The sequence below is a fragment of the Bradyrhizobium sp. 21 genome (genome assembly GCF_023073335.1).
In the GTDB taxonomy this organism is placed as follows: Bacteria; Pseudomonadota; Alphaproteobacteria; order Rhizobiales; family Xanthobacteraceae; genus Bradyrhizobium.
Genome location: NZ_JADPJG010000026.1, coordinates 1 through 54,011 on the forward strand (window position 1 = coordinate 1; position 54,011 = coordinate 54,011).

60 protein-coding genes (1 of these 60 running past the window's edge) are annotated in these 54,011 nt (G+C 64.8%); 36 read left to right on the forward strand and 24 right to left on the reverse strand.

The features are described 5' to 3' along the window. The first annotated feature begins 567 nt into the window (after positions 1-567). Complete coding sequence (locus IVB31_RS21165) at positions 568-1,209, forward strand: glutathione S-transferase (RefSeq protein WP_247326592.1); 642 nt, start codon at positions 568-570, stop codon at positions 1,207-1,209. Positions 1,210-1,220: 11 nt separating this feature from the next. On the opposite strand, the gene IVB31_RS21170 is transcribed toward IVB31_RS21165, so the two are convergent. Further along, positions 1,221-1,622: a LysR substrate-binding domain-containing protein gene (locus IVB31_RS21170; protein ID WP_247326594.1), complete on the reverse strand. Its 402-nt coding sequence runs from the start codon at positions 1,620-1,622 to the stop codon at positions 1,221-1,223. Between IVB31_RS21170 and IVB31_RS21175 the strand changes: the two genes are divergently transcribed. Both IVB31_RS21175 and IVB31_RS21180 read left to right on the forward strand, forming a co-directional pair. Beyond that, a complete protein-coding gene (locus IVB31_RS21175; protein WP_346730885.1) occupies positions 1,605-1,922 on the forward strand; it encodes an SDR family oxidoreductase in 318 nt (105 codons plus the stop codon). The two genes, IVB31_RS21170 and IVB31_RS21175, sit on opposite strands and share 18 nt — an antisense overlap. 43 nt (positions 1,923-1,965) lie before the next feature. Then, positions 1,966-2,709 carry a 3-oxoacyl-ACP reductase family protein gene (locus IVB31_RS21180; RefSeq protein WP_247326598.1) on the forward strand — a complete coding sequence of 248 codons (744 nt, stop codon included), beginning with the start codon at positions 1,966-1,968 and terminating at the stop codon, positions 2,707-2,709. Between the two features lie 48 nt (positions 2,710-2,757). Here the strand turns inward: IVB31_RS21180 and IVB31_RS21185 are convergent, their stop codons facing one another. Beyond that, positions 2,758-3,564, reverse strand: coding sequence for a cyclic nucleotide-binding domain-containing protein (locus IVB31_RS21185; RefSeq protein ID WP_247326601.1), 807 nt, complete (start codon positions 3,562-3,564; stop codon positions 2,758-2,760). 256 nt (positions 3,565-3,820) lie between these two features. After that, on the reverse strand, positions 3,821-4,903 hold the full coding sequence (locus IVB31_RS21190) for a preprotein translocase subunit SecD (RefSeq protein ID WP_247326604.1): 1,083 nt from the start codon (positions 4,901-4,903) through the stop codon (positions 3,821-3,823). Between the two features lie 206 nt (positions 4,904-5,109). Here IVB31_RS21190 and IVB31_RS21195 point away from each other — a divergent pair, with 206 nt between their 5' ends. The 4 genes from IVB31_RS21195 to IVB31_RS21210 all read left to right on the forward strand — a co-directional run bounded on the left by IVB31_RS21195 (position 5,110) and on the right by IVB31_RS21210 (position 9,765). Next, positions 5,110-5,454 (forward strand): hypothetical protein, encoded by a 345-nt coding sequence (locus tag IVB31_RS21195; RefSeq protein ID WP_247326607.1) that lies wholly within the window; start codon positions 5,110-5,112, stop codon positions 5,452-5,454. A 3-nt stretch (positions 5,455-5,457) separates the two neighbouring features. Further along, positions 5,458-6,279, forward strand: coding sequence for a hypothetical protein (locus IVB31_RS21200; RefSeq protein ID WP_247326608.1), 822 nt, complete (start codon positions 5,458-5,460; stop codon positions 6,277-6,279). Positions 6,280-6,455: 176 nt separating this feature from the next. Then, positions 6,456-8,363 carry an acyl-CoA synthetase gene (locus IVB31_RS21205; RefSeq protein ID WP_247326610.1) on the forward strand — a complete coding sequence of 636 codons (1,908 nt, stop codon included), beginning with the start codon at positions 6,456-6,458 and terminating at the stop codon, positions 8,361-8,363. A 76-nt stretch (positions 8,364-8,439) separates the two neighbouring features. Continuing rightward, positions 8,440-9,765: a hypothetical protein gene (locus IVB31_RS21210; protein ID WP_247326621.1), complete on the forward strand. Its 1,326-nt coding sequence runs from the start codon at positions 8,440-8,442 to the stop codon at positions 9,763-9,765. Positions 9,766-9,820: 55 nt separating this feature from the next. Here the strand turns inward: IVB31_RS21210 and IVB31_RS21215 are convergent, their stop codons facing one another. Beyond that, positions 9,821-10,993 (reverse strand): M20 aminoacylase family protein, encoded by a 1,173-nt coding sequence (locus IVB31_RS21215; RefSeq protein ID WP_247326623.1) that lies wholly within the window; start codon positions 10,991-10,993, stop codon positions 9,821-9,823. A 543-nt stretch (positions 10,994-11,536) separates the two neighbouring features. On the opposite strand from IVB31_RS21215, the gene IVB31_RS21220 reads away from it, so the two are divergent. Further along, a complete protein-coding gene (locus IVB31_RS21220; protein WP_247326625.1) occupies positions 11,537-12,121 on the forward strand; it encodes a TetR family transcriptional regulator in 585 nt (194 codons plus the stop codon). Positions 12,122-12,227: 106 nt separating this feature from the next. Here the strand turns inward: IVB31_RS21220 and IVB31_RS21225 are convergent, their stop codons facing one another. Both IVB31_RS21225 and IVB31_RS21230 read right to left on the reverse strand, forming a co-directional pair. Beyond that, complete coding sequence (locus tag IVB31_RS21225) at positions 12,228-12,878, reverse strand: response regulator transcription factor (RefSeq protein WP_247326627.1); 651 nt, start codon at positions 12,876-12,878, stop codon at positions 12,228-12,230. A gap of 7 nt (positions 12,879-12,885) precedes the next feature. After that, a complete protein-coding gene (locus tag IVB31_RS21230) occupies positions 12,886-14,256 on the reverse strand; it encodes a histidine kinase (RefSeq protein ID WP_247326629.1) in 1,371 nt (456 codons plus the stop codon). A 213-nt stretch (positions 14,257-14,469) separates the two neighbouring features. Between IVB31_RS21230 and IVB31_RS21235 the strand changes: the two genes are divergently transcribed. The 5 genes from IVB31_RS21235 (at position 14,470) to IVB31_RS21255 (ending at position 18,817) form a co-directional block, all read left to right on the forward strand. Next, the gene (locus tag IVB31_RS21235; RefSeq protein ID WP_247326633.1) at positions 14,470-15,240 is read left to right on the forward strand and encodes a MotA/TolQ/ExbB proton channel family protein; all 771 of its coding nucleotides are present in this window, start codon (positions 14,470-14,472) and stop codon (positions 15,238-15,240) included. Continuing rightward, a complete protein-coding gene (locus IVB31_RS21240; protein ID WP_247326636.1) occupies positions 15,237-15,923 on the forward strand; it encodes a hypothetical protein in 687 nt (228 codons plus the stop codon). Before IVB31_RS21235 ends, IVB31_RS21240 begins: the two co-directional genes overlap by 4 nt. Beyond that, a complete protein-coding gene (locus tag IVB31_RS21245; protein WP_247326638.1) occupies positions 15,916-16,521 on the forward strand; it encodes a hypothetical protein in 606 nt (201 codons plus the stop codon). Before IVB31_RS21240 ends, IVB31_RS21245 begins: the two co-directional genes overlap by 8 nt. A 115-nt stretch (positions 16,522-16,636) precedes the next feature. Further along, positions 16,637-17,377 carry a metallophosphoesterase family protein gene (locus IVB31_RS21250; protein ID WP_247326641.1) on the forward strand — a complete coding sequence of 247 codons (741 nt, stop codon included), beginning with the start codon at positions 16,637-16,639 and terminating at the stop codon, positions 17,375-17,377. Between the two features lie 6 nt (positions 17,378-17,383). After that, a complete protein-coding gene (locus IVB31_RS21255; protein ID WP_247326643.1) occupies positions 17,384-18,817 on the forward strand; it encodes a bifunctional serine/threonine-protein kinase/universal stress protein in 1,434 nt (477 codons plus the stop codon). Between the two features lie 107 nt (positions 18,818-18,924). Here the strand turns inward: IVB31_RS21255 and IVB31_RS21260 are convergent, their stop codons facing one another. The 3 genes from IVB31_RS21260 to rpe form a co-directional block, all read right to left on the reverse strand. Beyond that, the gene (locus tag IVB31_RS21260) at positions 18,925-19,116 is read right to left on the reverse strand and encodes a hypothetical protein (protein WP_220012870.1); all 192 of its coding nucleotides are present in this window, start codon (positions 19,114-19,116) and stop codon (positions 18,925-18,927) included. A gap of 208 nt (positions 19,117-19,324) precedes the next feature. Further along, positions 19,325-19,459, reverse strand: coding sequence for a hypothetical protein (locus IVB31_RS33560; RefSeq protein WP_256464339.1), 135 nt, complete (start codon positions 19,457-19,459; stop codon positions 19,325-19,327). Between the two features lie 150 nt (positions 19,460-19,609). Continuing rightward, positions 19,610-20,311 (reverse strand): ribulose-phosphate 3-epimerase, encoded by a 702-nt coding sequence (gene rpe / locus IVB31_RS21265; protein ID WP_247326658.1) that lies wholly within the window; start codon positions 20,309-20,311, stop codon positions 19,610-19,612. A 252-nt stretch (positions 20,312-20,563) separates the two neighbouring features. On the opposite strand from rpe, the gene IVB31_RS21270 reads away from it, so the two are divergent. Next, positions 20,564-21,361: an EF-hand domain-containing protein gene (locus tag IVB31_RS21270; RefSeq protein ID WP_247326661.1), complete on the forward strand. Its 798-nt coding sequence runs from the start codon at positions 20,564-20,566 to the stop codon at positions 21,359-21,361. A 12-nt stretch (positions 21,362-21,373) separates the two neighbouring features. Here the strand turns inward: IVB31_RS21270 and IVB31_RS21275 are convergent, their stop codons facing one another. The 3 genes from IVB31_RS21275 to IVB31_RS21285 are packed head-to-tail and all read right to left on the reverse strand — an operon-like array spanning position 21,374 to position 25,515. Next, positions 21,374-21,586: a KTSC domain-containing protein gene (locus tag IVB31_RS21275; protein ID WP_247326663.1), complete on the reverse strand. Its 213-nt coding sequence runs from the start codon at positions 21,584-21,586 to the stop codon at positions 21,374-21,376. A 10-nt stretch (positions 21,587-21,596) separates the two neighbouring features. Beyond that, a complete protein-coding gene (locus IVB31_RS21280) occupies positions 21,597-22,631 on the reverse strand; it encodes a P1 family peptidase (RefSeq protein WP_247326666.1) in 1,035 nt (344 codons plus the stop codon). 58 nt (positions 22,632-22,689) lie between these two features. Beyond that, positions 22,690-25,515: a PAS domain S-box protein gene (locus tag IVB31_RS21285; RefSeq protein WP_247326669.1), complete on the reverse strand. Its 2,826-nt coding sequence runs from the start codon at positions 25,513-25,515 to the stop codon at positions 22,690-22,692. A 211-nt stretch (positions 25,516-25,726) separates the two neighbouring features. On the opposite strand from IVB31_RS21285, the gene IVB31_RS21290 reads away from it, so the two are divergent. Next, positions 25,727-26,113: a response regulator gene (locus tag IVB31_RS21290; protein WP_247326672.1), complete on the forward strand. Its 387-nt coding sequence runs from the start codon at positions 25,727-25,729 to the stop codon at positions 26,111-26,113. A gap of 98 nt (positions 26,114-26,211) precedes the next feature. Here IVB31_RS21290 and IVB31_RS21295 read toward each other — a convergent pair whose 3' ends face one another. The 5 genes from IVB31_RS21295 to IVB31_RS21315 form a co-directional block, all read right to left on the reverse strand. Continuing rightward, the gene (locus tag IVB31_RS21295; protein ID WP_247326686.1) at positions 26,212-27,330 is read right to left on the reverse strand and encodes a branched-chain amino acid ABC transporter substrate-binding protein; all 1,119 of its coding nucleotides are present in this window, start codon (positions 27,328-27,330) and stop codon (positions 26,212-26,214) included. Positions 27,331-27,489: 159 nt separating this feature from the next. Further along, complete coding sequence (locus IVB31_RS21300) at positions 27,490-28,233, reverse strand: ABC transporter ATP-binding protein (protein WP_247326689.1); 744 nt, start codon at positions 28,231-28,233, stop codon at positions 27,490-27,492. Beyond that, positions 28,230-29,063 carry an ATP-binding cassette domain-containing protein gene (locus tag IVB31_RS21305; RefSeq protein WP_247326692.1) on the reverse strand — a complete coding sequence of 278 codons (834 nt, stop codon included), beginning with the start codon at positions 29,061-29,063 and terminating at the stop codon, positions 28,230-28,232. The genes IVB31_RS21300 and IVB31_RS21305 overlap by 4 nt, the downstream gene beginning before the upstream one ends. Then, complete coding sequence (gene livM, locus IVB31_RS21310) at positions 29,060-30,361, reverse strand: high-affinity branched-chain amino acid ABC transporter permease LivM (protein ID WP_247327665.1); 1,302 nt, start codon at positions 30,359-30,361, stop codon at positions 29,060-29,062. Before livM ends, IVB31_RS21305 begins: the two co-directional genes overlap by 4 nt. Positions 30,362-30,391: 30 nt before the next feature. Beyond that, complete coding sequence (locus tag IVB31_RS21315) at positions 30,392-31,309, reverse strand: branched-chain amino acid ABC transporter permease LivH (protein WP_247326698.1); 918 nt, start codon at positions 31,307-31,309, stop codon at positions 30,392-30,394. A 262-nt stretch (positions 31,310-31,571) separates the two neighbouring features. Between IVB31_RS21315 and IVB31_RS21320 the strand changes: the two genes are divergently transcribed. After that, positions 31,572-31,733, forward strand: a complete 162-nt coding sequence (locus IVB31_RS21320; RefSeq protein ID WP_247326700.1) for a hypothetical protein — start codon at positions 31,572-31,574, stop codon at positions 31,731-31,733. A gap of 189 nt (positions 31,734-31,922) precedes the next feature. After that, complete coding sequence (locus IVB31_RS21325) at positions 31,923-32,447, forward strand: hypothetical protein (protein ID WP_247326702.1); 525 nt, start codon at positions 31,923-31,925, stop codon at positions 32,445-32,447. On the opposite strand, the gene IVB31_RS21330 is transcribed toward IVB31_RS21325, so the two are convergent. From IVB31_RS21330 to IVB31_RS21340, 3 genes are all read right to left on the reverse strand, one after another. Then, positions 32,409-32,801, reverse strand: coding sequence for a carboxymuconolactone decarboxylase family protein (locus IVB31_RS21330; RefSeq protein WP_039152041.1), 393 nt, complete (start codon positions 32,799-32,801; stop codon positions 32,409-32,411). The genes IVB31_RS21325 and IVB31_RS21330 overlap by 39 nt on opposite strands. Before the next feature lie 105 nt (positions 32,802-32,906). Then, positions 32,907-33,689, reverse strand: coding sequence for a 3-oxoadipate enol-lactonase (pcaD, locus tag IVB31_RS21335; RefSeq protein ID WP_247326714.1), 783 nt, complete (start codon positions 33,687-33,689; stop codon positions 32,907-32,909). A 27-nt stretch (positions 33,690-33,716) separates the two neighbouring features. Next, a complete protein-coding gene (locus IVB31_RS21340) occupies positions 33,717-35,072 on the reverse strand; it encodes a 3-carboxy-cis,cis-muconate cycloisomerase (protein WP_247326729.1) in 1,356 nt (451 codons plus the stop codon). 170 nt (positions 35,073-35,242) lie between these two features. Here IVB31_RS21340 and IVB31_RS21345 point away from each other — a divergent pair, with 170 nt between their 5' ends. The 8 genes from IVB31_RS21345 (at position 35,243) to IVB31_RS21380 (ending at position 42,076) form a co-directional block, all read left to right on the forward strand. Continuing rightward, the gene (locus tag IVB31_RS21345) at positions 35,243-35,689 is read left to right on the forward strand and encodes a carbon monoxide dehydrogenase subunit G (RefSeq protein ID WP_247326732.1); all 447 of its coding nucleotides are present in this window, start codon (positions 35,243-35,245) and stop codon (positions 35,687-35,689) included. Between the two features lie 149 nt (positions 35,690-35,838). Further along, complete coding sequence (locus tag IVB31_RS21350) at positions 35,839-36,324, forward strand: (2Fe-2S)-binding protein (RefSeq protein ID WP_247326734.1); 486 nt, start codon at positions 35,839-35,841, stop codon at positions 36,322-36,324. 33 nt (positions 36,325-36,357) lie between these two features. Then, positions 36,358-37,164, forward strand: a complete 807-nt coding sequence (locus IVB31_RS21355) for a xanthine dehydrogenase family protein subunit M (protein WP_247326737.1) — start codon at positions 36,358-36,360, stop codon at positions 37,162-37,164. A gap of 61 nt (positions 37,165-37,225) precedes the next feature. Next, complete coding sequence (locus IVB31_RS21360) at positions 37,226-38,164, forward strand: MoxR family ATPase (protein ID WP_247326740.1); 939 nt, start codon at positions 37,226-37,228, stop codon at positions 38,162-38,164. A 70-nt stretch (positions 38,165-38,234) separates the two neighbouring features. Continuing rightward, on the forward strand, positions 38,235-39,437 hold the full coding sequence (locus tag IVB31_RS21365; RefSeq protein ID WP_247326741.1) for a VWA domain-containing protein: 1,203 nt from the start codon (positions 38,235-38,237) through the stop codon (positions 39,435-39,437). Between the two features lie 10 nt (positions 39,438-39,447). Then, complete coding sequence (locus IVB31_RS21370; RefSeq protein WP_007602422.1) at positions 39,448-39,771, forward strand: XdhC family protein; 324 nt, start codon at positions 39,448-39,450, stop codon at positions 39,769-39,771. Positions 39,772-39,773: 2 nt separating this feature from the next. After that, positions 39,774-40,475 carry an XdhC family protein gene (locus IVB31_RS21375; RefSeq protein WP_247326743.1) on the forward strand — a complete coding sequence of 234 codons (702 nt, stop codon included), beginning with the start codon at positions 39,774-39,776 and terminating at the stop codon, positions 40,473-40,475. Then, positions 40,472-42,076 (forward strand): molybdopterin-binding/glycosyltransferase family 2 protein, encoded by a 1,605-nt coding sequence (locus IVB31_RS21380; RefSeq protein WP_247326745.1) that lies wholly within the window; start codon positions 40,472-40,474, stop codon positions 42,074-42,076. The genes IVB31_RS21375 and IVB31_RS21380 overlap by 4 nt, the downstream gene beginning before the upstream one ends. Positions 42,077-42,124: 48 nt before the next feature. Here the strand turns inward: IVB31_RS21380 and IVB31_RS21385 are convergent, their stop codons facing one another. Further along, on the reverse strand, positions 42,125-42,616 hold the full coding sequence (locus IVB31_RS21385) for an avidin/streptavidin family protein (protein WP_247326755.1): 492 nt from the start codon (positions 42,614-42,616) through the stop codon (positions 42,125-42,127). Positions 42,617-42,798: 182 nt separating this feature from the next. Between IVB31_RS21385 and IVB31_RS21390 the strand changes: the two genes are divergently transcribed. Both IVB31_RS21390 and IVB31_RS21395 read left to right on the forward strand, forming a co-directional pair. Further along, positions 42,799-43,188: a DUF4189 domain-containing protein gene (locus tag IVB31_RS21390; protein WP_247327667.1), complete on the forward strand. Its 390-nt coding sequence runs from the start codon at positions 42,799-42,801 to the stop codon at positions 43,186-43,188. A gap of 64 nt (positions 43,189-43,252) precedes the next feature. Next, on the forward strand, positions 43,253-43,663 hold the full coding sequence (locus IVB31_RS21395) for a DUF2000 family protein (protein WP_247326766.1): 411 nt from the start codon (positions 43,253-43,255) through the stop codon (positions 43,661-43,663). 161 nt (positions 43,664-43,824) lie between these two features. Here IVB31_RS21395 and IVB31_RS21400 read toward each other — a convergent pair whose 3' ends face one another. Genes IVB31_RS21400 through IVB31_RS21410 form a run of 3 tightly spaced genes read right to left on the reverse strand, consistent with a single transcriptional unit; the run spans position 43,825 to position 45,059 of the window. Beyond that, on the reverse strand, positions 43,825-44,238 hold the full coding sequence (locus tag IVB31_RS21400; protein WP_247326768.1) for a GFA family protein: 414 nt from the start codon (positions 44,236-44,238) through the stop codon (positions 43,825-43,827). Between the two features lie 24 nt (positions 44,239-44,262). Beyond that, positions 44,263-44,727, reverse strand: coding sequence for an SRPBCC domain-containing protein (locus IVB31_RS21405; RefSeq protein ID WP_247326770.1), 465 nt, complete (start codon positions 44,725-44,727; stop codon positions 44,263-44,265). After that, the gene (locus tag IVB31_RS21410) at positions 44,724-45,059 is read right to left on the reverse strand and encodes a metalloregulator ArsR/SmtB family transcription factor (protein WP_247326772.1); all 336 of its coding nucleotides are present in this window, start codon (positions 45,057-45,059) and stop codon (positions 44,724-44,726) included. The genes IVB31_RS21405 and IVB31_RS21410 overlap by 4 nt, the downstream gene beginning before the upstream one ends. 109 nt (positions 45,060-45,168) lie before the next feature. Here IVB31_RS21410 and IVB31_RS21415 point away from each other — a divergent pair, with 109 nt between their 5' ends. The 9 genes from IVB31_RS21415 to IVB31_RS21455 all read left to right on the forward strand — a co-directional run. Continuing rightward, positions 45,169-45,864 (forward strand): TetR/AcrR family transcriptional regulator, encoded by a 696-nt coding sequence (locus IVB31_RS21415; RefSeq protein ID WP_247326777.1) that lies wholly within the window; start codon positions 45,169-45,171, stop codon positions 45,862-45,864. Beyond that, positions 45,861-46,808 (forward strand): efflux RND transporter periplasmic adaptor subunit, encoded by a 948-nt coding sequence (locus IVB31_RS21420; RefSeq protein ID WP_247326792.1) that lies wholly within the window; start codon positions 45,861-45,863, stop codon positions 46,806-46,808. The genes IVB31_RS21415 and IVB31_RS21420 overlap by 4 nt, the downstream gene beginning before the upstream one ends. Next, positions 46,805-47,737 (forward strand): ABC transporter ATP-binding protein, encoded by a 933-nt coding sequence (locus IVB31_RS21425; RefSeq protein ID WP_247326794.1) that lies wholly within the window; start codon positions 46,805-46,807, stop codon positions 47,735-47,737. Before IVB31_RS21420 ends, IVB31_RS21425 begins: the two co-directional genes overlap by 4 nt. Next, positions 47,734-48,897: an ABC transporter permease gene (locus IVB31_RS21430; protein ID WP_247326796.1), complete on the forward strand. Its 1,164-nt coding sequence runs from the start codon at positions 47,734-47,736 to the stop codon at positions 48,895-48,897. The genes IVB31_RS21425 and IVB31_RS21430 overlap by 4 nt, the downstream gene beginning before the upstream one ends. 29 nt (positions 48,898-48,926) lie before the next feature. After that, positions 48,927-50,234, forward strand: coding sequence for an adenylate/guanylate cyclase domain-containing protein (locus IVB31_RS21435; protein ID WP_247326798.1), 1,308 nt, complete (start codon positions 48,927-48,929; stop codon positions 50,232-50,234). A gap of 79 nt (positions 50,235-50,313) precedes the next feature. Then, on the forward strand, positions 50,314-51,045 hold the full coding sequence (locus IVB31_RS21440) for a GntR family transcriptional regulator (protein ID WP_247326799.1): 732 nt from the start codon (positions 50,314-50,316) through the stop codon (positions 51,043-51,045). Between the two features lie 47 nt (positions 51,046-51,092). Beyond that, entirely contained in the window at positions 51,093-52,334 is a 1,242-nt protein-coding gene (locus IVB31_RS21445) for an MFS transporter (protein ID WP_247326802.1), read from the forward strand. Next, positions 52,327-53,142 carry an amidohydrolase family protein gene (locus tag IVB31_RS21450; protein WP_247326805.1) on the forward strand — a complete coding sequence of 272 codons (816 nt, stop codon included), beginning with the start codon at positions 52,327-52,329 and terminating at the stop codon, positions 53,140-53,142. The genes IVB31_RS21445 and IVB31_RS21450 overlap by 8 nt, the downstream gene beginning before the upstream one ends. A 120-nt stretch (positions 53,143-53,262) precedes the next feature. Further along, positions 53,263-54,011 carry the 5' portion of a PhzF family phenazine biosynthesis protein gene (locus tag IVB31_RS21455; protein ID WP_247326808.1) on the forward strand. It continues 166 nt past the right edge of the window, so 749 of the gene's 915 nt are visible here — the first part of the coding sequence; its start codon is at positions 53,263-53,265; its stop codon lies beyond the right edge, outside the window.

Here is a 54,011-nt window from a genome sequence, read left to right on the forward strand (position 1 = left end):
GGACCACACGGTTTTGCCGTACGCACGGCCCGCCATTTCGCCACAGGGTCCGACGGCGTTGTGCACGTTGCCATCGACCCCAAGGCGAGACGAAGCCTAGCAGCGCCGCTCGTCGACACGAAGCCTTAGGGCTCACGGAGAGCAATCCGCCCTGCCCTTAGCCTCTCGCGCCCGAACGCTGCCGCGTCCACCGCAAGCCCGGCTCACGAAAATGACGACTCAAGATCGCCCCTCTTGGTCGAGCCGGGATGGGCGACACATACGACAAATCCGAATTTCTATAAAGCAGAATATTTTTGCGCATGCGGCTTGACAGCGGCGCGTCGCCATACGACCGGGGGTGTTTTGCCCGACAGGTCCCGACAAAGCGCTGCGAATTCGGCAAGACTCGACGTGGTCTCATTCGTCCTCGATCAGTCAATGGCGCCTTCCTGGCGTCAGTGTTTTTAGGAACAACTGCAAGCGCAAGTCCCGCCCGCGATCACTCCCAGGCAGTCGTCGCCGGCCCTTCATGCGAGCGGTCGGGTGCGCTAGGCTGATGCCTGAACTCGGATCGCAGGAGGCCTCATGCTCACCGTCCATCATCTCGGCAAATCACAATCCGAGCGCATCGTCTGGCTTTGCGAGGAGCTCGAAATTCCCTACGAGCTGAAGCGCTACACGCGCGATCCCGTCACCATGCTGGCGCCGGCCGAGTACAAGGCGCTGCATCCGATCGGGGCCGCGCCCGTGATCACCGACGAGAACCTCGTGCTCGCAGAGTCCGGCGCCATCGTCGATTACATCATGGCGAAGTACGGTCATGGACGCCTCATGCTCCGCCCTGATGACCCTGATTTCGCGCAATTCCTGTACTGGTTTCACTTCGCCAACGGCACGCTGCAGGCCGGTATGGGCCGGCTGATGATCCTGAACCGGCTCAAGCTCGCCGAGGACAATCCGATGCTGGTCGCAACCAGGGGGCGCGTCGACCGCGCCTTCGATCTGGTCGATGCGCGGCTTCGCGACGCCGAGTATCTGGCAGGCAAGGCCTTCACCACCGCTGACATCATGATGGGCTTCTCGCTCACCACGATGCGCTATTTCCAGCCCTATGATCTCCAGCGCTGTCCGAACGTGGTCAAATATCTCGGTCGTATCGGGGCGCGCGCGGCCTACCGGCGTGCGATGGAGAAGGGCGACCCGGGGATGGCGCTGCTGCTGAGCTGAGCGGGCGGCGATCAGCGCGGCATGTGTTTGGTCGCGCGCTCGATCAGGTCGTCCAGCCGTGAGATGAACTTTGCAAGGATCGGCGACGCGTTCGCTTTGTGATAGCCGATCACGAGATCGATCGTCGGCGGCTTGCCCCTGAGCGGGCGGCTGACGACCGACCACGGCAGGAAGTTCTTGATGTAGCCCGGTATCAGGGCGAAGCCGCGGGTGGAGGCAACCATCGACACCGCCATGGCGAGGTTGTCGGCCTCGTGGGCCGTCGCGATCGATCGGCCGCTGGTGCCGAGGTAGCGGTCAATGACCTTGCGAAGCGCAGGCGCGGTATCCGACACGTTGATGAAGGGCGTCCCCTCCAGCTTGGCCAGGTCGATGCTGTCGAGCTTGGCCAGGCGGTGGTCGCTCGGCAGCACGGACGAGCGCTTCTTCGACCACGGTCCAAGGGCGCGATCGACACGCTGGTGAAACACTTTGCGGCGGCGCTCGGCGCGCGCGGGGTGCGCGTCAACGCGGTGGCGCCGGGTGTGGTGGCGACCGAGATGTCGTCTTTCGCCAAGACCGATGCGGGCCGCGACTACACGCTCGGCATGCAGACGCTGAAGCGGATCGCCGAGCCCGACGACATCGCGGATGCGATCGCTTTCCTCGCCTCGCCCGAGGCGCGCTGGATCACCGGTGACACCATCCACGTCGACGGCGGCTCGAAGCTCTGAGCAGGCCGCAATTTTCTCTTAACTCCAAAACTGGAACGTCACCATGTCAAAGAAACTCGAAGGCAAAACTGCACTCGTCACCGGCGGCTCACGCGGCATCGGCGCCGCCATCGCCAGGCGACTGGCCGCCGACGGCGCGCAAGTAGCCATCACCTACAGCCGAGGCGCGGACGCCGCAGCCTCCGTCGTCAAGGGGATCGAAGGCGCCGGCGGCAAGGCGATCGCGATCCAGGCCGACGCCACCGATCGCAAGGCTGTCCAGGCGGCGGTCGAAAAGACCGTCAACACGTTCGGTAAGCTCGACGTGCTCGTGAACAATGCCGGCACGGCAATCCCCAAGAAATTCGAAGAGACCACGCTGGAGGAACTGGACCAGGTGATCAATCTGAACATCCGCGGTGTCTTCATCGCCACGCAGGCCGCGCTGAAGCAGATGAACGACGGCGGCCGCATCATCTCGATCGGCTCCAGCGTCGGCGAGCGCATGATGACGCCGGGACTGGTGCCGTACTCGGCAACGAAGGCTGCGATCCGGATGTTCACGCAAGGTCTGTCGCGCGAGGTCGGTGACCGCGGCATCACCGTCAACAACGTCCAGCCGGGACCTATCGACACGGATCTCAATCCGGCATCCGGCGACTGGGCGACCCCGCAAAAGGCAGCCACCGCGCTTAACCGCTACGGCAAGGCGGAGGAGGTAGCGGCGCTGGTCGCGTTCGTTGCCAGCCGCGAGGCGTCCTACATCACCGGTGCGAACCTCACGGTCGACGGCGGCACCAACGCCTGATCCTGGGAACGATGGGAGTGGGGGCCGAAGCGTATTCGGCCGCCCGGTTCACGCGATTCTGTTCGTGGTGGCCGTCCGCGCCGCGTTCAGCTGCGTCTGCAGGCGGTCGATGTTTTGCAGCAGGCGCTGGCTGGTGAGCACCAGGAAGTAGTAGCCGAATTGCGGGTCCTGGAAGTAAATCTCGAGCAGCCGGTCATAGGTGATCGTCAGCACCTGTCCGTCTTCGATGCATTCGATGGTTCCGGTGCGCCGGTTGCCCGGTGTGAGGAAGCCGAGTTCTCCCATCAGTGCGCCGGGCCCGATCTCGACGCTGATCTCCTTGACCAGGAATTTGCCGGTGACCGTGAGGAGCATCTCCTTGGCCGGATCGCCCAGCTTGAAGAGCGTGTCGCCACGGCGATATTTGCGCTCGGTCATGAACGGCTTGAGCCATTCGATCGACATGTCGCCTTCGGCCGCATGGCGCGCCTTCTTGACGAGCTTGAGCATCTGCCGCAGGCGCAAGGCGTTGATCGGCAGCAGCAGGAGATAGAGCAGGAACGTCGAGACGTTGGCGGAGAGCGCGCCGAAGACGGCAAAGAACGCGCAGCCGATCATGTTGGCGACGCGCAGCGGCACCATCGTCCGCATCAGGAGGGTGGCGACGAAGAAGCCGGCACCGACCGCGGCGAACATATTGGCCAGCGTGATGTTGTGGACGAAGATCTCCAGCATCCGGTTGAAGATCGCGTCGTAGGTGACGTTGTTGGGGTCGAGGCCCATCTGGACCAGGATCTTGGCGATCCTGAGATTATCCGTCGCCGCATCGAGAATGCGATCGAGGATCGACGAAATGTCTGCGCTGCCGGACGGCATGGTACTAACCCCGCGTAAGGCCTTCAGTCCTGGTCGGTCTTCGTATAGCCGAAATCGAATGACGACTGCTTGAATGGAGCCTTCGGCCGTCATGCCGCAAGAGGCAAATTTTAGCCTGATCGGGCGTTTCGGCAATTACCTGTTTGGGTCGTGCGTATGGCCGTAGCGCGGTCCGTGATTCGGGGCTTCCGGGGCCGAGCTTCGGCGTCGTCGATGGACCTCAGCGCCCCCACGGGGGCGTGGGGCGGTCTCCACCTTAGGGCTTGGCGGCGGGCTGCACGACCTGCTGCACGACCAGGCCGAGGTGCCCAGGCAGCGAACCGGCGCGTAGCAGCATGGCGACGCTGTTGGCTTCCTCCAGGGTGAAATTCCCCGAGATCTGGCCCGAGCCGCCGGTGATGGGCTCGCGGATCACGGGGGCGGAGATCACCTTGTCGTCGAGCACGATGGCGAAGGGCTTTCCAATGTTCTCTTCGGTGATGTGGGCAAAGCGTCGGGTGCCGCGGCCGTTGAAGCGGAACGAGGCGATCGGGTCCTTCGTGCCGCTGGCAAATCCCGGGCCGGCATAGCTGATGTCGTCGCCGTCGAGCGCGCTGTCCTTGGCGACCAGATAAGCGCTCTTGTCCTTGAAGCCGAGCAGGACTTCCGTGCCTGCCGGCGGCGTGCCGGATTGCGCCTGCTCGGGCGGCATCGAGAGGTCGATCAGGCGGAAGCCGACCTTGACCCTTCGGGCGAACACCGCGGTGACGCGCTCTGGCTCCATCACACCAGGCAGGAAGATGCGGATGCGGTCCGTCCCTTCAGGCTGGACGCTGGCGAGCTTGACGTCGGCCTCCTTGAGGCGCTGCTCGACCATGGCGATGGCTTCTTCGACGAGCTCGTGCAGCCGCGCGGCGGATGCGGCATCGGTTGGCGCGAGCCTGACCATTCCGTCGCCGCCGTCGGTCACGGTGAGCGCATGCGACGGCAAGCCTTCCGCGGCTGACGCGAGCTTGCGCGCGAGCTGCTCGCGGCCCTTGGCGTCGGCGATCTTCAACTCGACGGCGCCGTCGTGGACCGCAAGACCGGAGAAGGCGATCTTGCCCTCGCGCACGGTCTTGTAGACGTCGTCGCGCAAATCCGTGACGACGCTCTCGCGCAGGCCGTCGGTGTCCACCTTGTAGACGATGCGCGACCCGCCGAGCTTCTCCATCTTGTCGGCGACGAAGGCCGCGATCTTGGCGCGCATCTTGTCGAACTGGCTGTCCTCGGCGAGGGCTGCGCGGGGCAGGGCGATCGCAATGGCGATCGAAAGTGCGACCGCGCGCCGTCTGGTTCGATCCCCAAGGGCCTTGGTCATGGTGTCCTCGCGTGTCGTGGCGCAGCGTCGTTCGGCGAAGTCGCTGCCAAGTCCTTGGTCCGCCTATCCTGCCGTGAGGTTCATTGCGTGGGAGGAATTCGTATAAACTAAAAGCAATATCAATGTGATATCTTTGTAACCGGGATACGTATTTGCGTAACCGGGATACACATGATAGCTTGATGGTTCGCTGAGCGAGGCAACCTATGGTCCCTGCGAACAAACGCGTCAGGAAATATCGCAGCCAAGGTGGTGCGGCCGACCTCGTGCGCGTCGAAGTCCTGATTCCGCCGGCTGCACGCGATGAGGTCTTGGCACTTGCCTCGCGCGTGCGCGCGGAGCACCGCCTGACCAAAGAATTGCAATCGCTGCTCGACGGTGCGCTCCGTCTCTATGGATCCCGCATTCTCGACAATGTCGATCTCGATAGGCTTCCCGATCTGCGGTCCCGCGCCGCCGTCGCCGCGCGCGCCATGATCGAGCGGGGCGATGCGAGAGCCTTTGCCATGGGCAGGAAGATGCTCGACCGCGTCAATGCTTCGGAGAACTAAAAGATGGCTCTCAGCAAATTGCAGAGCGACATTCTGAAACTGCTCGCCAGAAATCGCTCGGACAGCAGCTACCTTGCCGGCGGCCTGATGCTCAACAAGGACTGGGAGCGGCGATCCGACGACATCGACATCTTCCATGACACCGACGAAGAGGTGACCGAGAGCGCAAAGGCCGATCTCGCCGTCCTCGATGCTGCCGGCTTCAAGACGCATCGCGACTACATCATCTATGGCTGTGTGGATGCGACCATTTCGCGAGATTCCGAAACGACGATCATCCAGTGGTTCGCAGAGACGCGGCTTCGGTTCTTTCCACTCGTAAAGGACGAGCAATGGGGGGCACGGCTCCATCAGGCTGACCTCGCCATCAACAAGGTGTTGGCTGGCGCCGGCCGCTCGAAGGCGCGCGATATCGCCGATCTCGTCGCAATCGGCCGTGATTATTGTCCGCTCGGACCCCTCGTGCTCGCAGCGGCCGGCAAACCGCCCAATTTTTCTCCGCGCCGAACCATCGACGAGATTCGCCGCCATGCCTTGTCGATCCCGGCCGAGGAGTTCGTCGCCGTGAGGGGGCTGCCGTCCGAATGGTCAGCGGCCTTCATTCGCGAGGAGCTGCTCCGCCTGATCGAGGCGGCGGACCGGTACGTGATGTCCGCACCGCCGGCGCTGACCGGCATACTTGCCCATAGCAAGGCGGGCGTCCCCATTGAGCTGGCTGATTCAAACCGTGCGGATGCAATCTTGCGAAAGCCGACGGCGGAGCCGGAAGTGATGCCTGCGCCGGCCGATTTCAACGCGATGGGCTGGACGCCCGATCGCTCGTAACTTCTCAGGGGGCGACGACGGATTGTAGCGTGTGGCCGATTGCATCGGGCCATGGACGAACGCCAAATCATCCATCATTCTGTCCGCCCTCGGCCGGCCGGTCGGTCGGGGCCCCGCCAGTCCAAAAAGTCAAAAGACAGGGCGCGGGGAAATACATCTGAGGGAGGACGGAATTCATGGCGGGCATCCACGCGCTCGATCTGCTCATCGGCAACGACTATCCGGATCTGGCAACGGACGTAGAGGTTCGAGCCTTCGAGCAGGTCCCTTACGCCGATCGCGTCGCGGCCGAGAGCACCTATGACGCCATCAGGCTGGGCGCGGCGCGCAACCCCGACGGGGCGGCGATTCAGTTCCTGCAAAATGCCGATCCTGCCGATGCGCCGGTCGTGGTCACATACCACGATTTCATCGCGCGCGTGACGCAGGCCGCCAACATGTTTCACGCGCTCGGTGTCGAGAAAGGCGACGTCGTCAGCTTCATGTTGCCGCTGGTGCCTGATGCCTTCGTGACACTGTTCGGCGCGGAGGCCGCCGGCATCGCCAATCCCGTCAATCCACTGCTGGAGCCGCACCAGATCGCGGAGATTTTGGAGGCGGCGAACACAAAAATCCTGGTGGCGCTCGGACCGATGCCCGGCACCGACATCTGGCAGAAGGTCGAGCAGATCCGCCCGCAACTCAAGAACCTCAAGGCCATCGTGCAGGTATTCGGCGGCGACGATCCCGAGAAGGGCATCTTTGCCTTCAACGACCTGATCAAGCAGCAGCCTTCCGACCGGCTTGTCAGCGGGCGCAAGATTCTAGGGCGCGACATCGCCGCCTATTTCCACACCGGCGGCACCACCGGCACGCCAAAGCTGGTGCGGCACACGCATGCCAACCAAGTCTATCAGGCCTGGGCGCTCAATCTGCTGCTGAAGTCGAAGCCCGGTGCCAACATGTTGTTCGGCATGCCGCTGTTTCACGTCGGGGGCTCGCTGACGCAGGTGCTGCTGACGCTGTCGGCCGGCGGTTCGCTGGTCGTGCTGTCGCCAAGCGGCTGGCGCAATCCGAATGCGGTGAAGAACATCTGGGGGCTGGTCGAGCGCTTCAAGCCGGAGGCGCTGTCGAGCGTGCCGACGGTGCTGGCGGCCACCCTCGCGGTGCCGCGGGGCAACGCCGACATTTCCAGCCTGAAATATGCCGCTGGCGGCGGCTCGGCCATTCCGGTCGCTGTCGGCTCGGCGATCCAGGACAAGCTCAACCTGCCGGTGGTCGAGGTCTACGGCATGACCGAAACCTCGAGCGTGCACACGCTCGCCTATCCGTCACGACCGATCCGGCTCGGCTCGGTCGGCCTTCCCATGCCTTACTCGCGCGTGCGCATTGTCCAACTCGATGCGGACGGCCGCCTGATCCGCGATTGCAAGCCTGACGAGATCGGCGTTGTCATCATGGCCGGGCCCGGCGTGTTCGGCGGCTATCTCAACGACGAGCACAACAAGGGCGCCTTCGTCGACGAGGTCTGGGTCAATTCCGGCGATCTCGGCCGGCTCGATGCCGACGGCTATCTCTGGATCACCGGCCGCGCCAAGGATCTCGTGATCCGCGGCGGCCACAATATCGACCCGGCGCCGATCGAGGAGATCATATTCCGCCATCCCGCCGTCGGATTCGCCGCGGTGGTCGGCCAGCCCGACGCCTATGCCGGCGAACTGCCCGTGGGTTACGTGCAGCTGAAGCCGGGCGCGACTGTCGAACCGGGTGAACTGGAGACATGGGTGCGGGAGCGTACGCCGGAGCGCGCCGCTGTCCCGGTACAGGTCATTCCGATCGATCCGATGCCGGTGACCGGCGTCGGCAAGGTGTTCAAGCCGCAGCTGCGCTGGGACGCCGCGCAACGCGTGTTCACGAAGGTGCTGACGCCGCTCATCGAGCGCGGCATCGACTGCAAGGTGAAGGTCGGCGCCCACGGCAGCCACGGCTCGATCGCCACCGTGACGCTCGCGGGCCTGCCGGCAGACCAGCGCGAGGTCGTCGCCGGCGACGTGCACACGCTGCTGGCGCCGTTCGTGATGCGGCACGAGGTGGTGCAGGTGTAGGCGAGGGGACGGACACCAGGCTTGCACGCCTCGCCGCAAGCGACCATCATCTCCAAAAAAAAATGGGGGGAAATCGATGCTCCAAGTCTCTCGCCGCCGTCACCTTCAGCAATTGTCGGGCGCGCTGGGCGCCGCCGCGTTGGCCGTCGGGACGAGGCCGGCATCGGCTTCAGAGGCCGACATTCCGCCGGAGGGCATCGGCAAGGGCATCCAGCACATCTCCTACAGCGATATCGGCGGCCGGCCCGACAGCGTGCAGGTGATGTTCAACCGGCAGCACGTCTATGTCGGGCACATGTTCAGTGATGGCGTGACGATCCTGGATGCATCCGATCCGCGTGCGCTGAAGCCGGTCAATTTCTTCACCGCGGGGCAATACACCCGCACCCACCATTTGCAGGTGGCGGAAGACCTGCTGCTGCTCGCGAACGGCGCCAACATCGTCGCGATGCAGTCCTACGACAATATGCGCGGCTATTTCGAGAACACGCTGGTCGACAGCATCACCAAGGCCAAGAAATTCCGCTCCGGCCTCTCGATCCACGACATCTCGAAACCGAACGAGATGCGCGAGATCGCGTTCCTCGAAATGCCCGGCTTCGGCATCAACCGTCTCTGGTGGCCAGGCGGCCGTTACGCCTATGTGTCGGCGCATCTCGACGGCTTCACCGACCACATCCTTTGCGTGGTCGATCTCAAAACCATCACGAAGCCGGAGATCGTCGCAAAATGGTGGCTGCCGGGCATGAACCGCGCGGCCGGCGAGCCGGCAACCCCGAAGGGCAAGCGCTTCGCACTCCATCACATGATCACGGCGGGCGATCGTGGCTATGCTGCCTGGCGCGATGGCGGCTTCACCATCCATGACATCAGCGATCCCACCAATCCAAAGCTGCTGTCCCACATCAACTGGTCGCCGCCCTTCGCGGGCGGCACGCACACTCCATTGCCGCTGCCGAAGCGTCAGCTTGCGATCGTCGCTGATGAAGCCAATGCGGACCAATGCGCCAAGGGTCTGTTCCATACCTTCGTGCTCGACGTGCGCGCGCCGGATAACCCGGTGCCGATCGCAACCCTGCCGACGCCGCGCGATCGTGACTTCTGCACCAACGGCACTTTCGGTCCGCACAATCTGCACGAGAACCGCCCGGGCGCGTTCCAGAGCGAGGAAACGATCTTCGCGACCTACAATAATGCCGGCGTCAGGGTGTTCGACATCAAGGACGCCTTTGCGCCAAGGGAGATCGCGTACTGGGTGCCGCCGACGCCGAAGAAGCTCGTTGATCCCCGCCCGAACGTCGCGCTCGCGGCCAAGACCTGTGACGCCTATGTCCGGCCTGACGGGCTGATGTTCGTCTCCGACTGGAACGCAGGCATGCACGTGCTGCAATATCAGGGATGAGCGGTGTACGGTCGTGGGATGGGTTACGCTTACGCAAACCCACCCCGCAGGCCTGCTAGCCCGCCGGCATCCGTGTCTCGACCAGCCGCGCCCAGAACGAGGCGCCGTGGCCCAGAATGTTGTCGTTGAAGATATAGGCCGGGTGGTGGCACTCGTTGCCGTCGCCCATGCCGACCAGGATCATCGCGCCCGGGCGGGCTTCCAGCATGAAGGAGAAGTCCTCGGCGCCCATCATCGGAATGAACTTGTCGTTGACGCGCTCGCTGCCGACGATGTCGCGGGCGATGTCGGCGGCAAGGCCGGCCTCGCGTGGATGGTTCATCGTCACCGGATACATCCGCGTGTACTTCGTCTCCGCCGAGCCGCCATAGGCGCGCGCGACGTTGTCGGCGACCTCGCCGATGCGGCGCTCCACGAGATCGCGCACGTCAGGATCGAGCGTGCGCACGGTGCCGCCGAGCTCGGCGATCTCCGGGATGATGTTGAAGGCCGTGCCGGAATGAAACTGCGTGATCGAGATGACCGCCGATTTGAGCGGATCGACGTTGCGCGCGACGATCGATTGCAGCGCATTGACGATCTGCGAGCCGATCAGCACGCTGTCGACGGATTTGTGCGGACCCGCGCCGGCGTGGCCGCCCTTGCCGTGAACGGTGATCTGGATGTTGTCGGAGGAGGCGAGCATCGCGCCGGGGGTCGTGGCGAAATGGCCTTCGGGCAGGCCCGGCATGTTGTGCATGCCGTAGACCTCCTGGATGTTCCAGCGCGTCATCAGGCCGTCCTCGACCATGGCCTTGCCGCCGCCGCCGCCTTCCTCGGCGGGCTGGAAAATCACGATCGCGTTGCCGTCGAAGTTGCGGGTCTCGGCGAGATATTTTGCGGCCCCCAGCAGCATGGCGGTGTGGCCGTCATGGCCGCAGGCGTGCATCTTGCCGGGGACTTTTGAGGCGTAGGCGACGCCCGACGTCTCCATGATCGGCAGCGCGTCCATGTCGGCGCGGAGCCCAATGGTCTTGCCGGAGGCCGATTTGCGGCCGCGGATCACGCCGACCACGCCGGTGCGGCCGATGCCCGTCACCACCTCGTCGCAGCCGAATTCGCGCAGTCTGTCAGCGACGATGCCGGCGGTGCGGTGGACTTCGTATTGCAGCTCCGGGTTCTCGTGGAAGTCATGGCGCCAGGCGGCCATTTCGTCGGAGAGGGCGGCAATACGGTTGACGATGGGCATGGGGAGGGGTCCGTTTCTTATGATGAATTCGGTGGGTGGGTCAGCGTAGCGTAAGCCACCGCCGTGTCACAGGAGCATGTCGATCAGGCCGGCGCGCGAGGTCGAGGGGTGACCGGGGGGCGGGCCGGCCCGCCGGGCGGGACTTGCAGCTCCTGGGTGGCAAAAATTAACTGTCAATCACGGAGCATTGACTGACAGATATTGAAATCTGTCAGCGAGACATGTATATCCGTGCTCGGACGCTCCGATTGGGCGTCCCGCGGCTACCCCCGGAAGTCCCGACATCCGAAACAAATGCGGATCGCAGGGCGAAATCGAAGAGAGGGGACCGCGGACGAATGGAGACTTAAGGCAATGACGACCGAAATCATCAATCTGACCGGCACAATTGGGCACTGGCTCAATTTACTGGTCGCGCGCCAGATCGCGGCGCAGGCTGCAAAACTGCCTCATTGAGGCGAGAGCTTTCCGAAACGACCGGTTGGGGCGCTTCGGAAGCAGCTCCATCGCCGGGTCAACCCTGAACGGGAACAAGGTGCTGGCATGAATGAAGCCGTTATCCTGACGCCGGAGCGGATCCTCGAAGTCACCGAGGACGTATTGCGGCGCTACGGACTTGCCAAGGCCACCGTGGTCGACGTTGCCCGTGCGCTCGATGTGAGCCACGGCAGCGTCTATCGCCATTTCCCGAGCAAGGCCTCGCTGCGCGAGGCCGTCGCCAAACGCTGGCTGGACCGCATCGACGCGCCGTTGCTGGCGATCGCCAAGGAGCAAGGCCCGGCGCCTGACAGGCTCGACCGTTGGCTGCGCACGCTGTTCGCGGCCAAGCGTTCGCGCGTGCTCGACGATCCCGAGATGTTCGACACCTATCTGACGCTGGCCCGCGAGGCCTGCGCAGCCGTCAAATGTCACAAGGACACCATGATCGACCAGATCGCGGCGATTCTGACCGACGGCGTGAAGCAGGGCGTATTTGCTGTCGACGACGTCAAGACCACCGCGCGCGCGCTCTTCGATGCGACCGTGCGCTTCCACCATCCGGCCCATGCCGACGAGTGGAAGGACGCCGACCTGCCCGCGCGCGTCGACGCAACGCTGGCGCTGGTGCTGCGCGGACTGAAGGCTTAGAGCTTCGCTCTCGAGCAAATTTAGTCGCGGAAGCGACCCCTCATCCGGCGCTTCGCGCCACCTTCTCCCACGAGGGGAGAAGGAAGAAAGCGCGCAACATCCCACTCTAAATCCGCGTCAGCCCGCAACTCGCCGCCAAGCGTACGAGCTGCGCGTCGGTGCGCGCGCCGGTCTTGGTCTTGATCAGATAGTGATAGTTCTGCACCGTCTTCACACTGAGATTGAGATGCGTCGCGATCTGTTCGGTGGTGGCGCCGCCGGCGAACTGGCGCAGGATCTCAATCTCGCGCTCACCCAGTTGATCCAGCGCAGAGCCCGCCGACAGGCTGTCCTCGGCGAGAATATGCGCGACGTCGTCGCTCATGGCGCGTTCGCCGCGCGCAACGCTGCGGATCGCGGACACGACCGACGACGGCTCGCTGCTCTTGGTGACGAAGCCGCTGGCGCCGGCGCCGAAGGCGGCCTTCACCAGCACGGCCTCGTTGTGCATGGTGAAAACGAGGATCCGCGCCCGCGGGCTGCGCGCGCGGATGTTGCGGATCGCCTCCAGCCCGCTCGCGCCGGGCATCGAGATATCAAGCACGACGACATCAGGATCGTGCGCCTTGAAGGCGCTGTAGGCGTCCGCGGCGCTGTCGGCTTCCGCCACGACATGGAGATCGCCCTGGCTCTCCAGCACACGCCGGTAGCCCTGGCGGACGATCGGATGATCGTCGACCAGCAGCACGGAGATTCCTGTTGCCGCAATCTCGTTCATCCCGGCCTCACGCGGCCAGCGGGATCGTGGCGGCGACGCTGAGTCCGCCATGGGCGGGCAGGATCGACAATGATCCGCCGGCCGCCGCGACGCGCTCGCGGATGCCGGTGAGGCCAAAGCCGGCCGACCGCGCCACGCGTGCCGCATCGCCGCCGCCATCGTCCTCGACACGGATCAGCAACGAATCGTCGTCGCCCGTGCGCCGCTCGACGCGCAGGGAAATCTCGCGTGCCGCGCCGTGGCGCAACGCGTTGGTCAGGCACTCCTGCGCGACGCGATAGGCGGTGGTGGCGGCCGGGCCGCTGATGTCGGTGAGATCGCCCTTGAGATCGAGCTGGATCGTCGGCCGCGCCGCGCTCTCCGAACGCCAGCTATCCACCAAATTCACGAGGCTCGCCTCCAGTCCAAGCTCCGCAGGCAGGGGATTGCGCAGCCGCTTCAGCGCATCGCGCAGCGAGGCCATCAGATGATGCGTGGCCTGCGAGATCATCCGCGCGTCCTGCGCGATGGCGTTGTCCTTGTCTGTCTTCGTGCTCGCCGTCTCGATGGTGTTGGCGAAGGCGAGGATGGCGGAAAGATTTTGCCCGAACTCGTCGTGCAACTCGCGGGCGAGCGCACGGCGCTCGTCGTCGCGGATCTCGATCAGCCGCCGCGTCAGCGCCGCGCGCTGTTCGGTCGCTTCCTCCAGCCGGCCGCCGAGCTCGCCGACGGCGCTGCCGATCATCGCAAGCTCCATCGAGCGGAAGCGCGGCAGTTTCGTGCGATACTGGCCGCGCGCCATGCGCTGCAAGGCGGTCACGATCGTGCGCGCCGGCGCCAGCGCATGCGCGATCGCGAGTGAAGCCAGCAGCGCAATCGCCGCCGCCATCAGCAGCGCGACGTCGATCACGTTGAGGATGTACTCCCAGGCGAGCGAGATGGCGGCCGCCGCATCCGGCGTCGCGACCACCGTTCCGGCGGTCGCCGCGCGGGGACTGACGGGCCGTATCACTTCGGCGTGGCTGCCGAGGAAGGTCGGCACAATCGATGCGAACCAGCGCGGCGGCGTCTTGCCTAGCCCCTCGCTCTGGCCGCAGAGCGGCTTTTCGAACGCGATCGCCGGCTGGAATTCGACGCAGACGCCGGGCGAGATCAGCTTCATCGTCTCCAGCGTGCGCCACTCCGGAACCGGCAGCAGCTGCTCGCGCGTTCTGCTGCTGCGCAACAAGAACTCGTGCCAGTACAACGCCTGAAGCGCCTGCGCGACCCGTTGCGCCGAGGCCGCCGTGGCCCGGTCGACGCTGCGATAGGCGTCGAACGTGGCCCATACGGTCGCCGCGCCGAGGCACACCACTACGATAAGCAGCAAACGGGCGACAAGCTGAAGCACGAGGCGCATGCGATCACCCTCAACCTTTGATAAGCTCAGCCTAACAACGCCGCCGCGCCTTGCCAATTGCGAGGCAGGGCCGGATGACAGCTCGGGCAAATTTCCCAAGCCGGATTGGGCATGGGTCTTTGGACCGGGGGCGGCGGCTTTGATCTAATCGGGCGGGAATCGTTGCCGGCCAATCTTTGCGGGCAGATCTTTGCGGGCCAGGAGCAGTGCAGCATGAGTTCGATGACGATTGGACCGATCGCGGGGAGCGCGACCGACCCATCCGAGCGCAGCGCGCTGCTGTTCTGGATGATCTTCACCGGGCTTTCGATCTTCGCCGTCGTGCTGCTGTGGCGCTTCGGCCTGATCCGCCTGATGCTGACCTCGGACCGCACCTACATTTCCAGCGTGATCGCGCTGCTCTATGTCGTCACCTGCGGTCATTGCTTCCTGCGCACGCGGGCCATTGCCCGTGAGGGCGCGGCGGCAAGGCGCTGCCGCGCGGTGCTTGCGGCGCCCGAGGGCGGCCAGGCGCTCGACGCCGGCGCAGCCGCGCTGCCACGCGGGCTGGTGCGGGACCACATCGAGAGCCTGGTGACCAAGGCCGCCGCGCAGGATTATCGGCCGGTCGACCAGACGCTGCTGCTGCGGACGCTGGCCGACCGCCTGCGCGGCTCCAACGGGTTCGGTGCCTTCGTCTCCGACACGCTGATGAAGCTCGGCCTGCTCGGCACCATCGTCGGCTTCATCATCATGTTGGCGCCGATCGCGGGGCTGGACGCCGCCGACAAGGTCGCGATGCGCTCCTCGATGGGACTGATGAGCGACGGCATGGCAGTCGCGATGTACACGACGCTGGCGGGCCTGGTCGGCTCGATCCTGGTCCGGATCCAGTACTACATGCTGGACGCTGCGACCCAGCGGGTGTTCTCCGATGCGGTGGTGTTGACCGAGACTTATGTGACGCCGGTGCTGGAGCGCAAAGGCGCTGGAACCCCGTCATGATGGACGACTTTGGCCTCTATCCGCGTGAGGAGCCGTTCGATCCCCTGGGCGTGATGCTGTTCAAGGCGCTTCAGGTGATCGCTTTCCTGTTCTTCCTCGCGCTGCTCGCGGTCTCGCCGGACGCCAAGGACGGCAAGATCGACTCCAAGGCCGAGTTCATGATCACGCTGGACTGGCCGGACAGCCATCCTGACGATCTCGACTTGTTCGTGCAGGATCCCGTGGGTAATATCGCCTGGTATCGCCACCGCGAGGCCGGCTTCCTCACGCTCGACCGCGACGATCGCGGCGGAGCCAACGACTTCATCGTGGTCAACGGCAAGAAGATCGCCTCGCCGATTCGCGAGGAGATCGTCACGGTGCGGGGCATCGTTCCCGGCGAATACACCGTCAATGTCTCGCATTTCGTGGCGACGACCGGCGAACCCGTCACGGCCAATGTGAAGGTGCAGAAGCTCAATCCGACCGCGCAAGTGGTCTTCGACAACAAGTTCACCCTCGATCATACCGGCGACGAGAAGACCGCGGTGCGGTTCCGGCTCGATGCCGAGGGTAAGGTCGTCAATGTGGACCAGCGGCCTAAATCGCTGCTGGAGACGTTCCGCAGCGGCTGGCGCAATGGCGCCGATCTCGACCCGAGCACCGGTGTGAGCAAGAACGCTGTGAGAGTGCGCCGTGAATAGCTTGCAGACGGTCATCCTCACGCTATCGATAGCCTACGCGGTCATCGGCGCACTGCTGCTGGTCGTGTTGGTCTATGCGCGGCTGCACTGGTCGTTCAAGGCGGTCGCGGTGGTCGTGACCAGCGCGTTCTATGTCGTCAGCTTTACGGAAATGCGTGGGCTGCTCGGCTGGGCCAGCGTCGACCGGCTGCCGGCAACCTTCAAGCTGCTGAAGGCCCGCATCGTCGAACCGCATTCGCTGGAGGGCGATCCCGGCTCGATCTATCTTTGGGTCGAGCAGCTGGACGAGGACAATCGCCCGAGCGGGATCCCGCGCGCCTTTCGTGTGCCCTACAATGACAGGCTGGCCGACAAGACCCATGCGGCAGAGAACGAGATCGCGCTGGGACATCCGCAAGGCGGCCGCGCCGCTGATTTCGGCGGCGGCGATGGCAGCCTGATCGACATGGTCAGAGAATATGTGACGCCCAAGACCATCATGGAAACGAGCGGAGGTGATTCCTCGACCGGCGAGTTCAGCGCTCCGCAGGCCGGCGCGCAAGGCGCTGTGTTCACGCCGGTGCCGCCGCCCCGGATGCCGCCGAAGGACGAGCAATAGGCTCCTTCACCATCGCCGCAGAAGCCCGCTGGAAAACAGACCCGTGCAGGCGCATCTTGACGTCCCTCAATTTGGCCTTATCGGCTTCCGATAAGAGCTTTGGGGTGGAGGGTGCGTGCTTCTCGCTGTCTTCTCGGATATCCACGGCAACCGGCAGGCGTTCGAGGCGTGCCTGAAGGTCGCGCGGGCGCGTGGCGCGGAGCGGTTCATCCTGCTCGGCGACTTCGTCGGCTATGGCGCGGATCCGGAATGGGTGGTGGATACCGCGATGGAGCTGGTTGCCCAGGGCGCCGTCGCCGTGCGCGGCAATCATGACCAAGCGGTAAATTCCTCGGCCGAAACGATGAATGCCGAGGCGCAAGTCGCGATCGAATGGACGCGCGGCCGGCTCGACACCGCGCAGCGGCGGTTCCTGGCGGAATTGCCGATGCTTGTGGAGGACGGCGATCGCCTGTTCGTGCATTCGGAAGCCTCCAGCCCCCGAAGCTGGCACTATATCAGATCGACGGCGGACGCCGCCAAGAGCCTGATTGCGACGCCGGCCCATGTCACCTTCTGCGGCCACATCCACCGTCCGGCGATCTATTCGATGTCGGTGACGGCGAAGATGACGGGCCTCGTGCCCAAGACCGACGTCTCCGTACCGCTGCTGCGCGGGCGGCAATGGCTTGCGGTGCTCGGCTCGGTCGGCCAGCCACGCGATAGCGATCCATCCGCGGCTTTCGTGCTGTTCGACACGGTCTCGTGTCAGATCACCTATTGCCGCGCACCTTACGATATCGAGACGGCCGCGAGCCGGATCCGCGAGAACGGCCTGCCGCATTGGCTTGCCGACCGGCTGTCGTTGGGGCGCTAGAGGCCGATGCCGAAACCCCTGGTCAAATCAGGCGCGGAGATCGACGGCTACACCATCGGCGAATGCGTCCATGCCGGCGGCATGGCGACGCTGTGGACGGTCACCCATCCCGACATCGATTTGCCGCTGCTGATGAAGATTCCGCGGGCCTCGGAGGGCGAGGACCCCGCGTCGATCGTCTCCTTCGAGATGGAGATGATGATCCTGCCGCGGCTGGCCGGGCCGCACGTGCCCGCATGTTTCGGCACCGGCGATTTCGCCCACCAGGCCTACGCCGTGATCGAGCGCATCCCCGGGACCACGCTCTACAAGCGGCTGCCCGACCTGCCGCTGCCGTATGAGGAGGTCCGGCAGCTGGTCGCGAAAATCGCAACCGCCCTGGCCGATCTGCACCGGCAGAACGTGATCCATCACGACATCAAGCCGAGCAGCATCATGTTCCGCGATAGCGGAGAAGCCGTGCTGATCGACTATGGCCTGTCGCACCATAATCATCTGCCCGACTTGTTGCAGGAGGAGTTCCGACTGCCTTACGGCACCGCGCCCTACATGGCGCCCGAGCGGCTATTGGGTGTGCGCGACGATCCGCGCAGCGATCTGTTCTCGCTCGGCGTGCTGCTCTATTTCTTCACCACGGGCGAACGTCCGTTCGGCGAGGGCGAGACGCTGCGGGCGATGCGGCGCCGGCTGTGGCGCGATCCGTACCCGCCGCGCGGCATGCGCGCCGACTATCCGTCCTGGCTTCAGGAGGTGGTGCTGAGGTGCCTCGAGATCGAGCCGGTGTGGCGCTATCCGACTGCGTCACAGCTTGCGTTCGATCTCGCCCATCCGGACCAGGTCAAGCTCACCGCCCGTTCGGAGCGGCTGAAGCGCGATCCACTCAGCGTCGCCTGGCGGCGCCGCTTCAACCAGGGCGTCATGGCGCCGCGCGCGAAATCGGATGTCGCAGCCCAGATCGCATCGAGCCCGATCGTCGCGGTTGCGCTCGATACGGTGGAAGGCGCGCCGGAGCTAAACGAGGCGCTGCGCGTCACCACCGAGCGCATTCTCGCGACGCTGCCGTCGGCGCGGCTCGCTTGCGTCAACGTGCTCAAGCTCAACCGGATCGCCATCGACAAGACGCTGGATGAGCAGGGCTCCAATAAGCATATCGATCGCCTTGTCGCGCTACGGCATTGGGCGACGCCATTGAAGCTCGACGAGAGCCGGCTGTCGGTTCATGTGCTGGAGGCCGTCGATCCCGCTACGGCGCTGCTGGAATTCGCCGAGATGAACTCGGTCGACCATCTCATCATCGGGGCGCGGCAAAATTCGTTCAGGCGTACCTGGCTCGGCAGCGTCTCGGCCAAGGTGGCTGCAGAGGCGACCTGTACCGTCACCGTGGTGCGGCCGCCGCGGATGGATGCGGCAAAACCAGACGTTGGCGTAATTTGGGGCTAAAGCATGATCCGGAAAAGTGCGAAGCGGTTTTCTGAAAAGATCACGCGCAAACAAACAGCTAAAGCGCGATGACGACTCAACCCAATCTCATCGCGCTTTAGGAAAGATCAGGCCGCGTGGGCGGTGTGGACCGAACGCTTGCGGCGGATCGGCCACGTGAACTGCGGACCGGGCTCGCCGTGATCCGCGCTGCCGCCGAAATACTGGATGATCTCGCGGCAGGGTTCGCAGTTGAAGAGGTTACGCGACGCGGATGCCTTGGTCATTTCCTTCAGGCAGTTCGGGCAGTGCGGCTTCATCGCTTCAAGTCCGGAAAGAGAAATTCAATGCCGGCGAGGTGACCGGAGCGGGTGATCCAGGTCCGCCGTGTCGGGCCCGGTGTCGTCGCGCATCTCGGCTTCGGTGCGTTCGAGCCGTCCGAAGAAAAAATCGAGGTCCGGATGCGGGCGCCGCGGGATGCGGCACCTGCGCTTCGGTTGACGCTTCACGAGTGCGAACTGCACGGCGTCAGATCCGGTTGCGGCGGATGTGACGCGCCGAACGTGCCGGGACCTGCAACGGTCCGGCCGATGGGCCAAACACAACAAACGCACAAAAACCAATCCACAACGCCACGCCAGTCCAAACCAGGGTCGTCGTCATGATGTGCTCCCGCGAAAACAGGCAGGAATCACTAGCGGTGATTTGCGCGAATCAGGGAAGCCCGGAGGAGTACGGATCAAGGTTGCAATTTTAGGCATTTGCGCCTCGCAATGCCCGTAGAAGCCGCAGATTACGGGGCGCCTGTGCGCGTCAGATCGCTTCGCCGCGTGCACCTGCGGCCGCGTTGCGGATCGCGGCAATGTTGGTCTTGTAGGCCTCGAGCGTGCCGCCCCTGAATACGGACGTGCCGGCGACGAAGGCGTTGGCGCCGGCTGCGGCCAGGGGACCTGCCACATCGGGACCAACGCCGCCATCGACCTCGATGTCGATCGGACGACCGGCCGTCATCGCCCGGATGTCGCGGATCTTGCCGATCGCCGAGGGAATGAAGGCCTGGCCGCCGAAGCCGGGATTGACGGACATCACCAGCACGAGGTCGACGAGGTCGATGACGTATTCGAGCGTGCTGATCGGCGTGCCCGGATTGAGCGAGACGCCGGCCTTCTTGCCGAGCGCACGGATCGCCTGCAGCGAGCGGTGCAGATGGGGACCCGCCTCCGCATGCACGGTGATGTGGTCGCAGCCGGCTTTCGCAAAGGCCTCGAGATAGGGATCGCAGGGCGAGATCATCAGATGCGCGTCGAAGATCTTCTTGGTGTGCGGACGCATCGCCTTGATGACGTCGGGACCATAGGAGATGTTGGGAACGAAGTGCCCGTCCATCACGTCGAGATGGATCCAGTCGGCGCCGGCGGCGTCCACCGCGCGCACCTCCTCGCCAAGCCTGGAGAAATCCGAGGCCAGGATCGAGGGCGCGATTGCCAGGGGCCGGGGGACGAAGGCTTGGGTCATGGCGCAGTTTCCCGTGGCAGCCGTGAAGGATGAACCTCGCCTAACATGGGCCTCTCAGCCGGGCAATGCAGGGGCGACGAGCTTCCTGTGGGCGGAAATTTCTGCCGCGACCGGCACGAATTGCCGGTGTTCCCGGGCATGCAAAGCGCGGGGAAGGCGGATTTCATTGAGCTTTTTGCGCTGGCACGGCGCTTGCTGACTTCACCTGACAGAGCATTGGCCGCGGCATGCCGCATCGGTTGGAGTTGTGCAATGTTGTTTGCCCTTGGTGCCGTATCGAGTGCGCTCGACGCGATCCAGTCGCTGACGAATTCGAAATCGACCTCGTCGACCCAGAAGACGGGGTCTTCTCAAGGCAAGACCAATCCGTTCGCGATCGACAGCGGCAGCAACAGCACGACCAGCGGCGCGACCTCGTCGGTCAATGCGGGCAAATATCCGCAGATCTCGCCGGAGACGATGAACGCGCTGTTCGCGGCGCAGAGCCAGTCGAGCAACGGCACGGCCGGCTCGTCCACATCGAGTTCGACGTCCTCGACGCCGACGAGCCGTGAAGCTGCGCTGAAGGACCTGTTCTCGCAAATCGACGGGGACGGCGACGGCAAGATCACCAAGTCCGAATTCGAGAAAGCGCTGGGGGCCGGCGGCACCAACCTCGCGCAGGCCGACGACGTGTTCTCGAAGCTGGATACGAGTTCCGACGGCAGCGTCAGCCTGGACGAGATGTCGAAGGCGCTGAAGAGTGGCCATCACGGTCATCACGCGCAAGGCGCCGGCGACTCCGGCGGTGGATCGGGCTCCTCATCGCCGTCGAGCGGTGGGTCGACCTCGACCACGACGACCGGCGCGGATGGGTCGACCACCACCACCGTCAGCTATGCCGACGGCTTCAAGATGTCGACGACGGTTCCCGGTGCCTCCAGCTCCTCAGCTAACTCGGCCTATGATCTGTTCGCGCAGTTGATGCAGCGGCAAGGCGGGCAGGGCCAAGGCGGTCAGAGCCAAGGCGCCTCAGCGGCTGCCGGCTCGTCCATGTCGATGAGCGTGTGAGCCTTCTCCGAGCTAGCCGACATCCGCGTGGGTAATGTCACGATAAGAATAACGATCACGGATTTCGTGGTTGAAGAACGCACCCTTTGAGCGCACATTTCTGAACGCGGTGGCGACCTCGGGCGGAACGTCCTCGTAGACGTAGAGGCGCCCGCTCACGAAAGTCACCTTCAGCTCGCGCGTGTCGGGCGCATAGCGGAAAAAGCGGATCACCGAAGACGGCATGGCGTGCACCTTAGCCTGTCAGGGTAACGCCGTGTCCGCCGTTTCGTTTCTGGTCGAAGCGATCCTTCCACGCCGGCAGCGCGCCGGGGAACGGTAGCGCCGTCGCGCTGTAGACGCCGCGCGCGATTGCGCGCGCGACCACGTTGGCCGCGACCGTGCCGAGCTCGGTGAGGCCGACCAGCGGCTCGATCGGCTTCGCGCAGGTCGCAGCCGCAAACAGCACGTCGCCGTCGGTCGGGGCATGCACCGGATAGATGGCGCGGGCAAATCCGGTGTGCGCGATCATCGCAAGCCGCTTGGCCTGGGCCTTCGTCAGCGTCGCGTCGGTGACGACGAGGCCGATCGTGGTGTTTTCGCCGGCGGTCGCGGCGGGACCGCCCTTGATGCGCATTGCCAGCATGTCCGGCGTGAACGCAGGCGGCAGGCCGCGTGCGCCGAACTCGCCGTTCTCCTCGAACGGCGCAGCCCAGAACCACGGCCCGTCGCCGACGGTGGCGCTGCCGACCGCGTTGACGACGATGATCGCTGCGACCTTGATGCCGTTGGCGAGGACCGCTGAAGCCGAGCCGAGCCCGCCCTTGAAGGTCGCGGTCGTGGCGCCAAGGCCAGCACCAACGCTGCCCAGCGCGAAATCGTGGCTTGCGGCCAAGGCTGCGGCGTAGCCGAGATCGCGATAGGGCGCGAAGCGGCCCCACGCCTTGCCGCCGCCGTTGAGCAGGTCGAACATGATCGCACCCGGCACGAGCGGGATCACCGCGCCGCGGATATTGAGACCGCGACCCTGCTCGGCGAGCCAGGCCTGCACGCCGCCGCCGGCCTCGATTCCGAAGGCGGAGCCGCCGGACAGCGCGATCGCATCGACGCGCTCTTGCGTGCTGGCAAGATCGAGCAACGCATCCTCGCGCGTGCCCGGTCCGCCGCCGCGAATGTCGATCGCCGCGACCGCCGGCTGGTCGAAGATGATCGCGGTCGCGCCCGAGGCGAGTTTCGCATCGTCAGCGTGGCCGACGCGGACGCCGGCGATATCGGTGAGAAGGTTCTTCACGGCGGCTCCGCAGGCTGAAAGGCGTTGGCTTCAGCGATATCGCAGGGATGCCGCAGGCTCAACCGGCGAGCGCGGTCCTCAGCATCTTGGCGAGCTCGGACTTGCGGTAGGGCTTGGCCAGCAGCAGCACGCCGGAATCGAGCCGGCCGTGATGGACGATGGCGTTCTCGGTGTAGCCCGAGGTGAACAGCGTCTTCAGGTCGGGACGGCGGCGAGCCGCCTCATCGGCCAACTGGCGGCCGTTCATGTTGCCCGGCATGATGACGTCCGTGAACAGCAGGTCGATGTCCTTGTCGGCGTCGATGATGATGAGGGCTTCGGCCGCGTTGGCGGCTTCGAGGGCGGCATAGCCGAGGCTCTTGATCTGGGTCACGACATATTGCCGCACCAGCGCGTCGTCCTCGACGATCAAGATCTTCTCGTCGCCGCCTGTGATCGGCACGTTCTGGAGCGCCTCGAACTCGGTCTCCTGCACGCCGCTCGAGCGCGGCAGGTAGATCTTCACGCTCGTGCCGTGGCCTTCCTCGCTGTAGATCTTGATGTGTCCGCCGGACTGCTTGACGAAGCCGAACACCATGCTGAGCCCGAGGCCGGTGCCCTTGCCGACCTCCTTGGTGGTGAAGAAGGGGTCGAACACCCGATCGATCAACTCCGGCGGGATTCCGGAGCCGGTGTCGCTGACCGCGATCATCACGTAATTGCCGGCCACCACGTCGGGATTCATGCTGGCATAGCCGTCGTCGAGGAAGATGTTGCGGGTCTCCAGCACCAGCGTGCCGCCGTCGGGCATGGCATCGCGCGCATTCAGCGCAAGATTGAGAATCGCGGTGGAGAGCTGACCCGGGTCGATCAGTGCCGGCCAGGCATCCTCGGTGAGCTGCGGCATGATGGTGATCTGCTCGCCGAGGGTCGGATGCAGGAGCTTTGCGGCCTCGAGCGTCAATGCGTTGACGTCGATTTCGCGGGGCTGGAGCGGCTGCTTGCGGGCGAAGGCGAGCAGATGCTTGGTCAGTTGCGCGCCGCGTTCGGCGGCATCATCGATCAGCTTGGTGATGGCGGCGAGCTCGGGACGGTCAGCGACCGCGTCCGCCAGAATGCCGATCGTGCCGGTGATGACGGTCAGCACGTTGTTGAAGTCGTGGGCGACACCACCGGTCAACTGGCCGATGGAATCCATCTTCTGGACGTGCCTGAACTGGGCCTCGGCGGCCTGCTTCTCGGTAAGATCGCGGCCGATGAAGAAATGGCGCTTGACCGGTTCGGACCAGGTGCCCAGCCAGTTCAGGGTGACCTCGTGACCGTCGTCGTGGTAGTAGCGCGCCTCGAAGCTGCGTGTGGCCGCGCCACGCCGTGCGGCGCGCATCTCGTCCCGCGTCTTCTCGAGGTCATCAGGGTGGATGAATTCGGTCGCGCTGTGCCCGATCAGATCTTCCGGACTGAAGCCGAGGATGGTCTTCACGCTCGGGCTGACCTGGACGAAATTGCCAAAACCGTCGGTGACCAGGATCAAATCCTGCGACGTCTCGAAGATGCGCTGCCGCTCCTCGATCTCGCGGCGTAGTTTCTCCCGGTCCTGCTTGTCTTCCGTGATGTCGTGGGCGATCTTGGAGGCGCCGATGATCTCGCCCCCGGCTGTTTTGAGCGGAGAAATATTGAGGACGACGTCGAGCCGACGGCCGTCCTTTCGGATGCGCACCGTCTCGTGCTGGGCGATCGTTTCGTTGCCGCCGACCCGGTTCAGGATACCCCTGACCTCGGCCTTGCGGTCGTCCGGCACGATGATGTCGATCGGCTTGCCGATGGCCTCCACGGCGGAATAGCCGAACAGATGTTCGGCGGCCTTGTTCCAGCCCGTGATGACGCCGTCGAGCGTCTTCGTGATGATGGCATCATTGGCGGATTCGACGACGGCGCCGTACAGGGCAAGGCGCTTGCTGTAGTAGTCGCGATCCAATGCCGACTGCTGGCGAAGCCTGCCGACGAGGCCCACGGTCTGCGCCTGAAGGCGGACATTTTCGATCAGAAGCACCGCAAGCACGAAGGTCGCCGCGCAGAGGCCGTAGAGGCGGCCGGCGTAGAAGCCGATATCGAAGCGCGCGACGTTGACGATCGCCGACAGCGCGATGTCGAACAGCCAGGCGCACATCACGACCATGAGCCAGACGTCCATGATCGAATGCGGACGGCGGAACCACAGCGAGACCAGCGCGGCGAAGCTCAAGGACCAAATGAAGGACACCACCCCGATCATGATCTGCGTGTAGCGGCCATCGCGCAGCAGGACCGGAAGCAGGTCGTGCTGGGCGGTGACGATCCAGGTCAAGGCGGTCATGGTCGCGACGACGCCGAGCACGCTCGCGTAGATCGCCTTGCTTGCCGAGCCCGCGATCCGGGCACCGCCGTCGGCCTCCTTCAACCAGGCATAGGCCAGCACGCAGAGCGGGAAGCCGCCGTGCCAGATCATGTAGAGCCAGACCGTGGTCTGCCGGTCGGCACCCAGCATCCCGGTCGGGGAAAAAAGTCCGGGGAAGGTGAGGGCGTGGACCGTGGCCGCCGCGGCGGTGAACAGATAGCCGGTCGCGAGCACGAGCAGCGCGCGGGTCCGGAGCACCGCAAACTGCGACAGCAGCAGGACCGCGGTGATGATGTCTGCGACGGCGAGGGCGGATTGATAGCTGGCGACGAAGGCCGGCACAGGCAGCAGCGGGATACCTGCGAACGGTACCGCCAGTGCGAACAGGATCGCAGAGATGCCCACGATCACCAATGCTGCGGTGCGGTCGGTCGGGGTGACCGGCAATGTCGAAAGGAACGTGTTTCGATCGGTCGTCGCGGACACGTCCAGCTTTCGCAGATCGGTCTTGAGCATCTTTGCCAATCTCATTTGGCCCAATCGTAGCGGGTTTCGGGCACGCATCATGACAAAACCCGCCGCGACTCAACCGAAGGTTACAGCTTACTTAATTTTGTTGGGAACGCGCACTAGGGACCGGGTAAGATGCGCTTTACTGGATGGTGCCATAATGCCCTTCCGCCGCTGCGGGTTCCAGGTTTGAATCAGGCATTTTGATTTCAGGATCCGGGAGTTGTTCCCCATGCCCCGCGTTCTCATCATCGACGACCAGAAGGACGTCCGTGCGATGGTCGCGATCGTGCTGCGCGTCAACCGCTACGAGGTCGTTGAGGCCGACAGCGGCGCGGCGGGGGTGAAAGCCTTCACGGAGGCCGCCTTCGACGCGGCCATCGTGGACATCTTCCTCGGCGACACCAGCGGCGTCGAGGTCATCGCGACCCTGCGCGAGCTTGCACCGAGGCTCCCGGTCGTCGCCGTGTCGGGGATGACTGCGCTGGACTTCATGGAACAATCGGCCCACCTCGCCAACGTGGTCTGCCTGCAAAAGCCGTTTCGGCCGAATGATCTTCTTCAAGCCCTGCGGAAGGCCCAGGCCGCGGCGGACGGCGAGCTGCCGGCAGCCGTCTGACCCCCGCCGCAATCTACCCTGCTGCAAGACGAAACGCCCCGGGCAAGCCGGGGCGCTGTGATGACGGATGAGGCCTTCAGGCCCGGCAAGTGTGGTGCTTAAGTGCCGTTGCCTTTGATCTCGGTGTAGCCGCCCTTGGCGTCCCATTTGTAGACGACGTAGTCGAGCTGCTTGATGTCGCCCTTGGCGTCATACTCGATCGGGCCGATCACGGTGTCCCACTTGCCGGCCTTGATCGCCGCCATGACCTTCTTGGAGTCGGTGGTGCCAGCCTTCTTGGCCGCCTGAGACCAGACCTGCATCGCCGCGTAGGTGTAGAGCGTGTAGCCTTCGGGGTCGATGTTCTTCGCCTTGAAGGCGTCGACGATCTTCTTCGCGGTCGGCTTGTTGCGCGGATCGGGGCCGAAGGTGAACAGCGTGCCTTCGCCCGCCGGGCCCGTGATGGAGGCGTACTCCTTGTCGGCGAGCGCGTCGCCGGCCATCAGGATCGTCTTGAGGCCCTGGTCGCGCATCTGGCGCAGGATCAGACCGCTTTCCTGATGATAACCACCGACATAGACGAGGTCGATGTTGTCACGCTTCAGGCGCGAGACGATCGCGTTGAAGTCCTTGTCGCCCTTGTTGTAGGACTCGGAGAGCTTCACGGTGACGCCGGCCTTGACGAGGGCTTTCTTGGTCTCGTCGGCGAGACCCTTGCCGTAAGTGGTCTTGTCGTCGAGAATCGCGATGTTCTTGCCCTTGTAGTTCTTGGCAATGTACTGGGCGGCGACCAGGCCCTGCTGGTCGTCGCGGCCGCAGACGCGCGCCACGTTCCACAGTCCGCTATCGGTGAACTTCGGATTGGTGGAGGCGGGGGTGATCTGGAGCACGTTGCCGTCGGCATAGGCTTCCGAAGCCGGTATCGACGACGACGAGCAATAGTGCCCGGCGACGAATGGCATCTTGGCGCCGGCGATCTTCTCGGCGACCGAGCGCGCCTGCTTCGGATCGCAGGCATCGTCCTCGACGTCGAGCGCGAGCTTCTTGCCGTTGACGCCGCCGGCGGCGTTGATGTCGGCCACGGCCATCTCGGCGCCGTTCTTCATCTGGCGGCCGAAGGCGGACTCGCCGCCGGTCATCGGACCTGCGACTGCGACGGTGACATCCTGCGCGAACGCCGCGCTCGACAGCGCGATCGACGCGCCGAATGCCAGACCGATGAGCTTCAGTGATTTCATGAGATACCTCGAGGGTGGTCGCCTGTGGAAGTTGCCGGGCGCGCCCGGTTCAAACCGGCGCCATCTTGAATGAATCTCCGGAGAAGTCACCGGCAAAATACGGGCATCGGCGGAGATATCTCGCCACATTCTGCCGCACGGGTTCGTTCTTGGGCGGCCTCAGCCGTGCCGGCCGCCTTCGAGGTAGGCAGCGCGAATCTCGGGGCGCTGCAACAACTCGGCGCCGGTCCCGGCCAGCGTGATCAGGCCATTGACCATGACATAGCCGCGATGGGCGAGCTTGAGCGCATGGTTGGCGTTCTGCTCGACGATCAGAACGGTCAGGCCGTCCTGCCGGTTCAGGGTGCGGATCGCGTCGAAAATCTGGCGCGCGATCAGCGGCGCCAGCCCAAGCGAGGGCTCGTCGAGCAGGAGCAGGCGAGGACGGCTCATCAAGGCGCGGCCTATGGCCAGCATCTGTTGTTCGCCGCCGGACAGGGTTCCGCCGCGTTGGGCGTAGCGTTCCTTCAGCCGCGGAAACAGCGTGAACACGCGTTGGAGCGTCGCCTCGCGTTCGGCATCGGTACATTCGGTGGCGTCCGCCCCCATCTGGAGGTTTTCGGCCACGCTCATGCGCGGGAAGATGCGGCGACCTTCCGGCGATTGCGCGATACGCAAATGCGCGATCTCGTGGGTGGGAACGTCGGTGATGTCGCGGCCTTCGTACAGGATCTGGCCGGCGCGGGCGCGCGGCTTGCCGAAGATCGTCATCATCAGCGTGGACTTGCCGGCGCCGTTGGCACCGATCAGCGCCACGATCTCGCCGGCGTTGATCTCGACGTCGACGCCCTTCAGCGCCTCGATCTTGCCATAGGCAGCGCGAAGGCTGCGGATCGCGAGCAGGGGAGCGGATGCCGACGTCACGACCCGCTCTCCATCACGGCTACGGCTTCTTCCTCGTCGGTGCCGAGATAGGCGGCGATCACCTTGGGATCGTCGCGGACCTCGCGCGGGGAGCCCTCAGAGATCTTGACGCCATGGTCCATGACCACGATGTGGTCGGAGATCTCCATCACCACCGACATGTCGTGCTCGATCAGCAGGATCGAGGTGCCGAGCTCGTTGCGGATTGACAGCAGGAGCTCGCTCAAGGCCGCGCTCTCGCGCGCATTGAGACCGGCGGCGGGTTCGTCGAGACACAGAAGCGCGGGCTCGGTGCACATCGCGCGCGCGATCTCGAGCCGGCGCTGGTCGCCATAGGCGAAATTGCCGGCGGCATCGTCGGCGCGGTCGAGCAGATTGACCCGCTTGAGCCAGTCGGTGGCGAGATCGATGGCGCGCTTTTCGGCGTCGCGATAGGCGGGGACGCCAAGGAGACCAAGGAGGGTGAAGCCGGAGGCACGCATCAATGCGTTGTGCTGCGCCACCATCAGGTTTTCCAGCGCGGTCATGCCGGGAAACAGGCGGATGTTCTGGAAGGTGCGCGCGACCTTGGCCTGCTTGGCAATGCGGAAATCGTTCAGCCGCTCGAGCGCGATCACACGGCCGTCGTCATGCGTCAGCTGGATGGTGCCGCCGCTCGGCTTGTAGAAGCCGGTGATGCAGTTGAAGACGGTGGTCTTGCCGGCGCCGTTCGGCCCGATCAGTGCGGTGATCTTCTTCCGCTCGGCCGCAAACGACAGGTCTTGCACGGCGACGATGCCGCCGAAGCGCATGGCGAGCCGGTCGACACTGAGAATCTTGTCGCCGCTCATCCGTGCCCTTCCTTGACGAGGTCGGAGGAGATCGCCTGCGCCTTGGTCAGATACACGGTCGGTGCGCGATGGCCGATCAGCCCGCGCGGCCGCCAGATCATGATCAGCACCATGGCCATGCCAAACACCAGCATGCGGTAGGTCTCGAGGCTGCGGAACAGCTCGAAGCCGCCGATCATGGCGAGCGCGGCGAGCGCCACGCCAAGCTGCGAGCCCATGCCGCCGAGAACGACGATGGCGAGCACCAGCGCCGATTCCTGGAAGGTGAAGGATTCCGGGCTGATGAAGCCCTGGCGGGTGGCGAAGAAGGCGCCGGCAAAGCCGCCGAACATCGCACCGGTCGCGAATGCCGTGAGCTTGGTGGTCGTGGTGTTGATGCCGAGCGCGCGGCAGGCGACCTCGTCCTCGCGCAAGGCCTCCCAGGCGCGGCCGATCGGCAGGCGGCGCAGCCGGATGGTGACCCAGTTGGTGAGCAGCGCAAGCGCCAGGATCAGATAGAACAGAAAGACGATGCGGTGGCTCGACGAATACTCGATGCCGAGTTTTGCCGCGAGCCCGCTGTCGCTGTTGTCGAGCGGGATGCCGAAGAAGGAGGGGCGCGGAATGCCGGAGACGCCGTTGGGGCCGCCGGTGAGGTCCTGCCAGTTGATGATGACGAGGCGGATGATCTCGCCGAAGGCGAGTGTCACGATGGCGAGGTAATCGCCGCGCAGGCGCAGCACGGGGAAGCCGAGCAGCACGCCCCAGAATGCGGCGAGGATGCCGGCAAGCGGCAAGCAGACCCAGAACGACCAGCCGAAATTGGTGGCAAGCAGCGCGTAGGAATAGGCGCCGACCGCATAGAAGGCGACGTAGCCGAGATCGAGCAGGCCGGCGAGGCCGACCACGACGTTGAGCCCCCAGCCCAGCATCACATAGGTGAGCACGAGGATTCCGAGATCGAGGATGTAGCGCTGGTCGTAGAAGATCACGGGCACCATCACCGTGAAGACCAGGAGCACCGGCGCGAGATAGCGCCCGACGAACGACATGCCGCTCTGCACCACCGGCGGCACCAGCTTGTCGGCGCCGGCCGGGCCGATCCATTGCCGCAAGAGCTCGATCACGATCGAGCCACCGAACACGGCGGCGACGAGCGCTGCGACCTCGCCGAAGCGCGTCCAATAGGTGAGCTGTCCGTCGGAGCCTGCCTCGGTGCGGATGCCGACCATCAGCGAGAACAGCACCAGCGCGATCAGCGCGTTGACGAAGGCGGTCTTCAGGAGAGCGGGGATGCCCGTCGCGGATTTGGGCGTCATGGTCGAGGGAGCTGTCACGCGGCCATCCCGTCAGACTTTTTCGACTTCGGGGCGGCCGAGCAAGCCGGTCGGCATGAAGATCAGCACGACGATCAGGATCGAGAACGCGGCCACGTCCTTGTACTCGACCGAGAAATAGGCCGACCAGAACGTCTCGATCAACCCGATCGCGAGCCCGCCGAGCATGGCGCCGGGCAACGAGCCGATGCCGCCGAGCACGGCGGCGGTGAACGCCTTGATGCCGGCGACGAAGCCCATGAAGAAATCGACCAGCCCGTAATAGAGCAGGTACATCAGGCCGGCGACGGCGGCGAGCGCAGCACCGATCACGAAGGTCATGGAGATGGTGCGGTCGACGTTGACGCCGAGCAGCGCCGCCATGGTCTGGTCCTGCTCGCAGGCACGCATGTCGCGCCCGAGCCGGGTGCGCGACACCAGCCAGGTGAAGATCGCCAGCAGCACGATGGTGGTGACGACCACCATGATCTGGATGTTGGAGAGCTGGATGACGAAGCCATCCGCGCTCTCGTGCAGCGTGTAGCCGCCGGTGATGAAGGGCGGGATCGGCTTGACGCGGGCGCCTTGCGCCACTTGCGAATAATTGGTCAGCACGAAGGACATGCCGATCGCCGACAGCATCGGGGCGAGGCGGAAGGAATGACGCAGCGGCCGGTAGGCGATGCGCTCGATGGTCCAGCCGTAAAGTGCCGTGATCGCCATCGAGACCAGAAGCACGATCAGCAGGATCACCGGGATCGCGGTCAGGCCGGTCGAGATCAGGAGCAGGAAGGTGATGAGGGCGATGAACCCGCCGATCATGAAGACGTCGCCATGAGCGAAGTTGATCATGCCGACGATGCCGTAGACCATCGTGTAGCCGATCGCGATCAGGCCGTAGATGGAGCCGAGCACGAGGCCATTGATGAGCTGCTGGGTGAAATAATCCATAGGCTGCCGTTACCCAAACCTGACGCGGGCTCCAAGGGAGCTCTTTGAAGAGTTCTCGGGCCCCGGCAGCCCTTGAGCATTCCTGGTTTTGTAACAGGAGGGAACTGGCGGCTGCAACCGGGCCGGTCTCCGCCTGGAGGCTTGTACAGAGATCATTTGACACTCGGGTTCCCCCGCTTTGGCGGAACCCGGTTCCGCAAGCAACCAAGTGCGATGCCAGCCGTTGTCTCGCCTCTGACGTCCAACAAGGGAGTTCCCCGAAATGACGAAGCAGCAGAACCAGAACCCGGGCCAGCAGGGCCAGAACCCCGGTCAGCAGCAGGGCGGCGGCCAGAAACCCGGGCAGCAGCAGCAGGATCCGCAGCGCCAGGGCGATAAGCCCGGCCAGCAGCAGGGTGGCCAGCGCGGTCAGGACAACAAGTAGTTTGGGAATCCGGGAGTGAGAAAGGGCCCCGCCGAAAGGCGGGGCCCTTTTTCTTGGCTTCTTTGGCGCTCCGCCCGTCAGGGCAGTTAAGGTAAACAAAGGGTTTAAATTGCCGCCACAGTCTGATGCGAGTTAGCTCCCCGGCAAGCCTTCCATCGAAGGCGCGGGCCAAGCGAAGCGGGAAGCGGCATGTTCGGAAATTGGCGGATCGGCTCGGTCAACGGCGTGCTGCTGGCGGCCTATTTCATCCCGGCCTGGACCCTCGTTGCCTTCAATATCATGGTGGCACCGGTGCACGGGCTCTACGAGCGGCCGAGCATCGCGGTGGCCCTGTTCCTCAGCGACCATCTCCAGATGGCGGGTATGGACACCGTGCGCGCCGCCTGGCTGCTGGCGTTGGGGCGGCTGACCGTGGTGGCGTTCTTTGCGATCTACCTTGCGCTGCTCTGCATCCCGCGCGTCCGCAAGAACGGCGGCAGCGACGAGGCGCTCGGCATTGCGCTCGCGATCGGCAGCCTGATCTCGTTTGCAAGCATGGTGATGGCCTCGAAGGTCGGCGAGATGGCTGCGCTGCGGCTGCACGCCACTGAGCTCCTGCTGCTGCTCGGTGCCGCCATCGTGGTGGTGATCGAACGGCCCGAGCCGGCGCCGAAGACCGTCGAGACTGCCGCGCCGCTAGCTCTTGAGCAGGCCGAGCTCCTGCACAATGGCTGAGGCTTCCTTGACGGCGTGGTTCGCCGCCGGCACGCCGCAATAGATCGCCTGCTGCAGCAGAATTTCCTTGATGTCGTCGGGGGTGAAACCGCCCTCGGCGAGCGCCGCGCGCACATGCAGGCGGAATTCGTCCCATTGCCCGAGCGCGACCATGGTGCCGATCACCAGCACCCGCCGCGTGCGCTCGTCGAAATGCGGCCGCGTCCAGATCTCGCCCCAGGCATACCGCGTGATCATGTCCTGGAAATCGGTGTTGAACGCGTTGCGGCCCGCGATCGATTTGTCGACCCAGGCATTGCCCAGCACTTTTCGGCGCACGTTCATGCCGGCATCGCGGCGCTTCTGGTCGTCCATGTGTTGTCCTCCTCCGTCATTGCGAGCGCAGCGAAACGATCCAGAAATGCGTCCACGGTAACAGCCTGGATTGCTTCGCTGCGCTCGCAATGACGAGCTGCGAAACTACCTTTGCGTCAGAAAACCCACCACAGCGTCGGTGAACGCGTGCGGCTGCTCGACATTGGAAATGTGGGCAGCGTCGATGATGGTCATGCTCGCGCCGGGAATGGTCGAGCGGATCAGTTCGCCCGCCGAGATCGGCGTCGCCATGTCGTGGCGGCCGGCGATCACCAGCGTCGGGCTCTTGATCTTCGGCAGCAGCGCGCGCTGGTCGAGCGTCGACAGCGCCTCGCAGCAGGCGAGATAGCCCTCGACGGGGGTGGCGAGCAGCATCGACTTCATCCTGGCTGTGATGTCTGGTTCGCGCTCGCGGAAATCCTGGGTGAGCCAGCCCGCGATCACGGCGTCGGCGACCGCGGCGATGCCGCCCTTCTTCACCGCGTCGATGCGCTCGAGCCATTTGGTCGGCTCGGCATAATAGCAGGAGGTGTTGGCGAGAATCAGCTTGCCGAATCTTTCAGGTGCATTCGCGCCCAGCCATTGCCCGACCATGCCGCCCATCGACAGGCCGCACCAATGCACCTTCTCGATGTTGAGATCGTCGAGGATTGCCAGCACATCGCGGCCGAAGCGCTCCAGCGTATAGGGCGCGGGCGGCACGTTGGACTTGCCGTGGCCGCGGCGGTCGTAGCGGATGACGCGGAATATTTGCGTCAGCGCCTTCATCTGCGGCTCCCACATCTGCAGCGTGCAGCCGAGCGAGTTGGAGAGCATCAAGGTCGGCCCGCCGTCGCGGCCCTCGACGGAGACGTTGATCAGGCAACCGTCGGCATCGATCATGGGCATGCGGCGTCTCCGTCGTATTTGCGGCTTTTATTCGCGGTCAAGGCTGTCGAGCAGCCGGTCGATCAGGGCTTGGGAAACCCCTTGATAGGCCATCGGCTCGAACAATGAAGCAATTTTTTCCGGCGTCAGATGCGCGGTGACCTGCGAATCGGCCGACAGCACCTCGCGCAAATGCTTCTTCTCGGCGACCGCGCGCTTGCTCGCGGCTTCGATGAGATGATGCGCGTCGCTTTTGCCGATCTTCTCGGCCAGCGCAAAGGTGACGGCTTCCGCCATGATCAGGCCGTGGGTCGCATCGAGATTGCTGCGCATGCGCGCGGCGTCGACGTCGAGGCCCTCGGCGATGTCGACGATGGCGGCGAGCGCGCCCGAGGTGACCAGCATCAATTGCGGCAGCGTCGGCCATTCCGCGTGCCACGGCCCGGCGCTGCGCTCGTGGTCCTGCACTTGAGCAGCGAATATGGTCGCGGCGAGCTGCGGCGCCATGGTCGCGCAACCCAGCGCGCTTGCGGCGGCAACCGGATTGCGCTTGTGCGGCATGGTCGAGGAGCCGCCGCGGCCTTCGCCGGCGGGTTCAAAAGCTTCGCCGACATCGGTCTGCATCATCAGCGAGACGTCGCGCGCGATCTTGCCGCAGCTTCCGGCGAGAATCGCGAAGGCCGAAGCCGCCTCCGCGACGCGGTCGCGATGGGTGTGCCAGGGCGCCTCCGGCAGCGGCAGGTTCAACTCCTGCGCCAGCCGTTCGGCCACAGCGAGCCCCTTGTCGCCGAGGGCCGCGAGCGTGCCGGCCGCGCCGCCGAATTGCACCGCCAGGCCCTCGCGGCGAAGCCGCCGCAGGCGGCAGCGGGCGCGGGCAAGGCTGGCGGCGTATTCGGCGGCCTTCAGCCCGAACGGCATTGGCAGGGCGTGCTGGAGCCAGGTCCGCGCCACCATGGCGGTGTTGCGATGGTTGCGCGCCAGCGCGGCAAAGCCCTTGATGGCGCGGCAGAGGTCGGCGTCGAGCGCGTCGATGCCGGCACGCAATGTCAGCATGGTCGCGCTGTCGATGACGTCCTGGCTGGTCGCGCCCCAATGCACGTAGCGCGCAGCTTCGGCATCGGCCTTCGCGACATTGGCGGTCAGCGCCTTGACCAGAGGAATCGCGAGATTGCCCGACCGGGTCGCGGCTTCGGCCAGCGCGGCCATGTCGAGGGAATCGGCCTTGCAGGCGGCTTCGATCGGCCCTACGGCGGAAGCGGGAATCACCCCAGTGGCCGCCTCGGCCCGGGCCAGAGCTGCCTCGAAATCGAGCATGTTCTGCAGCGTGGACCGGTCGTCGCAGACGGCGCGCATGGCCGGGCTCGACAGCATCGGCGCAAGCAGGGGGGAAAGGGCTGTGCTCATGTTGCGCCGGACCTAATCACCATGCCGCGGCTGTGCCAATCCCAAACCGGCCGCGCAAGCTTTTTGCAGTCGCGAATATGCATTGCACGTGACCGGGCGCCACCCTTTCCTTTGCGGCCTCCGTGCGTTACTTGAGCAGCATTAGAGTGACGCATCCCGGGAGGCACCCCATGGCCATGACGATGAACGGCGAAGTCCAGCTTGCGGCGCCGCGCGAGGCCGTGTGGGCCAAGCTCAACGATCCCGAGGTGCTGAAGGCCTGCATCCCCGGCTGCGAGGAGCTGGAGAAGACCGACGACGGCGGCTTTCGTGCGACGGCGAAAATGAAGGTCGGCCCGGTGTCGGCGCGCTTCAAGGGCAAGGTCACGCTGAGCGATCTCGACCCGCCCAACGGCTACAAGATTTCCGGCGAAGGCGAGGGCGGAGTGGCCGGCTTCGCCAAGGGCGGCGCGGTGGTCAAGCTCGCGGAGAAGGACGGCGGCACGCTTTTGTCCTACGAGGTCGAGGCACAGATCGGTGGCAAGTTGGCGCAGCTCGGCCAGCGCCTGATCAACGGCTCCGCCAAGAAACTGGCCGACGAATTTTTCGCGAACTTCGCCAAGGCAGTCCAGGGCTGAGGGCCGATACCTCAAGCATTGCGCCTTTCGGCATGGCGCCTTGCGTTCCCGGTGATGTTGCCCCGGGGCATAATGGCCCATATGATGGGTTGGAATAATTATAAGAACCGCTTCGACGGGACCCGTCGGGGCGCTGATAGAGAGTGCTTATGGCAAAAATCTCCCTCATCGTGAACGGCAATCCTGTTACGGCCAATGTCGATCCCCGCACCCTGTTGGTGCAGCTCCTGCGCGAGAATCTGCGCCTGACCGGGACCCATGTCGGCTGCGACACCTCGCAGTGCGGCGCCTGCGTCGTACATCTCGACGGCAAGGCCGTGAAATCCTGCACCACGTTGGCCGTGATGGCCGACGGCCATGACGTCAAGACGATCGAGGGACTGGCCGCCGACGGCGCGCCGCTGCATCCGATGCAGGAGGCCTTCCGTGAGCACCATGGCCTGCAGTGCGGCTTCTGCACGCCCGGCATGATCATGACCGCGATCGACATCGTCCATCGCAAGGGCAATGAGCTCGACGACCACACCATCCGCGAGGAGCTGGAAGGCAATCTCTGCCGCTGCACCGGCTACCAGAACATCGTGACCTCGATCTCCGCCGGCGCCAAGGCGATGGCGAAATCCGACCTCGCCTAAACCGCGCGCGCATTCTGCGATCAGGACATTCAGATGTATGAATTCAAATACCATCGCCCCGGGACCGTGCGGCAGGCCGCCAACCTCCTGGTGAAGAACGAAGACGCCAAGGTGATCGCCGGGGGCCACACCCTGATCCCCGTGATGAAGCAGCGCCTCGCCAGCCCGCCGCATCTGGTCGACCTCTCCCATATCGAGGGGCTGAACACGATCGAGATGAAGGGCCGCGCGCTGGTGATCGGCGCCACCGCCAGGCATGCCGAGGTCGCAAGCTCCGCCATCGTCGGCGAGGCGATCCCGGCGCTGGCGAACCTTGCCAGCCAGATCGGCGATCCCGCCGTGCGCCACAAGGGCACGATCGGCGGCTCGCTCGCCAACAACGATCCGACCGCGGACTATCCGGCCGCGGTGCTCGCGCTCGGCGCCACCATCGTCACCAACAAGCGCCGCCTCAAGGCAGAAGAGTATTTCCAGGGCCTGTTCACGACGGCGCTGGAAGCCGACGAGATCATCACCAAGGTGATGTTCCCGCTGCCCAAGAAGGCGGCCTACATCAAGTTCCGCAACCAGGCCTCGCGCTACGCGCTGGTCGGCGTGTTCGTGGCGCGGCGTCCCTCCGACGTCCGGGTCGCGGTCACAGGCGCCGGCTCCGAAGGCGTGTTCCGCGTCGCCGCGTTCGAGGAAGCCTTGAAGAAGCGCTTTGCCGCGAAGGCGCTTGACGGCATCGAGGTGCCGGCGGACGGCCTCAACAGCGACATCCACGGCAGCGCCGAATACCGCGCGCACCTGATCGGGGTGCTGACGCGGCGCGCCCTCGACGCCGCCAACGCCAAGGAGTGAGTGAACCTCACGCCTCGGCCAAACTTGTCCCCGGTGAGGGCGTAGCGAGACTGGCTTTTTCATGACTTCAGCGGCCAATACGTCCGGTGCCAATACTACAATTGTATTGCCGGCATCGGTCGATGCGATGCACGAACTCCTGACGTCGCGCGGCTATCTCGCCGAGCGATCGCTGGCTACGGTGACCTATCTGTCGCTGCGCATGGGCCGGCCGCTGTTTCTGGAAGGCGAGGCCGGCGTCGGCAAGACCGAGATCGCAAAAGTGCTGTCGGCGGCACTGGGGCGGAAGCTGATCCGCCTGCAATGCTACGAAGGCCTCGACGTCTCCTCGGCGGTCTACGAGTGGAATAGCGCCGCGCAGATGATCGCGATCCGGATGGCGGAAGCCGCCGGCGACACCGATCGCGATCAATTGTCGTCCGACATCTTCGCCGACCGCTACATGATCAAGCGGCCGCTGCTCCAGGCGCTCGAGCCCGACGTCGCCGGCCCGCCGGTGCTGCTGATCGACGAGCTCGACCGCGCCGATGAGGCGTTCGAGGCGTATCTCCTGGAAATCCTCAGCGACTTCCAGATCACCATCCCTGAATTCGGCACGGTGAAGGCACCGAGCCCGCCGATCGTCATCATCACCTCCAACCGTACCCGCGAGATCCACGACGCGCTGAAGCGGCGCTGTCTCTACCACTGGGTCGATTATCCCGCCGCCGATCGCGAGCTCGCCATCGTCAAGTCGCGTGTGCCCGGGATCTCCGCAAAACTGTCGCAGCAGGTCGTGCGCTTCGTCCAGGCACTGCGCAACCAGGATTTCTACAAATCGCCGGGCGTCGCCGAGACCATCGACTGGGCCACCGCCTTGTCCGAGCTCGACGCCCGCTCGCTGACCCCGCAAGTGGTCGGCGACACGCTGGGCGCGCTGCTCAAGTACCAGGACGACATCACCCGGATGCAGGGCGACACCCTGCAGAAGGTGCTGAAGGACGCGACGAGCGAGACTTGACGCTTCCGCGTCACGGCTGAGCTCGTCATTCGGCGCGCCGCGACGGGATGACGAGTGAGAGTGCTGAAACATGGCCATCAACCACCTCGCGCCTGAGCAGACCGAGCAGTTCGCCGACAACATCGTCGGCTTTGCCCGCGCATTGCGTTCGGCAGGCATGCCGGTCGGGCCGGGCGCCGTCATCGATGCCATGAGCGCACTGCAAGTGATCGACATTGGCAACCGCGCCGACGTCTTCACCACGCTCGAGGCCATCTTCGTCAAGCGCCATGAGCATGCGATTATCTTCAGGCAGGCCTTCAACCTGTTCTTCCGCGCCTCGGAAGAGTGGAAGCACATGCTGGATTCGGTGCCGCTGCCGGAGCAGGCCAAGAAGAAGCCGCAGGCCGGCTCGCGCCGCGTGCAGGAGGCGATGTCGCAGCCGCGGATGACGGAGACGCCGCACCACCAGGAGCAGGATCTGCGCCTTTCGGTCTCGGACAAGGAGATCCTTCAGAAGAAGGACTTTGCGCAGATGAGCGCGGCGGAGATCACCGAGGCCCTCCGCGCCATCGAGCGGATGCGGCTGCCGCAGGCCGAGCTGCTGACGCGCCGGCACCGGCCTGATCCCCATGGCCTGCGCATCGATTTGCGCCGCACGCTGCGGGCGTCCTTGCGCACCGGCGGCGATATCATCGACATCCATCGCCTCGGGCGGATCGAGAAGCCGGCGCCGATCGTCGCGCTGCTCGACATCTCGGGCTCGATGAGCGAGTACACCCGCCTGTTCCTGCATTTCCTCCATGCCGTCGGCGACGCCCGCAAGCGAGTCTCGGTGTTCCTGTTCGGCACCCGGCTGACCAACGTGACCCGCGCGCTGCGCCAGCGCGACCCTGACGAGGCGCTGGCGAGCTGCTCGGCCTCGGTCGAGGATTGGGCGGGCGGCACGCGGATCTCGGCCTCGCTGCACAACTTCAACAAATTGTGGGCGCGCCGCGTGCTGAGCCAGGGCGCCATCGTGCTGCTGATCTCCGACGGGCTGGAGCGGGAGGCCGATTCCAAGCTCGCCTTCGAGATGGACCGGTTGCACCGCTCCTGCCGGCGGCTGATCTGGCTGAACCCGCTGCTGCGGTTCGGCGGCTTCGAGGCCAAGGCCCAAGGCATCAAAATGATGCTTCCGCACGTTGACGAATTCCGCCCGGTACATAATTTGAGTTCGATCCAGGAGCTGATCACCACGCTCTCCCGGCCGCTGCCGCCGCACCACCGCAGCCTGATCCGCTCCGCAGCCTGAGAGGTCCACCATGCTCGATCGCGACGAGGATATTCTGAAGGCGGCGGAGGACTGGCAGAAGGCCGGTCGTGGCGTCGCGCTGGCGACCGTGGTGGAGACCTGGGGCTCGGCCCCGCGCCCGGCGGGCTCGAGCCTCGTCATCAACGACGAGGGGACGTTTCTGGGCTCCGTCTCCGGCGGCTGCGTCGAGGGCGCCGTGGTCACCGAGGCCATGGACGTGATCCAGAGCGGCAAGCCGAGGATGCTGGAGTTCGGGGTGGCCGACGAGACCGCCTGGAATGTCGGGCTGTCCTGCGGCGGCACCATCCGCGTCTTCGTCGAGAAGGTCGGCTAGCCGTGAAGCTCGCAATCTTGCACGAACTCAACGCCGAGCGCGCCGCGCGCCGGCCGGTGATCCTGGTGACCGACACCGAGAGCGGCGAGCAGCGCCTGGTGAAGGCGAAGGATTTTGACAAGGATCCATTGCGCGCCGAGCTCGACAAGCAGCTTCGCATGGGCAAGAGCGCCAATGTCGAGGCCGGCGGCAAAAAGCTGTTCCTCAACGTCCATGCGCCGACCGCAAAGCTCGTCGTCGTCGGCGCGGTCCATATCAGCCAGGCCTTGGCGCCGCTGGCGCGCTCGCTCGGCTATGACGTGACGGTCGTCGATCCCCGCACGGCGTTTGCGAGCCCCGAGCGCTTCCCCGACATTCCGCTGGTCGCGGAATGGCCCGACACGGCGCTGCCGCCCCTCAATGTCGATGCCTACACGGCTTTCGTCGCGGTGACGCACGATCCCAAGATCGACGACCCCGCGCTGCTGCATGCCTTCGAGCGCAACTGCTTCTATATCGGCGCACTCGGATCGCGGAAGACGCATGCCAAGCGTGGCGACCGGCTGCGGGCGCAGGGCGCCAGGGACTCTGACATTGCGCGCATCCACGCGCCGATCGGGCTTGCTATCGGCGCGGTCTCGCCGTCCGAGATCGCGGTGTCGATCATGGCCGAGATCACGGCAGTCCTTCGGCTACCGCCTAAAGAAAAAGAAGAAGCGGCATGAAATTTGGCCCGGCGAGCCCCAAGGACGCGATCGGCGGGGTGACCGTCCACACCCTGCGCCAGGGGCCGCTGGTGCTGAAGAAAGGCACGACCATCGGGCCTGCCGAAGTCGAAGCGCTGACACGCGCGGGGATCAAGGACGTCGTGGTGGTGCGGATGGAGGCGGGCGACGTCTCCGAGGACGCCGCGGCCGCCAGCATCGCGCTCGCCGTCGGCGGCGAGGGCATCCATGTCGAGCGCGCCTTCACGGGCCGTGCCAATCTGTTCGCTGCAAGCCCCGGCGTGCTGGTGATCGACCGCGCCGCGGTCGACCGCATCAACAATATCGACGAGGCCATCACCTTTGCGACGCTCACCGCCTACAAGCCGGTGGTCGAGGGTGAGATGGTCGGCACCGTCAAGATCATCCCGTTCGGCGTCGAAGGAGATCTGCGCGACGCCGCGGTGAAGGCCGCTGGCCGCGACGTGTTGAAAATTGCGCCCTACGTCATCAAGCGCGTCGGCATCGTCTCGACGCTGCTGCCGGGCCTCTCCTCAAAAGTGGTCGACAAGACGCTGCGTGTGACCGCCGAGCGGCTTGCGCCGGCGGGAGCCAGCATCATCGCCGAGCGGCGCGTGCAGCATGACGAACACGCATTGTCGGCCGCGATCAAGGAATTGCTCGGGCTCGGCGCCGAGCTTGTGATCGTGTTCGGCGCGTCCGCGATCGCCGACCGCCGGGACGTGATCCCGGCGGCCGTCACGGGGATCGGCGGCGAGATCGAGCATTTCGGCATGCCGGTCGACCCCGGCAATCTCTTGCTGATCGCGCGCGCCGGCGGGGTGCCGGTGCTGGGCGCGCCGGGCTGCGCACGCTCGCCGGTCGAGAACGGGTTCGACTGGGTGCTGATGCGGCTCCTCGCCGGCATCAAGGTAACGCGCTCCGAGCTGATGAGTATGGGCGTCGGCGGCCTTCTGATGGAGATCGTCACCCGCCCGCAGCCGCGCGCAAAACCCGAGATCGAAGGCAACAGCCAGGTCACGGCCATCGTGCTGGCGGCGGGCCGCTCGACCCGCATGGGCGGACCGAACAAGCTCTTGGCCGAGCTCGATGGCAAGAAGCTGGTGCGGATTGCGACCGAACAGGCGCTGGCGTCAAAAGCATCCGAGGTGATCGTCGTCACCGGCCATCAGACCGAGCTGGTCGAGCAGGCGCTGCAAGGCTTGAAGGTGCGCTTCGTCAAGAATCCGGATTTCGCCGGCGGGATCGCAAGCTCGGTCAAGGCCGGCATCGCGGCTGTCCCCGAGACGTCCGACGGCGCCGTGGTGTGCCTCGGCGACATGCCGCTGATCGACGCCGGCCTGATCGACCGCCTCATTGACGGCTTTGCGCCGGACCGCGGCAATCTCATCGTCGTACCCGTGAGCGAGGGCCGCCGCGGCAATCCCGTGCTGTGGTCGCGCCGCTTCTTCAAGGAATTGATGACGCTCGACGGCGACGTCGGCGCGCGGCATCTGATCGCCAAGCACACCGAGGCGGTGTCCGAGGTGCAGGTCGACGGCGAGAGCGCCTTCCTCGACATCGACACGCCGCAGGCGCTGGAAGCGGCACGGCGGGGCTGACGCTGCCGTAGAGAGCAAGGCGCATAGCGCCGACGTCGCGGGCCTCGCCTATTTCTTGGTATTCGATAACTTCTCGACGCTGGCGTTGAGAGCGACACCGCTCTTCGTCAACAGCGCCTTGTCGCCGCTGTTGAACGTAAACGTGTCGGCACCCGCGCTGACGCCGTTCCACGCGACGGTTTCCGCGAGGGACAAATACCACAATCCCTGGAATCCCGTTGAATTGTTCAATTGTCCGGTCCACACGGTGGTCGATCCGCAGCTGAGGAAGTTCACCGAGAAGCTGATTGCGGTGCCTGTGTTGCCGTAGGCCAGCCAACCTGTCACGCCTTGCGGCTTACCCTCGTCGCAGCTGTTCGCCGCGTTGTTGGTATAGGTCCCCGTGATGGCACCTGTAGTCGTGTTGAAGTTGGTGATGGCCAGGGTCGAGCCGTACTGATTTGTCCAGGTCCAGTTCACTGTCTGCGCCTGCGCGGGCGAAAGCCCGATGAGACAGGCCGACGCGAGCATTCCGAACAGCATTGCATTGATGTGGCGCATGGTCGCTTCCTCCGGCTCTCTGCTTGAGCTTCACGACCTTAAATAACGGAATTGAAAAACACAACTATAAAGTGTATATTCATGCCGCTGTTCCGGCACGGCTTTTCAACCACGCGTTCACCAAGTGGAAACGACCGGCGCTTAGAGTTGCCTCCACCTGCCTTGGGGGGAGGGGTTTTTCCATGGCTTCGAACGTCGTCGCGCGCCGTTGCGCGATGTTTTTCTTTGCGCTGTCGGTTTGTGTCGCGGGCGCCCGCCACATCACGGATGCGCACGCTGCCGGTGCATTTGCGGTCGGCAAGTGCGGCGCCTATGGCCAGGCTTTTGACTACGGGGCCGAGCACGAGGCTCGCGCGGCGGCGCAGAAGCAGTGCAAGGGCGATTGCACGACCGTGACGATGAAGCGCGCCTGCGCCGCGATGTCGGTCGACCTGTCCAATCCCTGCGGCGCCTATGGCTATGCAGTCAAGCCGAAGATCTCGGCCACGCTCAATGCCGCCACGCGCGAATGCTACAAATTCGGCGGCAAGGAATGCGTGATCCGCGCCTGGGCCTGCGACGCCAAGGGTTGATTCCTCTTACCGTCATTCCGGGGCGATGCGTAGCATCGAGCCCGGGGATCCATAAGGGAACTACATGCAATTCGACACCAAGATCGCGGTCGTGATCCGCACCGACCTGGAAGCGTGGCAGAAGCTCAACGTCGCATCCTTCCTCTCAGGCGGCATCGCCGCCACCTTTCCCGAATGTATCGGCGAGAATTATGAGGACGGCTCGGGGACGAAATACCTGTCCCTGATTGGCCAGCCGATCCTGATCTACGGCGCCGACGGTCCCGCATTGTCGCGCGCGCTCGACCGTGCGCTGACCCGCAACGTCACCCCTGCGGTCTATACCGAAGAGATGTTCAAGACGACGCATGATGCCGCCAACCGCGAGGCGGTGAGGGCGGTCGCGCGCGCCGACCTGAAACTGGTTGGGATCGCCATGCGCGCCGAGCGCAAGGTGATCGACAAGATCGTCGACGGGTTGAAATTTCACGGTTGAATGCAGGTGCTGTTTGTTCAACCTCTCCCGCTTGCGGGAGAGGTCGGCGCGTAGCGCCGGGTGAGGGCTCTCTCCACTTGGGGATCGTCCCATTGCGGAGACACCCTCTCCCCAACCCTCTCCCGCAAGCGGGAGAGGGAGCGCACCTTCCGCGCGGCTATTCATCCCGGCGGCATGCCTGCGAATGTCGGCAGGTCGGGATCGAGACGATCCCAGTCATGGCCGCGTGCGGCGTAAGTCACCACCTGCGGCTTGTAGCGGGCGGGCTCGTCGAGCCCTGCGGCACGGACGGTGAAGATGTCGGGCATTGCCGCGAAGGTCAGGTAGACCGGCACGCCGCACTGGCTGCAGAAGCCGCGCGTCTTCACGTTGCCGCTGTCGCCGACCATGTCCCAGTGTTTTGCCTCGCCCGTCACCGTGACACCGGCGCGCGCGAAAGTCATGTACGAGCCGTGGCCGCCGCCGCTCTCCCGCTGGCAATCCCGGCACTGGCAGTGATTGCTGAACAACGGCTCACTGGCGATCGAATAGCGGATCGCGCCGCAGGCGCAGCCGCCGGTATAGGGCTTGGTCATCGCGATATCTCCTCAGTCCTTGCTTCAAGTCTCTTGGCTGCTGATTTCGTCGAGCTGTTTGACCACCTTCTTCCAGCCGCCGCTCATGACCGTGTAGGCAGACTCGTTCCTCGGCATGACGAAGCCCGCATGGACCAGGCGGATCCGCGTGCCGGCCTCGACCGGGGTGAGGGACCACGTCACGACAGTGTCGAGCGGCGCGCCGTAGCCGGTGTTGCGCTCGTCGCCGCCCTTCCAGGCGTAGACGAGGCGCCTGTTGGCCACGACCTCCAGCACCCGGCAATGGATCACGCCGTCCCAGTCGCCCCCCGGCGTGGTCTGGAACGTGAAGGCCTTGCCTTCGACCGCTTCAAAGCCGGTCGGCTGCATCAGCCAGCGCGCGATCAACTGGGCGCTGGTCAGCGTCTTCCAGATCGCCTCGGGCGCGTGAGGGAAGACCTCGTCGATCACGATATCTTTTGTCTCGGCTTTCAATTCGGCTGCACTCACGGGTCGATCTCCTTCAAGAGGTCACGCAGGTTCTGGAAGCGCTCGCGCCAGAACACGCCGTAATGGTCCATCCAGGTGACCAGTGGCTCGAGTCCTAGCGGCGCGGCGCGGTAATAGACGTTGCGGCCCTCGGCGCGCTCGGCGACGAGGCCGGCCTGCTTCAACGATTTCAGATGCTGCGAGATCGCGCCTTGGGTGACGCCGCTGCCGCGCGTGAGCTCGGCGACGCTGATCTCCTCGCTCTCGAACACGCGCTCGAACACGGCACGGCGGGTCGGATCGGCGAGGGCGCGCATCACGGTGGTGACGGTAATTGGGGCGGCTTCGATCATGGGCAATTCAATTAGCGATTGCTAATGCATTAGTCAATGCTAATTCATGTGCTGAATGGGCCTGCATCGCTGACTTGATTATGACTGACTAGTCAGTCATATATTGATAATGACCGATAAGCCCACCAAAGTCGCCAGGCCGCCCGCAGCTCGCGCCCTTGCCAAGGGCGCTGCGTCCCAAACTCGCGATGAGGCACCCGCCTCGAACCGCGCCACGCGTGCGGCCGAGCGGCGTGCGGCGATCGTGGACGCCGCGATGGAGGAGTTCATCGCGCGCGGTTTCGCCGCGACGCGGCTCGACGACATTGCGAAGCGCGCGGGCGTGGCGAAGGGCACGATCTACCTGCACTTCAACGACAAGGAATCGATGTTCGAGGAACTGGTGCGCACGGTGATCGTGCCAGTGGTCACGCGCCTCACGACGCTGCCGCCGCCGACGGGCTCGGTGCGCGACCTTGTCGAGGCCTTTGCCAGCAACTTCCTGAAAGAGGTGATCGGCACCAGGCGCGGCGATCTCGTGCGCCTGATCGTGGCGGAGGGTCCGCGCTTTCCCTCCGTCGCCGACTTCTACTACCGCGAGGTCGTCTCGCGCGGGATGGCCGGCATGCGCGCGCTGATCGAGCTCGGCATTGCCCGCGGCGAGATCCGCGAGAAGGACCTCGCGCGCTATCCGCAGATCCTGATCGCGCCCGCGATGATCGCGGTGATCTGGCAGAGCCTGTTTGCGCGGCACGCGCCGCTCGATGCGCAGGACATGCTGCGTGTCCATCTCGATTTGATTTTTGGCGAACGGAGCACGACATGAGGTCGTCGCGAACCATCTCTCACCTCATCCTGAGGAGCGCGGAACGCGCGTCTCGAAGGATGCCCGCCCGGCTGTGGCTCCTCGCCCTTCGGGACGCCGCTTCGCGGCTCCTCAGGTTGAGGGGTCGACAGCGGTATGTGCCGCCACTGGCTATTCAGTTTTCCCATCTGGCGCGACCACTTGCGATCGCGGCGCTGGTGCTCGCAACCGGACTTGCCGGGTGCAAGGAGAAGCGCGATCCCGGGTTCCAGGGTTGGGTCGAGGCCGACATGATCTATGTCAGCCCGGACGAGGCGGGCCGGGTGACGAAGCTGAACATCCGCGAGGGCGACGAGGTCAAGGTCGGCGATAACCTTTATTCCATCGACGACGATCTCCAGCTTGCTGATCTGAATCAGAACAAGGCGACGCTGGCGAATGCGCAGCAAACCTATGATCGCGCGGCTTCGCTGAGCAAGACCGGCTCGGGCACGCAGGCCAATCTCGATTCCGCGGTGTCCTCCTTGCGCGTCGCAGAGGCACGCGTGGCGACCTCAGAGACGCGGATGGCGCGGCGCAAAGGCTTTGCGCCCGTCGCCGGCACCATCCAGCAGATCTATTTCCGCGAGGGCGAGATGGTGGCGGCGCAGCGGCCCGTTCTCTCGATCATGCCGCCCGGCAACATGAAGCTGCGCTTCTTCGTGCCGGAGACCGAGCTGCCGAAGCTTGCGATCGGCGACGAGGTGCGGGTTGCTTGCGACAATTGCGCGGCCGATCTCACCGCAAAGATCTATTTCATCGCGACTTCGGCCGAATACACCCCGCCTGTCATCTACAGTCTCGAGGAGCGCAACAAGCTCGTCTATCTGATCCAGGCGCGGCCGTCGCGCCCCGATGCCCTGAGGGTCGGACAGCCGATCGACGTCTATCTCAATCCAAAAACGCCGGTGGCGGACAAGCGATGAGCGAGGGCAACAACATCGCGATCGATGTCAAGGGCTTGACGAAGTCGTTCGGCGGCCGCGAGGTCGTGCACGATCTGTCGATGCAGGTAAAGCGCGGCTCGATCTACGGCTTCCTCGGCCCGAACGGTTCGGGCAAGACGACGACCATCCGCATCCTCTGCGGCCTGCTCACGCCAGACAGCGGTGAGGGCACCTGCCTCGGCTACGACATCCGGCGCGATGCCGACAAGATCAAGCGCCAGGTCGGCTACATGACCCAGCGCTTCAGCCTCTATCAGGATCTCTCTGTCCGCGAGAACCTCGAATTCGTCGCGCGTCTGTACGGCCTTCGCGATGCGCGCGGCGCCGCGCGCGACATGATCAAGCGGCTGGGGCTCTCGGGCCGCGAGGAGCAACTTGCGGGCGAGCTCTCCGGTGGCTGGAAGCAGCGGTTGGCGTTAGGTGCCTGCACATTGCCCAGTCCAAAACTGCTGCTGCTGGACGAGCCGACCGCCGGCGTCGATCCGAAAGCGCGGCGCGATTTCTGGAACGAGATCCATGCACTCGCCGCCGACGGTCTCACCGTGCTGGTCTCGACCCATTACATGGACGAGGCCGAGCGCTGTCACGAGATCGCGTATATCGCCTATGGCCATCTGCTGGTGCATGGCACGGTGGACGAGGTGATCGCGAAATCGGCGCTGACGACCTACACCGTGACGGGCGAGGACTTGAATGGGCTCACGGCCAAGCTCACCGGCAAGCCTGGCGTGGATATGGTCGCACCATTCGGCACCTCCTTGCACGTTTCCGGGCGCGACGTCGCCGCGCTCGAAGCGAGCATCGCGCCGTGGCGTGAGAAGAGCGACCTGCACTGGCACCCATCCTCACCGTCGCTCGAAGACGTATTCATCGAATTGATGAGCCGCTCCAAGGACAATTTCCAATGAGCGCCGCCGATCATCCCGCGTCAACGCACGAAATCCGCGAACGCTTCGGCTTCTGGAAGCGCTCCTATGCGATGCTGATCAAGGAATTCATCCAGCTCAAGCGCGACCGCGTCTCGTTCGCGATGATCGTGATGCTGCCGGTGATGCAGCTTCTGTTGTTCGGCTACGCCATCAACACCACGCCGCACAATCTGCCGAGCGCGGTGCTGCTCCAGGAGGATTCCGATCTCGCCCGATCGATCCTGAAGGCGCTGGAGAACACCAAATATTTCCGCTTCCTCTACGAGGTGCACGACGTCGAGGATTTCGACAATCTCCTGAAATCCGGCAAGGTTCTGTTCGGCGTCGAGATTCCGCGCGGTTTCGAGCGGGCGGTGCGGCGTGGTGACAGACCGGCGCTGCTGGTCGCGGCCGACGCCACCGATCCGGTCGCGGCGAGCGCGGCGATCGGCTCGCTCGGCATGGTCGTTCAGACCGCGCTCAAGCATGATCTCTACATCGGCGATCCCCCGGAGATGCCGTTCGAGATTCGCGCGCATGCCCGCTACAACCCCGCTGCCGCGTCAAGCCTCAACATCGTGCCCGGCCTCGTCGGCACCATCCTGACCATGACCATGCTGATCTTCACCGCGCTCTCGGTGACGCGCGAGGTCGAGCGCGGCACGATGGAGAGCCTGCTGTCGATGCCGATCAAGCCGGTCGAGGTGATGTTCGGCAAGATCATTCCTTACGTGCTGGTCGGCTTCGTGCAGGCGTTCCTGATCATTGGCATCGGCGTCGTCCTGTTTGGCGTGCCGATACTCGGCAATTTGTTCCTGCTGGCCATTCTGTCAACCTTGTTCATCAGTACTAATCTTGCGATCGGCTACACGATCTCGACGCTGGTGCAGAACCAGCTCCAGGCGATGCAGATGTCGATGATGTTCTTCCTGCCGAGCATTCTCTTGTCGGGCTTCATGTTTCCGTTCGCGGGCATGCCGGGCTGGGCGCAATATGTCGGCGAATGCCTGCCGCTGACGCACTATCTGCGCATCGTCCGCGCCATCATGCTGAAGGGCGCGACCATGCAGAATTTGCGCTTCGATGCGCTGGCGTTGGCAGCCCTGATGCTGCTTGCCATGACCATCGCCGTGACGCGCTTCCGCCGCACGCTGGATTGAGGCACAATGCCCCGGAATCGAGGGGTGGGATGGTCAGCTTCGCGAGCAGGAAGGCCCGGCAGCATGCCGTGATGTCGGCGGATTTCGAGCGCGAGCTGACACGGGAAGTGCTGCGCACCGAGCTATTGCGGGTGAGGGCGTTGATCGTCACGGGATGCGTCATCGTCGTGTTCTTCACGGCAATCGAGCTGATAGATCCCCGGGTGGTCGAGCGCGTCTGGCACGGGACGTCGGGCAGGGTCCAGCTCTATGCGCTCATGGCCGGCTTCATCCTGTTCGAGGTCTGGGTCCACGCCCAGATCCGGCGAAACCTCAGGCTCGGTCGCGACGTGCCCGTCGTCAGGCGCTATATCAGCGCGCTCATCGAGACATCGGTACCGACGGTGATCCTGGTCCTCCAGATCCGCAGCATGGGGGCAAGCCAGGCGCTGGGCTTCGTCACGCCGTTGGTTTATTTCATCTTCGTCATTCTCTCGACCCTGCGACTCGATTTCTGGCTCTCGACCTTCACCGGATTCGTGGCCGCGGGCGAGCTCTTCGCCGTCGCGATGTATTTCAATGCCACCGACGCCGCGGGCGAACCCGAGACCTATTTTCATGCCGTTCGCAGCACCATCGTCCTGATCTGCGGCGTGCTTGCGGGCGCCGTCGGCGCGCAGCTGCGACGGCAATTTACCGCGAGCATCGCGGCCGCCACCGCGCGCGACCGGGTGACGAACCTGTTCGGCCAGCACGTCTCGCCGCAGGTGGTGGAGCAGCTGATGGCGGAAGGCACCAGCGCCGCCGGCGACCTCCGCCGCGTCGCCGTGATGTTCGTCGATTTCCGCGGCTTCACCGCCGGCGCGCAGACGCGTACCCCGCAAGAGGTAGTCGACCGGCTCGATGGGGCCTTCGCCGTGCTGGTCGACATTCTCGACCGTGAGGGCGGCATCGTGAACAAGTTTCTCGGCGACGGGTTTCTCGCGTTGTTCGGCGCGCCGCTGGAAGCCTCCGACGCCGCGCACCGGGCGGTCGCCGCAGGGCGCGAGATGCTGACCGCGATGGACCGCATCAACGCGCAGACGAGCTGGCCGCTTCGGATCGGCATCGGCATCCATTTCGGCGAGGTGGTCGCCGGCAATATCGGCTCGCCCCGGCGCAAGGAGTATACGGTCATCGGCGACACCGTAAACTTCGCCTCGCGGCTGGAGGCGCTGAACAAGGAGTTCGGCTCGCAATTCCTGATCTCCGCTTCCGTGCGCGAGGCGCTCGGCGACGACGGGGACGATGCCGTTGCGCTCGGCGAGGTCGAGGTGCGCGGCTATGACCGGCCGGTGGCGGTGTTTCAGCTGGGATAGGGGCCCTCGAGGGCATCGAACAACTCTGGTATTATGGTAGTGCTTGACTCAGTTCTCATCTAGTCATCTATATGACTAGATGAATTTGGCGCCCCGCGACGACCGCCTGCCACGCTACCAGCGCCTGCGCGACGACCTCGCCGGCCGGATCAACCGCAATGAATGGCGGCCGGGCGAGCCGATCCCGTCGGAGGCCGAGTTGGCTGCGCATTACGGCGTCGCCATCGGCACCGTGCGCAAGGCGATTGACCAGCTCGTCGCGGACGGCGTGCTGGAGCGCCAGCAAGGCCGCGGCACCTTCGTGCGCCGCGCGCGCTTCAACTCCTCGCTGTTCCGCTTCTTCCGCTTCCAGTCCGAAAGCGGCGAGCGCCGCGTGCCGAAGAGCCGCATCATCCGGCGCAAGAGCGTTTCGGCGACATCGGCTGTCGCATCAGCACTGCGCATTCCGGTTGGCGAGCCCGTGATCAACCTGTCGCGTTTACGCCTGATCGACGATGTGCCGCTGCTCGCCGAAGAAATCTGGCTCCAGCAGGCGCGCTTCGCGCCCATCCTTCAGATCGACACCGCCGAGTTCGGCGACCTGCTTTATCCGCTCTACGAGGAGCGCTGCGGCGAGGTCGTGGTGTCGGCCGAGGAAATTTTGACGGTCGAGACCGCCAACGAGATGCAGGCGCGCCTGCTCAGGCTCGAGGCCCACGCACCGCTGATCGTGATCGAGCGCCTTGCGCTCGATCTGGAGCGGCGGCCGATCGAGTGGCGACGGTCGCGCGGGCCTGCCGACCGCTTCCGCTATCACGCCGAGATCCGGTGAGCGCGACTTTCAACGATACCAGGCAACAACGAGTACAGGGGGAAACAATGTCGAACTGGTACAGCGAAAGCTCGCCGCTGGAGCGGCGCACGTTCTGGGCAAGCTTTGGCGGCTGGGCGCTGGATGCGCTCGACGTCCAGATGTTCGGTCTCGCGATTCCAGCGCTGATCGCCGCGTTCGGCATCAGCAAGGCCGATGCGGGCCTGCTCGGCTCGGTGACGCTGTTCTTCGGCGCGTTCGGCGGCTGGATCGGCGGCGCGCTCGGCGACCGTTTTGGCCGCGTCAAGGCGCTCCAGATTACTGTTGCGACTTTTGCACTGGCGACCTTCGCCTGTGCGTTCGCGATGACCTACACCCAGCTCGTGATTCTAAAGGCGATCCAGGGCCTCGGCTTCGGTGCCGAATGGGCTTGCGGCGCCGTGCTGATGGCCGAGATCATCCGCGCCGAGCATCGCGGCAAGGCGCTGGGCTCGGTGCAGAGCGCCTGGGCCGTGGGGTGGGGTGCAGCCGTACTGCTCTCGGCCCTGGTCTTCACCTATGCGCCGGCCGACATCGCTTGGCGGCTGCTGTTCGCGCTGGGGCTGTTGCCCGCGCTCCTCATCATCTTCATCCGTCGCGGATTGAAGGAGCCACCGCGCGCGGTCGCAGCCGAGAAGACGCCGTTCTTTGCGACGCTCTCCGGCATTTTTCATCGCGACGTCCTGCGCGCCACCTTGATTGGCGGCCTCTTCGGCATCGGCGCACATGGCGGCTACGCGGCGCTCACGACCTTCCTGCCGACCTATTTGCGCGAAGTGCGTCATCTGTCGGTGCTGGGCTCCAGCGGCTATCTCGCCGTCATCATCGTCGCCTTCTTCTGCGGCTGCGTGGCCAGCGGCATCATCAGCGACCGCATCGGCCGCCGCGCCAATGTCGCCCTTTTCGCCAGCGCCTGCATCGTCACTGTGCTGATCTATATCTTCGCGCCGCTGACCAATGGGCAGATGCTGCTGCTCGGCTTTCCGCTCGGCTTCTTCTCGGCCGGCATCCCGGCGAGCATGGCGGCGCTGTTCAGCGAGCTCTATCCGGCTGGCGTGCGCGGCACCGGTGTCGGCTTCTGCTACAATTTCGGCCGTATCGTCTCAGCGGCGTTCCCCTTCCTGGTCGGCTTTCTCAGCGATCGCATCGGACTGGGGCCCGCGATCGGCATCGATGCGGCGTTCGCCTATTCGCTGGTGCTGATCGCGGTCGTGCTGCTGCCCGAAACCCGCGGCAAGGTGTTCGAGCAGACCGCGGCAACGCGTGCCTGATTCCGTGGCGACCTTGCCGACGATCGACACGCACGCGCACGTCTTCCATCGCAGGCTCGCGCTTGCGCCGGGACGGCGCTATGCGCCAGACTATGACGCGCCGCTCGAGCTCTATCTGCAACTGCTCGATCGCAACGGCATGTCGCACGGCGTGTTGGTGCAGCCAAGTTTTCTTGGTACCGACAATTCCTATCTGGTCGAAAGCGTGAAGGTGGCCGGCGGCCGCCTTCGCGGCATCGCCGTTGTCGATCCCGGCATCTCCATGGGCGAGCTCCGCGTGCTCGATCGCGCCGGCATCGTCGGTATCCGCCTCAATCTCGTCGGCCAGCCCTTGCCTGACCTCGCTGCACCCGAGTGGAGGGGATTGCTTGCAGCGGCCAAATCGATGGGCTGGCAGGTCGAGGTCCAGCGCAACGCGTCCGATCTCGCTGCATTGGTGCCACAGCTCCTCGATCACGGCGTTACCGTCGTGCTCGACCATTACGCGCTACCCGACCCGAAACTTGGCGTTGCCGATCCCGGCTTTCAGTCGGTGTTGAAACTAGCTGCGTCGCGCAACGCCTGGGTCAAGATCTCCGCGCCGTATCGCAATGGTGCCGCCGGCGAGAGCTTTGCGCACCAGGCCTATCCGTTGCTGCGTGACGCCTATGGTGTCGACCGCCTGCTATGGGGCAGCGACTGGCCGCACACGCAATTCGAGGCCCGGCAGAGTTACGACAGCAACCGGCATTTCCTCGACACACTGATCGTGGACGAGGACGAACGCGCGCTGCTGCTCGCATCGCCGCATTCACTCTTTCGCTTCTGAAATCTCGTGCGCGATTGCTCCGATTGCTCCGAATATTGGGGCATGACGGACGATGTCGCCGGCTTGTAGACTGCCGGCGATGCGGCCGGTCGTGGCCGCGACTTGCATGGGGAAGTGACGATGCAGCGCCGCTACATCACCGTCGACGTGTTCACCGACCGCGCCTTTGGCGGCAACCAGCTCGCGGTGGTGCTCGACGCCGGCGGGCTCACTTCCGCGCAGATGCAGGCGATCGCGACCGAGTTCAATTATTCCGAGACGACGTTCGTGCTGCCGCCGCGCGACAAGGCCAATGATGCCGAGGTGCGCATCTTCACGCCGGTGAGAGAGATTCCCTTTGCGGGCCATCCCAATGTCGGCACCGCCTTCGTGCTGGCGGGCCTCGCGAAGGAGCCGAAGCCGCGCCTGCTGTTCGAGGAGAAGGCGGGGCTCGTGCCGGTCGATATCGTGAGAGAGCACGGCCGCGTCATCAGTACCGAGCTCACCGCGCCGCAGCCGCTCTCGCGGTTTGCGCAGCTGTCGGCTGCTGAAGCCGCGAGCCTCATCTCGCTCGGTGCGGACGACATCAAGGTCGATCGTCACGCGCCCCAGATCGTCGGCGTTGGGACGCCGTTTCTGGTGATCGAGGTGCATTCGCGCGATGCCCTCAAGCGGGCGAGGCCCGATGCGGCGGCCTTCGGCAAGCTGCTTCCGCGCGACGGTGCGTTCTCGGCGTGGTTCTACACGCGCGATGTGCCCGCGGCGGAGGCGCCTTGCGAGCGGCAGGCGCGCATGTTCATGCGCGGCGCCAGCGGCCTCGTCGAGGATCCCGCCACCGGCAGCGCCACGGTCGCCGCCGTTTCACTGTTTGCCGATCTCGATGCCACGCG

Excerpts from the sequence above, each read along its gene's own strand:
- IVB31_RS21165 (WP_247326592.1), top strand. The coding sequence starts at position 568 with ATGCTCACCGTCCATCATCTCGGCAAATCACAATCCGAGCGCATCGTC.
- IVB31_RS21180 (WP_247326598.1), top strand. The coding sequence starts at position 1,966 with ATGTCAAAGAAACTCGAAGGCAAAACTGCACTCGTCACCGGCGGCTCA.
- IVB31_RS21185 (WP_247326601.1), bottom strand. The coding sequence starts at position 3,564 with ATGCCGTCCGGCAGCGCAGACATTTCGTCGATCCTCGATCGCATTCTC.
- IVB31_RS21190 (WP_247326604.1), bottom strand. The coding sequence starts at position 4,903 with ATGACCAAGGCCCTTGGGGATCGAACCAGACGGCGCGCGGTCGCACTT.
- IVB31_RS21195 (WP_247326607.1), top strand. The coding sequence starts at position 5,110 with ATGGTCCCTGCGAACAAACGCGTCAGGAAATATCGCAGCCAAGGTGGT.
- IVB31_RS21200 (WP_247326608.1), top strand. The coding sequence starts at position 5,458 with ATGGCTCTCAGCAAATTGCAGAGCGACATTCTGAAACTGCTCGCCAGA.
- IVB31_RS21205 (WP_247326610.1), top strand. The coding sequence starts at position 6,456 with ATGGCGGGCATCCACGCGCTCGATCTGCTCATCGGCAACGACTATCCG.
- IVB31_RS21210 (WP_247326621.1), top strand. The coding sequence starts at position 8,440 with ATGCTCCAAGTCTCTCGCCGCCGTCACCTTCAGCAATTGTCGGGCGCG.
- IVB31_RS21215 (WP_247326623.1), bottom strand. The coding sequence starts at position 10,993 with ATGCCCATCGTCAACCGTATTGCCGCCCTCTCCGACGAAATGGCCGCC.
- IVB31_RS21220 (WP_247326625.1), top strand. The coding sequence starts at position 11,537 with ATGAATGAAGCCGTTATCCTGACGCCGGAGCGGATCCTCGAAGTCACC.
- IVB31_RS21225 (WP_247326627.1), bottom strand. The coding sequence starts at position 12,878 with ATGAACGAGATTGCGGCAACAGGAATCTCCGTGCTGCTGGTCGACGAT.
- IVB31_RS21230 (WP_247326629.1), bottom strand. The coding sequence starts at position 14,256 with ATGCGCCTCGTGCTTCAGCTTGTCGCCCGTTTGCTGCTTATCGTAGTG.
- IVB31_RS21235 (WP_247326633.1), top strand. The coding sequence starts at position 14,470 with ATGAGTTCGATGACGATTGGACCGATCGCGGGGAGCGCGACCGACCCA.
- IVB31_RS21240 (WP_247326636.1), top strand. The coding sequence starts at position 15,237 with ATGATGGACGACTTTGGCCTCTATCCGCGTGAGGAGCCGTTCGATCCC.
- IVB31_RS21255 (WP_247326643.1), top strand. The coding sequence starts at position 17,384 with ATGCCGAAACCCCTGGTCAAATCAGGCGCGGAGATCGACGGCTACACC.
- IVB31_RS21260 (WP_220012870.1), bottom strand. The coding sequence starts at position 19,116 with ATGAAGCCGCACTGCCCGAACTGCCTGAAGGAAATGACCAAGGCATCC.
- IVB31_RS33560 (WP_256464339.1), bottom strand. The coding sequence starts at position 19,459 with ATGACGACGACCCTGGTTTGGACTGGCGTGGCGTTGTGGATTGGTTTT.
- rpe (WP_247326658.1), bottom strand. The coding sequence starts at position 20,311 with ATGACCCAAGCCTTCGTCCCCCGGCCCCTGGCAATCGCGCCCTCGATC.
- IVB31_RS21270 (WP_247326661.1), top strand. The coding sequence starts at position 20,564 with ATGTTGTTTGCCCTTGGTGCCGTATCGAGTGCGCTCGACGCGATCCAG.
- IVB31_RS21275 (WP_247326663.1), bottom strand. The coding sequence starts at position 21,586 with ATGCCGTCTTCGGTGATCCGCTTTTTCCGCTATGCGCCCGACACGCGC.
- IVB31_RS21285 (WP_247326669.1), bottom strand. The coding sequence starts at position 25,515 with ATGAGATTGGCAAAGATGCTCAAGACCGATCTGCGAAAGCTGGACGTG.
- IVB31_RS21290 (WP_247326672.1), top strand. The coding sequence starts at position 25,727 with ATGCCCCGCGTTCTCATCATCGACGACCAGAAGGACGTCCGTGCGATG.
- IVB31_RS21295 (WP_247326686.1), bottom strand. The coding sequence starts at position 27,330 with ATGAAATCACTGAAGCTCATCGGTCTGGCATTCGGCGCGTCGATCGCG.
- IVB31_RS21305 (WP_247326692.1), bottom strand. The coding sequence starts at position 29,063 with ATGAGCGGCGACAAGATTCTCAGTGTCGACCGGCTCGCCATGCGCTTC.
- livM (WP_247327665.1), bottom strand. The coding sequence starts at position 30,361 with ATGACGCCCAAATCCGCGACGGGCATCCCCGCTCTCCTGAAGACCGCC.
- IVB31_RS21315 (WP_247326698.1), bottom strand. The coding sequence starts at position 31,309 with ATGGATTATTTCACCCAGCAGCTCATCAATGGCCTCGTGCTCGGCTCC.
- IVB31_RS21320 (WP_247326700.1), top strand. The coding sequence starts at position 31,572 with ATGACGAAGCAGCAGAACCAGAACCCGGGCCAGCAGGGCCAGAACCCC.
- IVB31_RS21325 (WP_247326702.1), top strand. The coding sequence starts at position 31,923 with ATGTTCGGAAATTGGCGGATCGGCTCGGTCAACGGCGTGCTGCTGGCG.
- IVB31_RS21330 (WP_039152041.1), bottom strand. The coding sequence starts at position 32,801 with ATGGACGACCAGAAGCGCCGCGATGCCGGCATGAACGTGCGCCGAAAA.
- pcaD (WP_247326714.1), bottom strand. The coding sequence starts at position 33,689 with ATGCCCATGATCGATGCCGACGGTTGCCTGATCAACGTCTCCGTCGAG.
- IVB31_RS21340 (WP_247326729.1), bottom strand. The coding sequence starts at position 35,072 with ATGAGCACAGCCCTTTCCCCCCTGCTTGCGCCGATGCTGTCGAGCCCG.
- IVB31_RS21345 (WP_247326732.1), top strand. The coding sequence starts at position 35,243 with ATGGCCATGACGATGAACGGCGAAGTCCAGCTTGCGGCGCCGCGCGAG.
- IVB31_RS21350 (WP_247326734.1), top strand. The coding sequence starts at position 35,839 with ATGGCAAAAATCTCCCTCATCGTGAACGGCAATCCTGTTACGGCCAAT.
- IVB31_RS21355 (WP_247326737.1), top strand. The coding sequence starts at position 36,358 with ATGTATGAATTCAAATACCATCGCCCCGGGACCGTGCGGCAGGCCGCC.
- IVB31_RS21360 (WP_247326740.1), top strand. The coding sequence starts at position 37,226 with ATGACTTCAGCGGCCAATACGTCCGGTGCCAATACTACAATTGTATTG.
- IVB31_RS21365 (WP_247326741.1), top strand. The coding sequence starts at position 38,235 with ATGGCCATCAACCACCTCGCGCCTGAGCAGACCGAGCAGTTCGCCGAC.
- IVB31_RS21370 (WP_007602422.1), top strand. The coding sequence starts at position 39,448 with ATGCTCGATCGCGACGAGGATATTCTGAAGGCGGCGGAGGACTGGCAG.
- IVB31_RS21380 (WP_247326745.1), top strand. The coding sequence starts at position 40,472 with ATGAAATTTGGCCCGGCGAGCCCCAAGGACGCGATCGGCGGGGTGACC.
- IVB31_RS21385 (WP_247326755.1), bottom strand. The coding sequence starts at position 42,616 with ATGCGCCACATCAATGCAATGCTGTTCGGAATGCTCGCGTCGGCCTGT.
- IVB31_RS21390 (WP_247327667.1), top strand. The coding sequence starts at position 42,799 with ATGGCTTCGAACGTCGTCGCGCGCCGTTGCGCGATGTTTTTCTTTGCG.
- IVB31_RS21395 (WP_247326766.1), top strand. The coding sequence starts at position 43,253 with ATGCAATTCGACACCAAGATCGCGGTCGTGATCCGCACCGACCTGGAA.
- IVB31_RS21400 (WP_247326768.1), bottom strand. The coding sequence starts at position 44,238 with ATGACCAAGCCCTATACCGGCGGCTGCGCCTGCGGCGCGATCCGCTAT.
- IVB31_RS21410 (WP_247326772.1), bottom strand. The coding sequence starts at position 45,059 with ATGATCGAAGCCGCCCCAATTACCGTCACCACCGTGATGCGCGCCCTC.
- IVB31_RS21415 (WP_247326777.1), top strand. The coding sequence starts at position 45,169 with ATGACCGATAAGCCCACCAAAGTCGCCAGGCCGCCCGCAGCTCGCGCC.
- IVB31_RS21420 (WP_247326792.1), top strand. The coding sequence starts at position 45,861 with ATGAGGTCGTCGCGAACCATCTCTCACCTCATCCTGAGGAGCGCGGAA.
- IVB31_RS21425 (WP_247326794.1), top strand. The coding sequence starts at position 46,805 with ATGAGCGAGGGCAACAACATCGCGATCGATGTCAAGGGCTTGACGAAG.
- IVB31_RS21430 (WP_247326796.1), top strand. The coding sequence starts at position 47,734 with ATGAGCGCCGCCGATCATCCCGCGTCAACGCACGAAATCCGCGAACGC.
- IVB31_RS21435 (WP_247326798.1), top strand. The coding sequence starts at position 48,927 with ATGGTCAGCTTCGCGAGCAGGAAGGCCCGGCAGCATGCCGTGATGTCG.
- IVB31_RS21440 (WP_247326799.1), top strand. The coding sequence starts at position 50,314 with ATGAATTTGGCGCCCCGCGACGACCGCCTGCCACGCTACCAGCGCCTG.
- IVB31_RS21445 (WP_247326802.1), top strand. The coding sequence starts at position 51,093 with ATGTCGAACTGGTACAGCGAAAGCTCGCCGCTGGAGCGGCGCACGTTC.